Annotated in this window: 62 protein-coding genes and 4 tRNA genes (1 of these 66 cut by a window edge); 8 read left to right on the top strand and 58 right to left on the bottom strand. The window is 45.7% G+C overall.

Translation table 11 applies throughout. The features are described from left to right. The 3 genes in view from JHD45_RS18785 to JHD45_RS18775 are tightly spaced (at most 27 nt apart) and all read right to left on the bottom strand, a layout consistent with a single transcriptional unit that may run on beyond the window. Positions 1-834 carry the 5' portion of an ABC transporter substrate-binding protein gene (locus tag JHD45_RS18785; protein WP_199478015.1) on the bottom strand. The gene continues 18 nt to the left of window position 1, outside the view, so 834 of the gene's 852 nt are visible here — the first part of the coding sequence; its start codon is at positions 832-834; the stop codon falls past the left edge of the window. 27 nt (positions 835-861) lie between these two features. Then, the gene (locus JHD45_RS18780; RefSeq protein ID WP_233407936.1) at positions 862-1,731 is read right to left on the bottom strand and encodes a phytanoyl-CoA dioxygenase family protein; all 870 of its coding nucleotides are present in this window, start codon (positions 1,729-1,731) and stop codon (positions 862-864) included. Between the two features lie 25 nt (positions 1,732-1,756). After that, positions 1,757-3,277 carry an amino acid ABC transporter permease/ATP-binding protein gene (locus tag JHD45_RS18775; protein WP_199478013.1) on the bottom strand — a complete coding sequence of 507 codons (1,521 nt, stop codon included), beginning with the start codon at positions 3,275-3,277 and terminating at the stop codon, positions 1,757-1,759. Between the two features lie 396 nt (positions 3,278-3,673). Between JHD45_RS18775 and JHD45_RS18770 the strand changes: the two genes are divergently transcribed. The 5 genes from JHD45_RS18770 (at position 3,674) to argE (ending at position 8,296) form a co-directional block, all read left to right on the top strand. Then, on the top strand, positions 3,674-4,588 hold the full coding sequence (locus JHD45_RS18770; protein ID WP_199478012.1) for a LysR family transcriptional regulator: 915 nt from the start codon (positions 3,674-3,676) through the stop codon (positions 4,586-4,588). A gap of 170 nt (positions 4,589-4,758) precedes the next feature. Then, entirely contained in the window at positions 4,759-6,018 is a 1,260-nt protein-coding gene (locus JHD45_RS18765; RefSeq protein ID WP_199478011.1) for a flavin-containing monooxygenase, read from the top strand. Positions 6,019-6,029: 11 nt separating this feature from the next. Beyond that, positions 6,030-6,446 carry a RidA family protein gene (locus JHD45_RS18760; RefSeq protein WP_067342213.1) on the top strand — a complete coding sequence of 139 codons (417 nt, stop codon included), beginning with the start codon at positions 6,030-6,032 and terminating at the stop codon, positions 6,444-6,446. 13 nt (positions 6,447-6,459) lie between these two features. Next, positions 6,460-7,134 carry a DUF1028 domain-containing protein gene (locus JHD45_RS18755; protein WP_199478010.1) on the top strand — a complete coding sequence of 225 codons (675 nt, stop codon included), beginning with the start codon at positions 6,460-6,462 and terminating at the stop codon, positions 7,132-7,134. Then, positions 7,127-8,296, top strand: a complete 1,170-nt coding sequence (gene argE / locus JHD45_RS18750; protein ID WP_199478009.1) for an acetylornithine deacetylase — start codon at positions 7,127-7,129, stop codon at positions 8,294-8,296. Before JHD45_RS18755 ends, argE begins: the two co-directional genes overlap by 8 nt. Positions 8,297-8,319: 23 nt before the next feature. Here argE and pyrB read toward each other — a convergent pair whose 3' ends face one another. The 4 genes from pyrB to JHD45_RS18730 all read right to left on the bottom strand — a co-directional run bounded on the left by pyrB (position 8,320) and on the right by JHD45_RS18730 (position 12,889). Then, positions 8,320-9,372 carry an aspartate carbamoyltransferase gene (pyrB, locus tag JHD45_RS18745; RefSeq protein ID WP_199478008.1) on the bottom strand — a complete coding sequence of 351 codons (1,053 nt, stop codon included), beginning with the start codon at positions 9,370-9,372 and terminating at the stop codon, positions 8,320-8,322. A gap of 364 nt (positions 9,373-9,736) precedes the next feature. Further along, complete coding sequence (locus tag JHD45_RS18740) at positions 9,737-10,528, bottom strand: DUF4886 domain-containing protein (RefSeq protein WP_199478007.1); 792 nt, start codon at positions 10,526-10,528, stop codon at positions 9,737-9,739. Positions 10,529-10,764: 236 nt separating this feature from the next. Continuing rightward, a complete protein-coding gene (gene ssb / locus JHD45_RS18735; protein ID WP_199478006.1) occupies positions 10,765-11,499 on the bottom strand; it encodes a single-stranded DNA-binding protein in 735 nt (244 codons plus the stop codon). Positions 11,500-11,530: 31 nt separating this feature from the next. Then, complete coding sequence (locus JHD45_RS18730; protein WP_199478005.1) at positions 11,531-12,889, bottom strand: MFS transporter; 1,359 nt, start codon at positions 12,887-12,889, stop codon at positions 11,531-11,533. Between the two features lie 158 nt (positions 12,890-13,047). Between JHD45_RS18730 and uvrA the strand changes: the two genes are divergently transcribed. After that, on the top strand, positions 13,048-15,870 hold the full coding sequence (gene uvrA, locus JHD45_RS18725) for an excinuclease ABC subunit UvrA (protein ID WP_199478004.1): 2,823 nt from the start codon (positions 13,048-13,050) through the stop codon (positions 15,868-15,870). Positions 15,871-16,005: 135 nt separating this feature from the next. On the opposite strand, the gene rplQ is transcribed toward uvrA, so the two are convergent. The 48 genes from rplQ to JHD45_RS18485 form a co-directional block, all read right to left on the bottom strand. Then, positions 16,006-16,383, bottom strand: coding sequence for a 50S ribosomal protein L17 (gene rplQ / locus JHD45_RS18720; protein ID WP_067020081.1), 378 nt, complete (start codon positions 16,381-16,383; stop codon positions 16,006-16,008). 42 nt (positions 16,384-16,425) lie between these two features. Beyond that, positions 16,426-17,430 carry a DNA-directed RNA polymerase subunit alpha gene (locus JHD45_RS18715; protein ID WP_067020084.1) on the bottom strand — a complete coding sequence of 335 codons (1,005 nt, stop codon included), beginning with the start codon at positions 17,428-17,430 and terminating at the stop codon, positions 16,426-16,428. Positions 17,431-17,463: 33 nt separating this feature from the next. Continuing rightward, a complete protein-coding gene (rpsD, locus tag JHD45_RS18710) occupies positions 17,464-18,084 on the bottom strand; it encodes a 30S ribosomal protein S4 (protein WP_199478003.1) in 621 nt (206 codons plus the stop codon). A gap of 16 nt (positions 18,085-18,100) precedes the next feature. After that, positions 18,101-18,493 carry a 30S ribosomal protein S11 gene (gene rpsK, locus JHD45_RS18705; RefSeq protein WP_012071913.1) on the bottom strand — a complete coding sequence of 131 codons (393 nt, stop codon included), beginning with the start codon at positions 18,491-18,493 and terminating at the stop codon, positions 18,101-18,103. A gap of 66 nt (positions 18,494-18,559) precedes the next feature. Beyond that, on the bottom strand, positions 18,560-18,916 hold the full coding sequence (gene rpsM / locus JHD45_RS18700) for a 30S ribosomal protein S13 (protein ID WP_067020090.1): 357 nt from the start codon (positions 18,914-18,916) through the stop codon (positions 18,560-18,562). A 125-nt stretch (positions 18,917-19,041) separates the two neighbouring features. Further along, positions 19,042-19,155 carry a 50S ribosomal protein L36 gene (gene rpmJ, locus JHD45_RS18695; RefSeq protein ID WP_055462823.1) on the bottom strand — a complete coding sequence of 38 codons (114 nt, stop codon included), beginning with the start codon at positions 19,153-19,155 and terminating at the stop codon, positions 19,042-19,044. A gap of 18 nt (positions 19,156-19,173) precedes the next feature. Beyond that, a complete protein-coding gene (secY, locus tag JHD45_RS18690) occupies positions 19,174-20,505 on the bottom strand; it encodes a preprotein translocase subunit SecY (RefSeq protein ID WP_199478002.1) in 1,332 nt (443 codons plus the stop codon). Beyond that, positions 20,506-20,940: a 50S ribosomal protein L15 gene (gene rplO / locus JHD45_RS18685; protein ID WP_199478001.1), complete on the bottom strand. Its 435-nt coding sequence runs from the start codon at positions 20,938-20,940 to the stop codon at positions 20,506-20,508. 1 nt (position 20,941) lies between these two features. Continuing rightward, positions 20,942-21,127, bottom strand: coding sequence for a 50S ribosomal protein L30 (gene rpmD, locus JHD45_RS18680; protein WP_199478000.1), 186 nt, complete (start codon positions 21,125-21,127; stop codon positions 20,942-20,944). Positions 21,128-21,133: 6 nt separating this feature from the next. Further along, a complete protein-coding gene (rpsE, locus tag JHD45_RS18675) occupies positions 21,134-21,634 on the bottom strand; it encodes a 30S ribosomal protein S5 (protein ID WP_067020104.1) in 501 nt (166 codons plus the stop codon). Between the two features lie 10 nt (positions 21,635-21,644). Beyond that, positions 21,645-21,995: a 50S ribosomal protein L18 gene (rplR, locus tag JHD45_RS18670; RefSeq protein ID WP_199477999.1), complete on the bottom strand. Its 351-nt coding sequence runs from the start codon at positions 21,993-21,995 to the stop codon at positions 21,645-21,647. A gap of 10 nt (positions 21,996-22,005) precedes the next feature. Then, positions 22,006-22,539, bottom strand: coding sequence for a 50S ribosomal protein L6 (rplF, locus tag JHD45_RS18665; protein ID WP_199477998.1), 534 nt, complete (start codon positions 22,537-22,539; stop codon positions 22,006-22,008). Positions 22,540-22,547: 8 nt separating this feature from the next. Then, positions 22,548-22,940, bottom strand: coding sequence for a 30S ribosomal protein S8 (rpsH, locus tag JHD45_RS18660; protein WP_199477997.1), 393 nt, complete (start codon positions 22,938-22,940; stop codon positions 22,548-22,550). Positions 22,941-23,069: 129 nt separating this feature from the next. After that, on the bottom strand, positions 23,070-23,375 hold the full coding sequence (rpsN, locus tag JHD45_RS18655) for a 30S ribosomal protein S14 (RefSeq protein ID WP_199477996.1): 306 nt from the start codon (positions 23,373-23,375) through the stop codon (positions 23,070-23,072). A 12-nt stretch (positions 23,376-23,387) separates the two neighbouring features. After that, positions 23,388-23,927: a 50S ribosomal protein L5 gene (gene rplE, locus JHD45_RS18650; RefSeq protein WP_067020119.1), complete on the bottom strand. Its 540-nt coding sequence runs from the start codon at positions 23,925-23,927 to the stop codon at positions 23,388-23,390. 17 nt (positions 23,928-23,944) lie between these two features. Next, the gene (rplX, locus tag JHD45_RS18645) at positions 23,945-24,262 is read right to left on the bottom strand and encodes a 50S ribosomal protein L24 (protein WP_199477995.1); all 318 of its coding nucleotides are present in this window, start codon (positions 24,260-24,262) and stop codon (positions 23,945-23,947) included. A 16-nt stretch (positions 24,263-24,278) separates the two neighbouring features. Beyond that, complete coding sequence (gene rplN, locus JHD45_RS18640) at positions 24,279-24,647, bottom strand: 50S ribosomal protein L14 (protein ID WP_067020125.1); 369 nt, start codon at positions 24,645-24,647, stop codon at positions 24,279-24,281. Positions 24,648-24,698: 51 nt separating this feature from the next. Beyond that, positions 24,699-24,959 carry a 30S ribosomal protein S17 gene (gene rpsQ, locus JHD45_RS18635; protein ID WP_013797833.1) on the bottom strand — a complete coding sequence of 87 codons (261 nt, stop codon included), beginning with the start codon at positions 24,957-24,959 and terminating at the stop codon, positions 24,699-24,701. A gap of 1 nt (position 24,960) precedes the next feature. Beyond that, a complete protein-coding gene (gene rpmC / locus JHD45_RS18630) occupies positions 24,961-25,152 on the bottom strand; it encodes a 50S ribosomal protein L29 (RefSeq protein ID WP_067020130.1) in 192 nt (63 codons plus the stop codon). Beyond that, positions 25,153-25,566, bottom strand: a complete 414-nt coding sequence (rplP, locus tag JHD45_RS18625) for a 50S ribosomal protein L16 (RefSeq protein WP_110577369.1) — start codon at positions 25,564-25,566, stop codon at positions 25,153-25,155. Between the two features lie 10 nt (positions 25,567-25,576). Next, a complete protein-coding gene (gene rpsC, locus JHD45_RS18620; RefSeq protein ID WP_199477994.1) occupies positions 25,577-26,257 on the bottom strand; it encodes a 30S ribosomal protein S3 in 681 nt (226 codons plus the stop codon). Between the two features lie 14 nt (positions 26,258-26,271). Further along, positions 26,272-26,604, bottom strand: coding sequence for a 50S ribosomal protein L22 (gene rplV, locus JHD45_RS18615; protein ID WP_067020136.1), 333 nt, complete (start codon positions 26,602-26,604; stop codon positions 26,272-26,274). Between the two features lie 14 nt (positions 26,605-26,618). After that, positions 26,619-26,894 carry a 30S ribosomal protein S19 gene (gene rpsS, locus JHD45_RS18610; protein WP_036163121.1) on the bottom strand — a complete coding sequence of 92 codons (276 nt, stop codon included), beginning with the start codon at positions 26,892-26,894 and terminating at the stop codon, positions 26,619-26,621. A 15-nt stretch (positions 26,895-26,909) separates the two neighbouring features. Then, positions 26,910-27,734: a 50S ribosomal protein L2 gene (gene rplB, locus JHD45_RS18605; RefSeq protein WP_199477993.1), complete on the bottom strand. Its 825-nt coding sequence runs from the start codon at positions 27,732-27,734 to the stop codon at positions 26,910-26,912. A 14-nt stretch (positions 27,735-27,748) separates the two neighbouring features. After that, a complete protein-coding gene (rplW, locus tag JHD45_RS18600) occupies positions 27,749-28,045 on the bottom strand; it encodes a 50S ribosomal protein L23 (RefSeq protein ID WP_067020142.1) in 297 nt (98 codons plus the stop codon). After that, the gene (rplD, locus tag JHD45_RS18595) at positions 28,042-28,647 is read right to left on the bottom strand and encodes a 50S ribosomal protein L4 (RefSeq protein WP_199477992.1); all 606 of its coding nucleotides are present in this window, start codon (positions 28,645-28,647) and stop codon (positions 28,042-28,044) included. Before rplD ends, rplW begins: the two co-directional genes overlap by 4 nt. A 12-nt stretch (positions 28,648-28,659) precedes the next feature. Next, on the bottom strand, positions 28,660-29,298 hold the full coding sequence (rplC, locus tag JHD45_RS18590; protein ID WP_199477991.1) for a 50S ribosomal protein L3: 639 nt from the start codon (positions 29,296-29,298) through the stop codon (positions 28,660-28,662). 127 nt (positions 29,299-29,425) lie between these two features. Next, positions 29,426-29,737 carry a 30S ribosomal protein S10 gene (rpsJ, locus tag JHD45_RS18585; protein ID WP_012071937.1) on the bottom strand — a complete coding sequence of 104 codons (312 nt, stop codon included), beginning with the start codon at positions 29,735-29,737 and terminating at the stop codon, positions 29,426-29,428. Positions 29,738-29,943: 206 nt separating this feature from the next. Beyond that, positions 29,944-31,167, bottom strand: coding sequence for an elongation factor Tu (gene tuf / locus JHD45_RS18580; protein WP_199477990.1), 1,224 nt, complete (start codon positions 31,165-31,167; stop codon positions 29,944-29,946). A 36-nt stretch (positions 31,168-31,203) separates the two neighbouring features. Beyond that, the gene (fusA, locus tag JHD45_RS18575; protein WP_199477989.1) at positions 31,204-33,297 is read right to left on the bottom strand and encodes an elongation factor G; all 2,094 of its coding nucleotides are present in this window, start codon (positions 33,295-33,297) and stop codon (positions 31,204-31,206) included. 21 nt (positions 33,298-33,318) lie between these two features. Beyond that, entirely contained in the window at positions 33,319-33,792 is a 474-nt protein-coding gene (gene rpsG / locus JHD45_RS18570) for a 30S ribosomal protein S7 (RefSeq protein WP_199477988.1), read from the bottom strand. A 94-nt stretch (positions 33,793-33,886) separates the two neighbouring features. Next, complete coding sequence (rpsL, locus tag JHD45_RS18565; protein ID WP_013659444.1) at positions 33,887-34,258, bottom strand: 30S ribosomal protein S12; 372 nt, start codon at positions 34,256-34,258, stop codon at positions 33,887-33,889. A gap of 136 nt (positions 34,259-34,394) precedes the next feature. Further along, positions 34,395-38,597, bottom strand: a complete 4,203-nt coding sequence (rpoC, locus tag JHD45_RS18560) for a DNA-directed RNA polymerase subunit beta' (protein WP_199477987.1) — start codon at positions 38,595-38,597, stop codon at positions 34,395-34,397. Between the two features lie 65 nt (positions 38,598-38,662). Next, positions 38,663-42,763, bottom strand: coding sequence for a DNA-directed RNA polymerase subunit beta (gene rpoB / locus JHD45_RS18555; RefSeq protein WP_199477986.1), 4,101 nt, complete (start codon positions 42,761-42,763; stop codon positions 38,663-38,665). A 187-nt stretch (positions 42,764-42,950) separates the two neighbouring features. Beyond that, complete coding sequence (rplL, locus tag JHD45_RS18550; RefSeq protein WP_199477985.1) at positions 42,951-43,325, bottom strand: 50S ribosomal protein L7/L12; 375 nt, start codon at positions 43,323-43,325, stop codon at positions 42,951-42,953. Positions 43,326-43,406: 81 nt separating this feature from the next. Further along, positions 43,407-43,907: a 50S ribosomal protein L10 gene (rplJ, locus tag JHD45_RS18545; protein ID WP_199477984.1), complete on the bottom strand. Its 501-nt coding sequence runs from the start codon at positions 43,905-43,907 to the stop codon at positions 43,407-43,409. Positions 43,908-44,130: 223 nt separating this feature from the next. Continuing rightward, entirely contained in the window at positions 44,131-44,826 is a 696-nt protein-coding gene (rplA, locus tag JHD45_RS18540; protein WP_199477983.1) for a 50S ribosomal protein L1, read from the bottom strand. Next, positions 44,826-45,260 carry a 50S ribosomal protein L11 gene (gene rplK / locus JHD45_RS18535; RefSeq protein WP_199477982.1) on the bottom strand — a complete coding sequence of 145 codons (435 nt, stop codon included), beginning with the start codon at positions 45,258-45,260 and terminating at the stop codon, positions 44,826-44,828. Before rplK ends, rplA begins: the two co-directional genes overlap by 1 nt. Before the next feature lie 49 nt (positions 45,261-45,309). Beyond that, entirely contained in the window at positions 45,310-45,843 is a 534-nt protein-coding gene (nusG, locus tag JHD45_RS18530; RefSeq protein ID WP_067020180.1) for a transcription termination/antitermination protein NusG, read from the bottom strand. A gap of 9 nt (positions 45,844-45,852) precedes the next feature. Next, complete coding sequence (gene secE, locus JHD45_RS18525; protein ID WP_199477981.1) at positions 45,853-46,221, bottom strand: preprotein translocase subunit SecE; 369 nt, start codon at positions 46,219-46,221, stop codon at positions 45,853-45,855. A 40-nt stretch (positions 46,222-46,261) separates the two neighbouring features. Continuing rightward, positions 46,262-46,337: transfer RNA gene (locus tag JHD45_RS18520), tRNA-Trp, on the bottom strand. A 115-nt stretch (positions 46,338-46,452) separates the two neighbouring features. Continuing rightward, positions 46,453-46,528: transfer RNA gene (locus JHD45_RS18515), tRNA-Thr, on the bottom strand. Between the two features lie 4 nt (positions 46,529-46,532). Then, positions 46,533-46,607, bottom strand: a tRNA-Gly gene (locus tag JHD45_RS18510). A gap of 3 nt (positions 46,608-46,610) precedes the next feature. Beyond that, a tRNA-Tyr gene (locus JHD45_RS18505) sits at positions 46,611-46,694 on the bottom strand. A 74-nt stretch (positions 46,695-46,768) separates the two neighbouring features. After that, positions 46,769-47,482 (bottom strand): SPOR domain-containing protein, encoded by a 714-nt coding sequence (locus tag JHD45_RS18500; protein ID WP_199477980.1) that lies wholly within the window; start codon positions 47,480-47,482, stop codon positions 46,769-46,771. Next, positions 47,479-48,213: a type III pantothenate kinase gene (locus JHD45_RS18495; protein WP_199477979.1), complete on the bottom strand. Its 735-nt coding sequence runs from the start codon at positions 48,211-48,213 to the stop codon at positions 47,479-47,481. Before JHD45_RS18495 ends, JHD45_RS18500 begins: the two co-directional genes overlap by 4 nt. Next, positions 48,197-49,153, bottom strand: coding sequence for a biotin--[acetyl-CoA-carboxylase] ligase (locus tag JHD45_RS18490; protein ID WP_199477978.1), 957 nt, complete (start codon positions 49,151-49,153; stop codon positions 48,197-48,199). Before JHD45_RS18490 ends, JHD45_RS18495 begins: the two co-directional genes overlap by 17 nt. A gap of 25 nt (positions 49,154-49,178) precedes the next feature. Continuing rightward, complete coding sequence (locus JHD45_RS18485) at positions 49,179-50,081, bottom strand: phytanoyl-CoA dioxygenase family protein (protein WP_233407933.1); 903 nt, start codon at positions 50,079-50,081, stop codon at positions 49,179-49,181. 126 nt (positions 50,082-50,207) lie between these two features. Between JHD45_RS18485 and JHD45_RS18480 the strand changes: the two genes are divergently transcribed. Next, positions 50,208-50,666, top strand: a complete 459-nt coding sequence (locus JHD45_RS18480; RefSeq protein ID WP_199477977.1) for a GNAT family N-acetyltransferase — start codon at positions 50,208-50,210, stop codon at positions 50,664-50,666. A gap of 76 nt (positions 50,667-50,742) precedes the next feature. Here JHD45_RS18480 and JHD45_RS18475 read toward each other — a convergent pair whose 3' ends face one another. Further along, positions 50,743-52,455: a glucan biosynthesis protein gene (locus JHD45_RS18475; protein WP_199477976.1), complete on the bottom strand. Its 1,713-nt coding sequence runs from the start codon at positions 52,453-52,455 to the stop codon at positions 50,743-50,745. Between the two features lie 342 nt (positions 52,456-52,797). On the opposite strand from JHD45_RS18475, the gene JHD45_RS18470 reads away from it, so the two are divergent. Beyond that, positions 52,798-54,039 carry a uracil-xanthine permease family protein gene (locus tag JHD45_RS18470; protein ID WP_199477975.1) on the top strand — a complete coding sequence of 414 codons (1,242 nt, stop codon included), beginning with the start codon at positions 52,798-52,800 and terminating at the stop codon, positions 54,037-54,039. 80 nt (positions 54,040-54,119) lie between these two features. Here JHD45_RS18470 and JHD45_RS18465 read toward each other — a convergent pair whose 3' ends face one another. Together JHD45_RS18465 and JHD45_RS18460 are read right to left on the bottom strand one after the other, a co-directional pair. Beyond that, positions 54,120-54,602: a GNAT family N-acetyltransferase gene (locus JHD45_RS18465; RefSeq protein ID WP_199477974.1), complete on the bottom strand. Its 483-nt coding sequence runs from the start codon at positions 54,600-54,602 to the stop codon at positions 54,120-54,122. 86 nt (positions 54,603-54,688) lie between these two features. Further along, positions 54,689-55,786, bottom strand: a complete 1,098-nt coding sequence (locus tag JHD45_RS18460; RefSeq protein WP_199477973.1) for a GGDEF domain-containing protein — start codon at positions 55,784-55,786, stop codon at positions 54,689-54,691. Positions 55,787-56,767: the final 981 nt, after the last annotated feature.

Below are 56,767 nucleotides of genomic sequence, written 5' to 3'. Positions count from 1 at the left end.
TAACTGAGCAATATCTTCTGCAGTCGGCGCTTGGAAGTGGTACTTCTTCAGCAAAGCAGCGTACTCAGGTGTTTTACTGAACGCCTTTAAGCCTTTGATTAAGGCTTGACGAACCTCCTCGTTGCCTTTTTTCACCCCCCAGCCATTTAACACTGGGTAGATCAGAGTATCGGAAGAAATCACCACTCGATTACCCGTTTTTTCTACTACGCCTCGCGCAACAGCGGCATCGGTAATTTGTGCCTCAACGGCATGAGATAACATAGCTTGGGTTGCCTGAGGGTCCGTTGGGTATTCACTGATTGAAATGGGTTTCAAACCCTTTGCTTCACAATAGTCTTTTGACAGTTTTTTAAGCGGCTTTAGCCACGCAGTCCCCGCCATGGAGCCAACTTTATGCCCACAAAAATCTTCAGGAACTTTAGGTTGATAGGCCGCTCCTTTAATAGACAAGATAGCATCCCCACTTTTTAGGTAGGGAATCATATCAATGACTTTCAAGCGATCGGCTGTGATGTACATTGAAGAGTTGATAATGTCAAAACGGCCACCACGTAACCCCGGGATCAAGTTCGCCCAACGAGTATCCACATCGACGACCTGACGACCAATCACTTTGCCAAGGCCGGCTAGAAACTCAATATCAAATCCCTTTGGGGTGTTATCTTTCATGTATTCATAGGGATAGAAAGTCATATCCGACCCCGCAATTAACTTTCCAGGCTCTTTGAAATCAGCCAATGCATTGCAGGAAGCAAAAGAGATGCTCGCTCCCACGACACCAGTTACGACAGAACGAATAGTCGAGCGTTTAACACAGGTATATAACGTCATAAGAAATCCTCTCGTTAGTTTAATGGATCAAGCGCCGATAAGGTCTTTTCCTGCTTGTTGGACAAAGAAGGAGGCACCTTTGGGTTTTTGTGGCAATTTCAATTGGTTCGCGGTACTGCGAATTTCACCGCTATCGGTCCCCCAAACAAGCGTTCCGGTATGAATGCTTGGCAAAGGATTGTCACCATAAGGCAAGGCATCTTCTGCGGCATAAACACTGATGAATAAAGTTCGAGGAAATTCCGTTTCATTGGGACTAGAGGCATGCAACAAGCGCGTGTGCATAAAGCACACTGAGCCGGCTTTGCCGTAGCAGGCGACGGGGACCTGGCAATGTTCTTGCTCCACTTGAGCACTCACTGAACCCATAAAACGCTCACCATCCCAATGTGAGAAAAGTGGTCCCTTATGGCTTCTTGGAATAACTTGTAATGGCCCATTTTCAGGGGTGACATCACTTATCATTAAGAGACTGGTTACCAAGTCATCATTACTGTGTGGCGTAAAGAGAAAATCTTGGTGCCATTTCACCTGAGTTGCCGTGTGCGGCAACTTAGAATTGATTTTACTATGATGCAAACGGGCGCCACGGTGGCCGACTAATTGCCCCGCAATGTGTGCCACTTTAGACGCCAACGCTGTGTGCTTGAATGCTGCTGAAATTTCAGTTGGCGATGCAACGCGACGCAATGAGGGATGATCTGAGCGGTGGTCGCTTTCGATATCAAACCGCGCACGCCCGTCTAAGGTTTCTCCCCAAGGCTCTGCATAGTGTCGACTGTCTTCAACCCATGCATCAAAGTCTGCTTGAAGGGCAGCCACTTCCGATTCAGACAATACGTTATCCACTACAAGAAAACCTTGTTCGTGGTACAGATCTATTTGCCATTGTTCCATCACGAGCAACTCCATCAGTATGCAATCAAGCCAAAGAGACATCTTTCAGAAAGGCCTCTACCCGAGGATTTCTCCCTTCCCTCAAGACCTGCGGCGCGTCATCACACACCACTCGCCCTTGCTCCATAAAGACAATTCGATCGGAAACCTTGAAGGCAAAGTTCATTTCGTGGGTAACAATCACCATCGTGATGCCTTCGCGGGCCAAGTCTTCGATGACTTGCAGCACTTCGTTGACTTTTTCGGGGTCCAAAGCGGAAGTGGGTTCATCAAATAACATGATTTGCGGCCGCATCATTAGAGCTCGCGCGATGGCGACACGCTGCTGTTGACCGCCGGATAATTGGTGCGGATATTTCCAAGCGTGCTCCAGCATGCCTACCTTATCGAGCAGTTGATACGCCTGAAGTTCCAGATCAGTACGGCTCCCCATTTTGTGATAGCGCGGCGCAAGTAATAGGTTGTCGATAACTTTTAAATGCGGAAACAAGTTAAAGCTTTGAAACACCATTCCTATCTTGGTTCTGTGCTCTGAATGCTCAATAAACCGCGATTTATCCGCGCCATGACGCAATAGCTTCAAGAATGGACTGCCATTAATATCAATTTCCCCATTGTCCAACTGCTCAAGCCCATTCAATAAGCGGATCAAAGTGGTCTTACCAGAGCCAGAAGGACCAATAATAGAGACGACCTCCCCACTATTCACGCTCATGTTGACTGAGCCCAACACTTCTATATCGTTATAACTTTTGTGCAGTCTTGACGCTTTCAGAGCGGGTCCATCAAACTCCGCCTGTGGCACCACTGGATGGGCAGGGGCACGACGAACACTTTCCATGAGTTCAACCGATGGCTGACGAGCACTTTTTCCCCTTGTCACATCTAAGTAGTTTTCGAGTTGTTTTAATAAGAAATCAAACACTGTCACAATCATGACGTAATAAGCCGCTACCGCCGCCATGGTTTCCAATACCAAAAAATTCTGGGTATAGAGACGTTGGCCTACCATTAAAATTTCGGTTAAGGAAATCACTGAGACCAGAGACGTCAACTTCACAATCGAAATGTATTCGTTTGTTAAAGCGGGTAAGGCAACTCTGATAGCTTGCGGAATCACCACCAGCCATTGAATCCCGACAAAGCGAATGCCCAACGCTCTGGCCGCTTCCCCCTGCCCTTTCGGAATAGAGAGCAAGCCACCACGATGAATTTCAGCAATATAGGCACTTTCACACAGCACCATGGCAATCAATCCCGCCCAAAAAGGACTCGCCAGAACCGTGCTGCTAGCGGGAAAAATCTGCGGCATGTTGTAAACAAAAATGAGCAACACAAGGAGCGGTAAACTGCGAAAAAACCATATATAAATTTTCGCTGGAACATTTAAAAGTACAAAACGAGACTGTTTTCCAAGTGCTAAAACAAAGCCGAATACAATACTTAATAGCCAGCTGGCCAAGCTGAGTTTTATCACCGTCAAGCTTGCCCACCAAAAATCCGCTAAGCGAAATAAGCTGAAAAAGTAATTCCAATCAAACGTCATAGAATGGCGACCTGTCTTCATAAGTGAATAAGAGCGAACTCTCAAAATGTGTGTCATCACTATGTAGGGAGATCTAGACGCCTAGCAATTATTATTTTTTTCTCTTCTAGTTTTAAAAAAACTATCTAAGCCACTCGCCTCATAATAAAGCACCCTTTCATCTACTAACTTAAATAAATACAAGTACTTTTATTTATCGCACCAAACAAAAACAAAAAATCACACCAAAATGGTGCATAAATTTAATTTATCTACGTTACTTTTTTAATGACTTTCTCAAGAGGGCCTTCTATCTGTTGGAAAATAGAAAGGTAACAAGCGGATGGCATACCGCTTGCAATATAAAGACTATAAACTAATCAAAACAAACAATAATTTCTCTATAGGTACTTTCCCATGCGGTATTTCACCTTAAAGCAGCTTTACTATTTTGCAACGGTTGTCGAAACCGAAAGCATTGCAGAAGCGTCTCGTAAATTGCACATCGCCCAACCCTCTATTTCAATTGCCATCAAAAACCTTGAGGACTCCTTCGGGCAGCAGCTTTTGATCAGACATCACGCACAAGGGGTTTCGCTAACGCCCAGCGGTCGACGATTTTATGATAAGGCGCGAGAACTACTCAGACTCTCCCATGAGTTTGAGCAAAATACACTGGCGGCAAGCGACATCGCCAGCGGCAAAATCTCCATTGGGAGTTTTGAATCGGTTGCGCCTCTTTACATTCCAAAGTTGATCGCAGGCTTTAAACAGCAATACCCAGATATAGAAATTCAACTGCACGATGGTGAACAGCATGAAATCATGGTGGGATTACATCGGGGTCAATTCGATCTTGCTTTTTTATATGACCTGCAACTGGATAATTCGATTCGCAAAGAAACCTTAAATGCGCCACATAGGCCTTATGCACTTCTGCCTGCCAAGCATCCACTGGCACAAAAACGCTCGGTGACACTGGCTGAACTAAGTCGCGAACCGATGGTCATATTGGATGTCATCCCCAGCCGAAATTATTTTTTAAGCTTGTTTACCGAGAAAGGTCTGCATCCAGAGATTGCATACGCTTCCCCCTCTATAGAAATGGTCCGCTGCATGGTGGGCCAGGGACAAGGATTTTCTGTGCTGGTTACCAAGCCCTGCACCAATATTACCTACGACGGTCAAGAACTGGCGTATCTTGATATTGAAGATGAAATGGAAAGCTCAACCTTAATCATGGCGTATTTGAAAACCAATGAACCGACGCATCCTGCGCGCTTATTTATGGATTATTGCCGCAGTGTCGATCTTGATAATAAAGAAGAGTAAATAGAACAAACTTAAACATAATTCGATGAACAAATTAAAAACATTTTATGCCATCGATATTTTTTCTATTTAGATCGTATATTTATAATATTTTACTGTCTTTATTCACTGCCATAAGCTGAGTTCATCCCTTTTGGGCAATTAACATCCGGCAATAAAGGCATTTACACATGACAGTGACTATTACAGACATCGACACACTGGTTGTCGGGGCAGGCCAAGCAGGTATTGCCATGAGCGAGCACTTAACTCGCCAAGAAGTACCGCATATCGTACTCGAGAAAAACCGTATTGCCGAAGCATGGCGAAGCCATCGATGGGACTCCCTCGTTGCAAATGGCCCCGCATGGCATGACCGCTTCCCTGGCATGACATTCCCAGGTGCTCACCCAGACAGCTTTGTCTCAAAAGACAAAGTCGCTGACTATTTCCAAGCCTATGCCCAGAAGTTTGATGCTCCTGTCAAAACGGGGGTTGAAGTCTTTAGTGCGGTCCGCGATGAAGGTAACGGCGGTTTCATCATCGAAACATCAGAAGGCTCCTTTAAAGCGCAACGTATTGTTAGCGCCACTGGACCGTTTCAAATTCCGATCATTCCATCCATTGCGCCGACCGACCCTGAGCTCTACCAGATTCATTCTGCAAAATATTATAACCCAGAGCAGTTACCTGAAGGCGCCGTATTGGTCGTGGGAGCAGGGTCTTCCGGCGTACAAATTGCCGACGAACTAAACCGTGCTGGCAAACAAGTCTTTCTTTCGGTAGGCCCTCATGATCGACCACCTCGTAGCTATCGAGGCCGTGACTTTGTTTGGTGGCTTGGCGTACTGGGGTTATGGGATGCGGCAGCCAATGAGCCAGGCAAAGAGCATGTCACCATTGCCGTAAGCGGTGCAGAAGGCGGCAAAACCATCGACTTTCGAGAGTTAGCATCACAGGGGCTGAACCTTGTTGGTCGCACCAGTGCATTTGAAAATGGCGACGTATACTTTGATGGTGATTTGGCAAAGAATATTCGTGCAGGTGATGATAACTACCTTTCTCTGCTAGACCGCGCGGATGAATACGTCGCTCGCCACGGTCTGGATTTACCTGAGGAACCAGACGCTCGGCACTTCCTAGCGGATCCTGAGTGCATGACCAACCCAACCACTAAGCTTAACCTGAAAACAGCGGGCATCAATACGATTATTTGGGCTACAGGTTTCGCCACGGATTACCGCTGGCTGAAGGTTAATGCCTTTGATGAGAACCATCAACCTAAGCACCATCGCGGTGTTTCCAGCGAAGCCGGTGTGTACTTTTTAGGCTTACCTTGGTTATCACGTCGTGGTTCTACCTTTATCTGGGGCGTTTGGCACGATGCAAAATACATCGCAGACCAAATCGTGATTCAACGCCAATACCAGTACTATCCAAATAACATTTAGAGGCCACCATCATGCCGACACACACACGAATTCGCATGTTTAACACCAAAGAAACCTATCCTAATCAATCACTTGATAATGATTTATGCCAAGCCGTTGTGGCGGGTAATACGGTCTATGTTCGCGGTCAGGTCGGTACCGATTTTGAAGGTAATCTCATTGGCCTAGGGGATCCGCAAGCACAAGCGGAACAAGCCATGAAAAACGTCAAGCAGCTGCTCGAAGAAGCGGGCAGTGATTTGTCCCACATAGTAAAAACCACCACCTACATTACCGACCCACGCTACCGCGAACCCGTTTATCGCGAAGTGGGCAAATGGCTAAAAGGCGTTTTTCCCATTTCAACAGGCTTGGTAGTGGCTGGCTTGGCGCAACCACAGTGGCTTATGGAAATCGATGTCATCGCCGTGATACCAGAGAAGAAGTAACTAAGGAGAGAATATGACTATATCTATTACCGCGTTCTGCCCAGAGAGCGGACAACTGGGTATTGCAATCAGTTCTTCCAGCATTGCAGTAGGAGCTCGTTGCCCTTGGCTGTTGTCTGGCGTGGGAGCGGTTTCCAGCCAAAACATCACATTGCCTGCACTAGGGCAAAAAATTCTAGCGCGCATGGAGACAGGGCTCACACCGGATCAAGCCTTAAAAGCATCACTATCAGACGATAAGTTCAGCGCTTATCGTCAAGTAGCCGTCATTGATACCCATGGACAAACAGCCTGTTTTAGCGGCACCGAAACCCTAGGCATCCATCATATGGTAAAAGGCCACCACTGCGTGGCGGCGGGTAATATGCTGTCTCAGTCAAACGTAATTGACGCCATGATACAGGCCTTTGAAGCCAGTTCAGGCGAATTAACAACCCGTTTGATTGACGCACTTACCGCTGGTATCAATCAAGGTGGCGAGGCTGGACCAGAACATTCTGCTGCCGTAAAAGTGGTGGATGACTATACATGGCCGATTGTTGATTTACGTGTCGATTGGGCCGACGAAGACCCTGTCGGGGAACTTAGCAAGCTATGGCAAGATTACGAACCACAAATGCAAGCCTATGTTACTCGAGCACTAGACCCTAGACAGGCGCCCAGTTACGGAGTACCGGGGGATGAGTAGTCCTGCCTCCCACTCTATTCGGGATATCCTGAGTCAATTACTCCGCTTTGATACCACCAGCCGAGAGTCGAATATCGAGCTCATTCAATTTATTCAACACTATCTTAACGCGTTGAATATTGACTCGACGCTGATTTTTAACACTGAGGGCACCAAAGCGAACCTTTACGCTCGCCTTGGTCCCCCTGGAAATGGCGGCGTTATGTTATCAGGTCATACGGATGTGGTGCCTGTTGATGGACAGAATTGGTCTGTTCCGCCTTTTCAACTCACCGAGCAGGACAATAAATACTTTGGCAGAGGCAGTGCTGATATGAAGGGCTTTATTGCCTGTGTGCTGCATGTCATCCCTTTATTCCAAGAAAGTCAACTCACCCTCCCCCTTCATCTGGCTTTTTCTTACGACGAAGAAGTCGGCTGCTTAGGGGTTCGCAGCCTTATTGAACACTTGCGAGCGTCTCCCGATAAACCCGCTATGTGTATTATTGGTGAACCCACGAACATGAAGCCCGTTTATGGCCATAAAGGGAAAATCGCTATGCGCTGTAAAGTACATGGCCATGCTTGCCATTCCGCTTATGCCCCTGCTGGCGTCAATGCCATTGAGTATGCGGCTAAGCTCATCAATAAAGTAACCGAACTTTCTACTCCGTTAAAAGAGGAACAAGATGAGCGCTTTGATCCACCTTATAGCACATTACAAACAGGACTAATTCAAGGGGGAGCCGCACTCAATATTGTGCCGGAGTTCTGCCAATTTGATGTCGAAATGCGTTATCTACCAGAAAGCAATGCCAAAGCTACTTTTGAGACACTACAGCACTACGCTTCCTCTTGCTTAGAGCCTGAGATGCAACGCATTCATGGGAAGTCCAAGATCCAGTTTGAAACGCTTGCGACATACCCTCCTTTACTGACAGACCCACAATCCGACTTTGCCCAATGGTTAGCAAAATGGAGTAACAGCGCTGAATTCGATACCGTCGCATTTGGTACAGAAGGCGGACTATTTGATGAAGCGGGTGTTGCCACCCTAGTGTGTGGCCCAGGCAGTATGGAGCAAGGCCACAAACCGGACGAGTTTGTTCAAATTGATCAATTAGAACAGTGTAAAAACATGCTCACCAATCTGTGTGAATGGATGAGTGACCAAACACTTTAAACAAAACATCAAATATAACCCTATTACTTGGCAGGGTTTCGCTCATAAAAAGCCGCATCCTGGACGCCCGTGTAACGAGGAGTGAACCACTTAGCTTCCTGTAAGCTATTCTGCACGTGATCAGCCACGCCCATCACGGAGGCGAAAAGCGCCATACGAATCGGCACACCAGCATCGGTCTGACGAAAGATGGCTAGACGTGAATCTGAGTTCAGGTCATCCGACAGGTCGTTTGCTCCGTCACGACTGTCCCGGGGCAAAGGGTGCATAATCAAGGTATTGGGTGAGGCAAAGCGCTCAAACAACGCCGCATCAATGCGAAAGTCGCTGGAGTAGTTTTCCGCTAACTCATTCTCAGGAAAACGCTCTTTTTGTACTCGGGTTGTGTAAATCACATCCGCTTGCCTCAACGCCTCACCCACGTTCTGAGTTTCCTCCACGTCTATGGTTTGCTTTGCGAGCATATCTCTAAGATTTTCCGGTAATCGTAAGTTTTCTGGCGACAGAAAAATCAATTTGCGAGGCGAAAAACGCACCAATAGCTTCACCAGAGAATGAATCGTACGGCCAAACCGCAGATCCCCTGCCAACACAATCACGCTTTTCTGCAAGCAACGATCTGTTCGTTGCAACTCCCGCTCTAACGTATACAAATCAAGCAAGGCTTGCGTGGGGTGTTCACCAGCACCATTACCGCCATTGATAACGGGAACATAGGTTTGTGCAGCAATGTCATAAATTGCCTGCTCCTCAGGATGGCGAACAACGAGAATATCCCCATAGCCACTCACGACACGACTGGTATCTTCAAGGGATTCCCCCTTGGCAATGGAAGAAAAGGAAAAGCCCGTTGTGCTGGAAACCGATCCACCAAGGCGCATAAAAGCAGAATCAAAGCTAAGACGAGTACGAGTACTTGGCTCAAAGAACAAACTGCACAACATCGCCCCTTCCAATATACGAGTATACTTTAACCCCTTCGCTACTGGCTGAAGGAGATCCGCCAGCTCGAACAATCGATGAAGATCGTCATTATCAATACAGTCACAACTCAGAATATGCTTACCCGTTAACATCTTAGGTTCCTTATCAGCGCTATACGTCAATGTTAGAGCCACACGCAAAAGCTCATTAGCGTGAAATAATACGGGGAAACGAGCATTCGCACCATGTCATAATCATCACAACCTGATCGAGTTATCCCCTCCCAGCTGATTGCTAGAGTAAATTTAGGTCTGTAATGGAAAAGTGAAAGCTGGCAATCTTAAAGTCTTCATTAAGATAAAATGTATGAGTAATGGCCTTGTTCTTTTAACTGAGTCATAAGCGGAAAGAAGGCGTACGTTAAATCTTCGATCAATAGAGGTATGCTTTGTCAACCCTTTCGCCGAAAAAACGATATCCATATCTCCTTCCATTGACGACCAACAATCTTAATCATTATTTTGCGCTGAACACATGGTCAAGTGAACCTTTTTGATAAGCCTGCACGGTTTGCCAGGCCACTTTTTGCAGAGCAAGTGCTTCACTTTTTGACATGGAGCCACCAACAGGCGGTGCAGCACCCTCCGGCGAGCGGTGGTACAAAACACTGTAAAAAACACAAGCGGCCAAGTAAGTTCCAGCCAGTGACGGATGTTTGCCATCCACATAGTAAAGGTTAATCTTAGGATACGCTTGGCGAGCGTTGGCAAAAGCCAAGCCAACTGGTGCCACATAACCACCTGTGTGTTTGGCGATGCGATTATAGGCAAGGGCCAATTTTTTTGTCTGCCAAGGCCGATCCCGATAAGCCCAGGTCATAAAATACACTACCTTTTCCCCTGCTTGATGGGCAATCTTCGCCATTTCAATGGCCGAATGAACAAACCGACGCCGCACAGCATCCTTACGGGAAATCGGCCCAGTGGAATTCCCCTGTAACACTACCGTATCCCAGTGACGCAATTTATTCTCACTGACTAAAATCGGTTTCAGATCTCCCAAATGAGCACTGGAAATAGTTGCCGCCCGAAAATGGTAGTCTTTGGATACCAGAGGCATTAAAGAACGCACCAAATCCCGAAGACGGTTATTTATATTGTCATTGAAAAGGGTAAAAGAGTCCCCGAAGAAAATAACCTGATGATTATCCCCCACCATGGGTGCATTGGGAGCGGATGCCATAACGCCCTGCCCATAACAGGCAAAAGGTAGCTGCAGGACAAGTACCAGAAGAAATTTTTTAAACATTGAACAGTATCTCATCACTGACTCAATTAGGTTTTATATACCACTGGAGCGAAACAGCAAACAGATAGAGCAGGGATAACCACGTACTTTGCTACAAACCAAGCGACCCCTCTACAAAGTAAAACAAAACGATAATAAAGTGTATCACGCGATCTAATGAAGCTACGCTAAAAAAGAAAGCCGCTAAAATAGCGGCCTCCAATCAAATTTTTTTACATTTACGTGTTTGTCTTTGGTTAGAACGGAATATCGTCGTCAAAGTCGTCAAAATTTGGTGCTTGTTGCGGCTTTGGCTGCTGAGCAGGTTGCTGTGGCGCACGCTGTTGCGGTGCCTGTTGAGCCGGAGCCTGTTGAGGAGCATTACCCCAGCTACCAAAAGACTGCGGTTGGGCTTGCGCCGCCGCGGGCTGATGCGCAGGTTGCTGTGGTGCTTGACCATACCCACCTTGCTGAGGTGGCTGGTTAAAACCACCGCTCTGAGGAGCATGTTGTGGCGCGGATTGTTGCGGTGCTGCAGGCTGCTGTGGTGCTTGACCATACCCTTGTTGAGGTGCGTTATTGGCATAACCACCTTGGCCCCCTTGCATAGAGTCGTAACCACCAGACTGTTGTCCCATGTTATCGCCACGGCCATCTAACAATTGCATTTCGTTGGCAACGATTTCGGTTGTGTAGCGCTTAATACCGTCTTTTTCCCACTCGCGGGTACGCAAAGAGCCTTCTACATAGACTTTGGAGCCTTTTTTGATAAAGTCGCCTGCGATTTGACCCAAACGATAGTTACCACGATCCATAAACGCGACACGATGCCATTCGGTGCGTTCTTGCATTTGACCTGTTTGACGGTCTCTCCAGCTCTCGGTTGTAGCGATGTTGACGTTTGCAACCGCCGCTCCAGAAGGCATAAAACGGACTTCGGCATCGTTGCCAGCATTTCCGATCAAGATCACTTTGTTAATTCCACGTGCCATGAGGCTCTCCAACTGTTATTCATTATGTTCTTTAGATATTGGCTTGAGGTGCGAGCCGTTTAAGGGTCTCTTTATCAAGTATCTTTTTATCTACTTTAAGATAAGCCGTCAGCTCATCTTTAAAAATTTGCATGTCTTCTACGCCTTTCACTTTAGCAAGCTGATCAGCCAATGCATCTAACGTATCATCTTCACCTTCTGGCAAACTAAACGCTATGCTACTCAACTGACGTGGGGCTGGCTGCATAAAGCACACTACCGTCCATAGCATTAATACAATGCCGACTACATCAAATAACGTACTGTTTGAGTAATGCTGCAATATCCAGCCGCCACCAATTCCCCCTAAAAAAGAGCCGAGAAATTGGTGGGTCGAAAACACGCCCATTGCCGTGCCTCGGTAACCAACAGGAGCTTGCTTACTAATCAAGGATGGTAAGGTCGCTTCAAGGGTATTAAAACCAACAAAGTAGCACCACAATAGTAGACCAAAAACCCATAGATAGGGGGCCCATTGTAATAAAATAGCACTCAATCCCAGCATCAAAACCACGCTGAAAACAACGGCCTTCATTTTGCCTTTTGCCTCAGCGATGATCACTAATGGTACCATACCTACGAAGGCAAAACCCATTACTCCAAGGTAAAGCCAGCTATGATCTGCCAACGGCAAACCAAAGCGCTGAATCAATAAATGTGGCACGGTGATGAACAGCGCTGTTAAGCTGGCATGCAGCAATAATACACTGATGTTAAGGAAGCGCAGCTTTCCATCTTTAATCACACGTCCAAGCGCCACTAAACTGGGCGTTGTGTCGCGTTTAAAGGTATGCTGGACAACGTTAGGAACAACAAACAGAATCAATGCAATACCAAGGAAAGAAAAGCCGAATGACAAGTAAAACAAGCCAGACAAACCGACTAAATCAAATACCCATGGTCCCAGCACTAACGAAATCATAAAAGAAGCGCCAATACTCACACCAACCATTGCCATGGATTTTGTGCGGTTTTTCTCTCTAGTGACGTCGCTCAATAAAGCCATTAAGGTACTGGCTATCGCCCCAGCGCCTTGCAAAGCACGACCAACGATAAGTACATGTATGCTGGTTGCATTCGCACAGATCAAACTGCCCAATGCGAACAACAGCAAACCAATCACAATGACACGCTTACGACCAATTCGGTCAGACCACATGCCCATTGGTATTTGTAATATGGCTTGGGTGAACCCATATATACCAATCGCAGCACCAATCAAGGCAGCATCGGCTCCTTTTAGGCCATCGGCTGCCACGCTGATAACGGGCATAATGAGAAATAAACCTAGCATTCTAAAGAGATAAACAAGCGCTAGGGCAAGGACAGATCGACGTTCAAGTGCATCCATAAGGAGATTCAACCACTCAACTTAGGTTTAAGAAAAAGGAAAATGCCAATATTACAAAAATTAACGTTGAAGCTCTATTTCAACTACTGTAAAAATAGACAGTTATTCTATTCACAACGAAGCTTATTTCTGTTGACCAAAGACTATATTGGAGACACATGGATACTATCACCATACGCGGAGCACGCACCCACAATCTTAAAAATGTGGACCTAGACATTCCTAGAGACAAACTCGTGGTGATCACTGGCCTATCCGGCTCAGGAAAATCTTCCCTCGCTTTTGATACCTTGTATGCAGAAGGTCAGCGTCGCTATGTAGAATCACTGTCAACTTACGCTAGACAGTTTCTATCCATGATGGAAAAACCGGATATTGATCATATCGAAGGCCTTTCCCCAGCCATATCCATTGAACAGAAATCAACGTCTCACAACCCACGTTCTACCGTTGGCACGATCACAGAAATCTATGATTACCTACGATTGTTATTTGCTCGGGCAGGCCAACCACGCTGTCCTGATCATGGTGAGCCATTAGAGGCGCAAACCATATCACAAATGGTCGATAAGATAATCTCCCTTCCTGAAGAAACTAAAATGATGTTGCTTGCGCCGATTGTAAAAGATCGCAAAGGCGAGCACCTTCACGTTCTTAACGATTTGTTATCTAAGGGGTTTATTCGCGCTCGCATCGATGGAATCGTCGTCGATCTAGACGATGCCCCCACTTTAGAAAAAAATAAGAAACATACTATAGAAGTTGTCATTGATCGCTTTAAAGTTCGTAAAGATTTACAGCTTCGTCTTGCTGAGTCGTTCGAGACCTGTCTTTCCTTATCCGATGGCATCGCCAAAGTGATTAATATGGATGATGAAAAAGACATCCATATTTTTTCCAGTAAATTTGCTTGTCCTGTCTGCGGCTACAGCCTTACTGAGCTCGAACCACGCCTGTTTTCGTTCAACAACCCGAATGGGGCTTGTCAAACGTGTGATGGACTGGGGACCCATCAAGTCTTTGATCCTGAACGCATTATTCAAGATGAAACGCTGACTCTTGCCGAAGGTGCTATTCGTGGCTGGGGACGCCGCAGTATTTTTTATTACCAGCAGCTAAGCGCCTTAGCAAAACACTACGGCTTTGATATCGATGCCAAGTTCAAAGACATCCCCAAACAGTACCAAGATAAAATCCTTAATGGATCGGGCAAAGACAAAATCGATTTTGTCTACATCAATGAACGTGGCGACAAAATGATTCGTTCCCATGCCTTTGAAGGGGTATTACCGAATCTACAGCGCCGCTACCATGAAACCGAGTCCGATAGCGTTCGTGAAGACTTATCCCAGTATATCACCACTCAGCCATGCCCTGACTGCCATGGTTCACGACTCAACCGCTCGGCACGAAATGTGTTTATCAATGAAGAAACGCTCCCTGAGATTGTAAAATTCCCGATTGCAGAATGCCTAAACTACTTTGAAAACCTCACCTTAACAGGTGCTCGTGGGGAAATTGCCTCAAAGATTCTTAAAGAAATTCGCGACCGTCTGACGTTTCTTGTCAACGTTGGCCTTGAATACCTGACATTAGATCGTAAAGCCGACTCGCTCTCTGGTGGGGAAGCACAACGGATACGACTCGCTAGCCAAATTGGAGCGGGATTGGTTGGCGTGATGTATATCCTTGATGAGCCTTCTATTGGCTTGCATCAGCGTGATAACGAGCGGCTTATTTCCACATTGACGCGACTACGGGATCTCGGCAACACCGTCATTGTTGTGGAGCATGATGAAGACGCCATCCGTGTTGCAGACTTTGTGGTAGATATTGGTCCTGGTGCTGGTGTTCATGGCGGCGAAATTATTGTTAGCGGTACACCACAAGACATTATGAATTGCCCCCAGTCTGTCACAGGGCAGTTCCTAAATGGACAACGCAAGATCGACATACCAGCAAAACGCCATGAAGCCGTCAACAATCAAGTACTAAAATTGATTGGCGCAACGGGCAATAACTTAAACAAAGTCGACTTAACCATTCCGTTTGGCGTAATGACTTGTATTACAGGAGTGTCTGGGTCAGGTAAGTCTACCTTGATCAACGGCACATTATTCCCATTAGCCGCTACTGCATTAAATGGCGCGACAACGTTAAAAGCAGCTCCCCACGAAAAAATCGAAGGGTTAGAGTTATTCGATAAATGTGTCGACATTGACCAAAGCCCCATCGGTCGTACACCTCGTTCAAATCCTGCAACCTATACAGGTATTTTTACGCCAATGCGGGAGCTTTTCTCAGCCACTCAAGAAGCCCGTTCTCGCGGCTACAAACCGGGACGCTTTAGTTTTAACGTAAAAGGCGGCCGTTGTGAAGCCTGTCAAGGTGACGGCGTCATTAAGGTAGAGATGCATTTCTTGCCCGATGTCTATGTACCCTGTGATGTCTGTAAAGGCAAACGCTATAACCGCGAAACCTTAGAGATTCACTATAAAGGCAAGAACATTCACGAATGCCTAGAAATGACCATAGAGGATGCTCGAGAGTTCTTCGATCCCGTTCCAGCGATTGCAAGAAAATTACAGACGCTGATCGATGTGGGGCTGGGCTATATTCGTTTAGGGCAAGCCGCAACCACACTCTCTGGTGGGGAAGCACAACGAGTAAAACTCGCCAAAGAACTGTCTAAACGGGATACCGGAAAAACCCTCTATATTCTGGATGAACCAACTACAGGGCTACACTTTGCAGACATTGAACAGCTACTAAAAGTACTGCATCGTCTACGAGATCACGGCAATACCATTGTGGTTATTGAGCATAATCTCGATGTAATCAAAACAGCAGACTGGATAGTGGATCTTGGCCCCGAAGGCGGCAGTGGCGGTGGTTACATCATTGCTGAAGGAACGCCAGAGGACATTGCCCAAAATGAGAGATCGCATACTGGACGATTTTTAAAACCCATGCTGAAATAAAAAACACGGTGTTTGCCAAAAGTCCAAGACTCCCTCTTGGACTTTTTTATATCAAAATAGCCCCACCCCATTGCAAGTAAATAGCAGGCAAAAAAAACCGGACACAAGGTCCGGTTTTTTTATTACAAACTGATATTACTCAGCGGCTTCTGCAACTGGTCGATCGACCAATTCAACATAAGCCATAGGCGCATTGTCACCCGCACGGAAGCCACATTTCAAAATGCGAACATAACCGCCAGGACGAGCTTGGTAACGAGGACCAAGTTCAGAGAACAATTTACCTACTGCATCTTTGCTACGAGTACGAGCAAAGGCAAGGCGACGATTCGCAACGGAATCTTCTTTCGCCAATGTGATCAAAGGCTCAGCAACGCGACGAAGTTCTTTGGCTTTCGGCAACGTAGTTTTAATAACTTCGTGCTCGAATAAAGAAGCAGCCATATTTTTGAACATCGCTTTACGATGAGAGCTAGTACGGTTTAAGTGACGTCCACTCTTACGATGACGCATTTTACATTCCTTACCAAACTACGGTGGTCAGGGAACAATGACCTAGCGAGCTAGAACTTTGCTATCGTCTTTTAAGCTAGCTGGTGGCCAGTTTTCTAGACGCATTCCCAAAGACAAACCACGCTGTGCTAAAACATCTTTGATTTCAGTTAACGACTTCTTACCCAAGTTTGGCGTCTTAAGAAGCTCAACCTCAGTACGTTGAATCAAATCACCGATGTAATAAATGTTCTCTGCTTTTAAACAGTTAGCACTGCGAACGGTCAACTCAAGATCATCAACCGGGCGTAGCAAAATTGGATCAATCTCATCCTCTTCTTCCACAACAGGCGCTTCGCTTTCGCTTTCAAGAGCGACAAAAACGGCTATCTGTTGTTGAAGAATGGTCGCAGCACGACGGATGGCTTCTTCAGGGTCAATCGTACCATTAGATTCGATATCTAATACTAACTTATCTAAGTCGGTACGCTGCTCTACACGAGCACTATCAACACTGTAAGCCACACGGCGAACAGGACTGAACGAAGCATCCAGTTGCAAACGGCCGATAGGACGAGTCTCATCGTCGCTTGCAATACGGGCATCAGCAGGCTCATAACCACGGCCACGCGCTACTTTGATCTGCATATTAAGTACTGCAGTGTCATCCAAGTTAGCAATAACGTGATCAGGGTTAGCGATCTCTGCATCAGCAACCAACTGGATATCTCCAGCCGTTACGACACCAGGACCTGTTTTACTTAAAGTAAGAGTTGCTTCATCTTGCCCGTGTAGAGCGATCGCAACTCCTTTCAGGTTAAGAAGAATTTCTATGACATCTTCTTTAACCCCTTCGATTGCGCTGTATTCATGCAATACGCCGTCGATTTCAACTTCAACAATTGCACAACCAGGCATTGAAGACAAAAGGATACGGCGCAACGCGTTACCTAAAGTATGACCAAAACCACGTTCAAGTGGTTGAAGCGTTACTTTAGCGCGCGTTTTGCCTAATTCCTGAACTTCAATGTTGCGTGGGGTTAACAATTCGCTCACTGAACGCTGCATAGATCCACCTATTTCTTAATCCCAATCACCGACTTACTTAGAGTAAAGTTCGACGATTAGGTTCTCATTAATTTCAGCTGATAAATCGGCACGCTCTGGAGCAGCTTTGTAAGTTGCTTCCAATTTAGTGGTATCCACTTCGATCCAGTGGATCGGTGCACGATTTTTAGATAGCTCTAATGCGCTTTGAACACGCAATTGTTTTTTCGCTTTTTCACGGATAGACACCACGTCACCAGCTTTAACTTGGTAAGACGGAATGTTAACCGATGCGCCGTTCACTAGAACACCTTTATGGCCAACTAGTTGACGAGCTTCCGCACGAGTAGAACCAAAACCTGCGCGGTATACAACGTTATCTAAACGTGATTCCAAAAGTTGCAGAAGGTTTTCACCTGTTGCACCCTTAAGACGAGCAGCAGATTTGTAGTAGTTACGGAATTGTTTTTCAAGAATGCCGTACATACGACGAACTTTTTGTTTCTCACGTAATTGCAAGCCGTAGTCAGAAAGGCGTCCACGACGTGCACCATGTACACCAGGAACGGTTTCTGCTTTACATTTAGACTCAAGAGCGCGTGAACCGCTCTTCAATTGCAAGTCGGTACCTTCACGACGAGACAACTTACAAGTTGGACCTATATAACGAGCCATGTATCTGTCTCCTCAATTAAACGCGACGTTTCTTAGGTGGACGGCAACCATTGTGTGGGATTGGCGTCACATCTGTGATGTTATTGATACGCAAGCCCAATGCATTCAATGCACGAACTGCGGACTCACGACCTGGACCTGGGCCCTTGATCATGACGTCAACGTTTTTAAGGCCGAATTCTTGTGCGACAGTACCGGCACGCTCCGCAGCAACCTGCGCTGCGAAAGGAGTACTTTTACGAGATCCGCGAAAACCAGAACCACCGGCTGTAGCCCAAGACAAAGCATTGCCTTGGCGGTCGGTGATAGTCACGATCGTGTTGTTAAATGACGCGTGTACATGAGCAACACCATCAACAACCGTCTTTTTGACTTTTTTCTTGGTATTGCGCGTAGCTGGCTTAGCCATATTGCACTTTTCCTATTTAATGCTCAGCTCTAACGAACTTAGTAATTAGAGCGAAACGCGTTTATGTTACTTACGAATAGGCTTACGAGGGCCTTTTCGTGTGCGAGCGTTCGTTTTGGTACGTTGACCACGAACAGGTAGGCTGCGGCGGTGACGAATACCACGATTACAGCCAAGATCCATCAGACGTTTAATAGACATGCTGACTTCACGGCGTAGATCACCTTCTACAGTATACTTAGCAACTTCACCACGAAGTTCATCAAGTGTTTCATCACTTAAAGAACTGATTTTGGCAGTTTCAGCAACACCTGACGCGGCGCAAATTGCACGCGAACGAGTGCGACCAATTCCGAAGATGTAAGTCAGAGAAATGACCGCATGTTTATTGTCAGGAATATTGACACCGGCTATACGGGCCATTCAATTTACTCCGTTGTTATGGATGATTTTCAAATCATCGCTTTGCTTTCATGAGGGCGGCTGATTATGCCTATATTTAGGCGAAAAATCAACCACCCTTTTCCCATCATAGAGCGAATTCGCTATTAACCTTGACGCTGTTTATGGCGAGGCTCAGAGCAAATCACTCGAACTGAACCGTTACGACGAACGATTTTGCAGTTACGACAGATTTTCTTTACAGATGCACGTACTTTCATGTTCAACTCCAACCTATGCTAACGCATTAGGCCATTTGGACCATAACCAGTCAGATTAGATTTCTTCATTAACGACTCGTACTGATGACTCATCAAATGACTTTGCACTTGCGACATAAAGTCCATTACTACCACCACGATAATCAATAATGATGTACCACCGAAGTAGAAAGGAACATTCCACGCAACAACAAAGAACTGAGGCATCAAAGACACTAGCGTGATGTATAACGCACCAAACAGGGTCAAACGGGTCATTACACCATCAATATATCGAGCTGTATGATCGCCTGGACGAATACCCGGCAAAAACGCACCGGATTTTTTTAAGTTATCTGCCACATCTTTAGGGTTGAACACCAGCGCTGTATAAAAGAAGCAAAAGAAAACAATTGCTATCGCAAACAACAGCACATATAGAGGTTGTCCAGGAGCTAGAGCCAGAGAGATATTTTGCAACCATTCCATTCCCTTACCTTGACCAAACCATTGGCCGATCGACGCAGGAAACAGTAGGATACTTGAAGCGAAAATAGGTGGGATAACCCCTGCCATGTTCACCTTAAGCGGCAAATGACTCTTCTGTGCGGCAAACACCTTGTTACCTTGCTGGCGTTTCGCGTAATTCACTGTAATACGACGCTGGCCACGTTCGATAAAGACCACAAACGCAACGGTTGCCACAGCAATCACACCGATAAACAACAAAGCAAGAATATTAATATCGCCTTGACGAGCCGATTCAAATGAGCGACCTAGAGCAGCAGGAATACCTGCCACGATACCAGAGAAGATGATAATGGAAATACCATTACCAATACCCTTTTCAGTTACTTGCTCACCCAACCACATCAAGAACACGGTTCCAGCAACCAACGAGACTACAGCAACACCGTAGAATTGTAGGCCACCATGGAAAGCGATCCCTTGACTGGCTAGACCAACCGCCATAGAGGCAGATTGGATAAGCGCTAACAGTACCGTACCATAACGAGTATATTGGGTAATCTTACGACGACCCGCCTCACCCTCTTTTTTCAACTGCTCTAGCTGCGGACTCACAACCGTTAATAACTGCATAATAATAGAGGCAGAAATATAGGGCAGTATTCCGAGAGCGAAAATACTCATTCGCTGGAGCGCGCCCCCTGAGAATACGTTAAATAAACTCAGAATTGTGCCTTCATTTTGGTTAAATAGGGCAGACAATCTATCAGGGTTAATCCCTGGAACAGGAATGTGAGCACCAATTCGATATACAATAATTGCCAATAACACAAAACGGATGCGAGACCAAAGCTCGCTTAATCCATTTTGCATACCAGCTGGTAGTGAGCCACGCTTTGCCATTTATTCCTCGACTTTTCCGCCAGCTGCTTCAATAGCGGCACGAGCACCTTTAGTCACTTTAAGACCACGAATGGTAATCGCTTTGTCGATCGAGCCTGACAAGATTACACGCGCTGTTTTAATTTGATGACCAATGATGTCGGCGCCTTTAAGAGCAGCCAAATCTACAACTTCAGCATTTACAGCAGCAAGCTCGTTTAAACGAACCTCAGCAACATACTTAGCCTGACGTGAGGTAAAACCAAATTTTGGCAGACGACGCTGCAATGGCATTTGACCGCCTTCAAAACCCGGTTTTACTGAGCCACCAGAACGAGACTTAAGACCTTTATGGCCACGTCCGCCGGTTTTGCCCAAGCCGCTACCAATACCGCGACCAACACGTTTAGGAGCATGTTTGCTACCTTCGCCAGGACGAAGTGTATTTAAGAACATGTTACTCTCCTACAACTTTTACCATGTAATAAACTTTATTAACCATACCACGTACCGCTGGAGTATCTTCCAGTTCACGAGTTTGGCCAACTTTACGCAAACCCAAGCCTTTGATTGTTTCACGGTGTTTTGGAAGACGACCGATCGGGCTACGGGTTAGTTTAACTGTGATGGTTTTATTCGCCATGACACATTACCCCAAAATTTGATCGACTGACTTACCGCGTTTTGCCGCGATTTGCTCAGGTGCTTTCATGTCTTGCAAACCTTTAATCGTAGCGCGAACTACGTTTACTGGGTTTGTAGAGCCGTAACATTTCGCCAATACGTTGTGAACACCTGCAATTTCAAGAACTGCACGCATTGCACCACCGGCGATGATACCAGTACCTTGAGAGGCTGGTTGCATGTAAATCTTAGAAGCGCCATGCACAGCTTTAACTGGATACTGAAGTGTATCACCATCAAGTTTTACTGATACCATGTTGCGACGAGCTTGCTCCATCGCTTTTTGGATTGCTTGAGGCACTTCGCGCGCTTTACCACGACCGAAGCCAACCTTACCATTTCCATCACCAACGACTGTTAAAGCAGTAAAAGAGAAGATACGACCACCCTTTACAACTTTAGCAACGCGGTTTACCTGTACTAGCTTCTCTTGGAGGTCGCTAGTTTGTTGTTCATTAACTGCCATTTGCTACCCCTTAGAACTCTAGACCGGCTTCACGTGCGGCATCAGCTAGCGCTTGAACACGTCCGTGGTATTTGAAGCCAGCACGGTCAAAAGCGACCGTAGTGACACCTGCTTCTTTAGCGCGAGCAGCAACCAAAGCACCGACTTTTTTAGCCGCTTCTTTGTTACCAGTCGCTGTAGCACGTAGAGATTCTTCCAGTGTAGAAGCGCTTGCTAGCACTTTACTACCACAAGGAGAAATAACTTGAGCATACATATGGCGTGGTGTGCGATGTACAGTAAGACGATTCGCACCTAGTTCACGAATATGTAGGCGCGCACGACGTGCACGACGAATTCGAGATTGTTTCTTAGTGTTCATGAATGCTTACCTACTTCTTCTTAGCTTCTTTACGACGAATAATTTCGTCAGAATAGCGAACACCTTTGCCTTTGTATGGCTCTGGTGGACGGAAACCGCGAACTTCTGCAGCCACTTGACCAACGGCTTGTTTATCAATGCCTTTGATCACAACTTCTGTTTGAGAAGCACATTCAGCTGTAATACCTTCAGGTAGTTCGTAATCTACTGGGTGAGAAAAGCCCAGAGACAGGTTAAGTACTTTGCCTTTAATCGCAGCACGGTAACCAACACCTTGAAGAATCAAACGTTTCTCGAAACCTTGGCTAACACCAACAACCATGTTGTTAACCAATGCACGAGTAGTACCAGCTAAGGCACGGCTTTGTTTCGCACCATCGCGCGCTGCGAAGGTGATAACATTTTCTTCTTTAGTCACTTGAACGCTTGTGTGAACATCTAACTCTAAAGAACCTTTGCCGCCTTTAACAACAACATTTTGGCCTTTAAGAGCGACTTCTACACCACTAGGAAGCGTCACGGGACTATTAGCAACTCGAGACATACTAACTCCTAGAATACAGTGCAGATTACTTCGCCACCGATACCAGCTGCACGAGCTGCACGGTCAGTCATCACACCTTTAGAGGTAGAGATGATAGCAACGCCAAGGCCGGCTTCTACTTTAGGCAGAGAGGCAGAACCTTTGTATTGACGCAAGCTTGGGCGAGATGCGCGTTTAATTTCTTCGATAACTGGCTTACCTTCGAAGTATTTTAATTCGATAGTAAGCGTCGGTTTTACTGCTTCGTCTACGGAATAGTTACCAACGTAACCTTCTTCACGTAGTACGGAAGCAATTGACACCTTCATTTTTGATGAAGGCATACTCACAGTGGTCTTTGCAGCCATCTGTGCATTACGAATACGTGTAAACATATCCGCAAGGGTATCTTGCATACTCATTTAAGAGCTCCTAATTGAAAAACCATTGTGCAGCAAATAGAGCTCGCGCATAGTACACAGCAGCGAGCAGAATGTCCAGTAATTAGACACCCCACTCACTGCTATGTATTATGATCGCGCTCTACTTGCTTACCAACTAGCTTTCTTCAAGCCTGGAACGTCACCACGCATCGCTGCTTCACGCAACTTGATACGAGACAAACCGAAACGACGGTATACACCGTGTGGACGGCCAGTCACTTGGCAACGGTTACGTTGGCGAGAAGAAGATGAATCGCGAGGAAGCGCTTGCAATTTAAGCGTTGCTTCCCACTTTTCATCGTCCGATGCATTAACGTCGCTAATGATCGCTTTTAGAGCTGCACGCTTTTCAGCGTACTTAGCTACTAATTTGGTGCGTTTTGCTTCGCGCTGAATCATTGATACTTTAGCCATGATTCCTACCTCTTATTTCTTGAAAGGGAAACTAAAGGCGGCTAGCAAAGCACGACCTTCTTCGTCGGTACGAGCAGTCGTAGTGATGGTAATATCCATACCACGTACACGATCTACTTTATCGTATTCGATTTCAGGGAAGATGATCTGCTCTTTCACACCCATGCTGTAGTTACCACGACCATCGAAAGACTTAGGATTAAGTCCACGGAAGTCACGGATACGTGGAATAGCAACATCAACCAAACGGTCGAAGAAATCCCACATACGCTCACCACGTAGCGTTACTTTACAACCGATCGGGTAACCGTCACGGATTTTAAAGCCTGCTACAGATTTACGAGCCTTAGTTACTACAACTTTTTGGCCGCTCAGTGCTTCTAGATCATTTACCGCATGCTCAAGAAGTTTCTTGTCTGCGATAGCTTCACCAACACCCATGTTCAATGTGATTTTAGTGATTTTAGGCACTTCCATCACGTTTTTGTAAGCAAACTCTTCAGTAAGTTTTGCTACAACTTGATCTTTATATACTTGCTTAAGTCTCGCCATGGCTATAATTCTCGCTCTTAGGCGTCGATCGCTTCACTGTTTGATTTGAAGATACGTACTTTTGTACCGTCTTCATTCAATTTAAAGCCGACGCGATCCGCTTTGTCTGTAGCCTTGTTATAAATGGCTACGTTAGAAACCTGGATAGGTGCTTCTTTTTCAACGATGCCGCCAGTTGACCCCTTCATAGGGTTTGGCTTTTCGTGTTTCTTGATCATATTGACACCAGAAACAAGAACTCGGCTCTCGTCTACTACTTTAACAATTTTGCCACGTTTGCCTTTGTCTTTACCAGCAATCACAACAACTTCGTCGTTACGTTTGATTTTACGCATAAATGTCCCCTCCCTCTTACAGCACTTCAGGTGCAAGAGAAACAATTTTCATGAACTGCTCTGTACGCAATTCACGTGTTACAGGGCCAAAGATACGAGTACCAATAGGCTGCCCTGAAGCATTTAGTAGAACCGCAGAGTTTACATCAAAGCGGATTACAGAGCCATCAGAACGACGAACACCTTTCTTAGTTCTAACAACAACAGCGTTGAGAACCTGCCCTTTCTTAACACGACCGCGAGGGATCGCTTCTTTCACTGTGACTTTAATAATGTCACCGATAGCAGCATAACGACGATGTGAGCCACCCAGTACTTTGATACACTGAACACGCTTTGCGCCGCTGTTATCTGCTACATCAAGCATCGATTCTGTTTGAATCATCACTGCTCTCCAATCAAATTAGATAACAAGTCTCACGAAGGAAGGAGCAGCTTATACAGCTGCTGCTTTCTCAACAACTTGAACCAGATTCCAAGTCTTAGACTTAGAGTAAGGGCGTGTTTCAACGACCTTAACGGTATCACCGATCTGACACTCATTGTTTTCATCGTGAGCGTGTAATTTAGTAGAACGACGAACGAACTTACCGTATAGAGGGTGTTTTTCTGTACGTTCAACTAGTACTGTGATGGTTTTATCCATCTTGTCGCTTACTACCTTACCAGTAGCTGTACGCGCTTTTGTTTCTGCCATCTTAGTTACCTGCCTTATCATTTAGCACGGTTTTAACACGTGCGATATTGCGGCGAACTTGCGAGAGCAAATGAGTTTGCGTCAACTGACCAGTGGCTTTCTGCATACGCAGTGTGAATTGCTCACGTAGCAGTTCGATCAAGGTCGCTTGTAGCTCAGCTACAGACTTTTCTTGCAGTTCTTTTGCTTTCATCTACATCACCGTACGCGTTACGAAAGTTGTGGACAGAGGAAGCTTAGCAGCAGCTAGAGCAAACGCTTCGCGTGCTAGCTGTTCTGAAACGCCCTCAACTTCATAAAGCATCTTGCCAGGTTGAATCTGTGCAACCCAGTATTCTACGCTACCCTTACCTTTACCCTGACGAACCTCAAGAGGTTTCTGAGTAATCGGCTTATCAGGGAATACACGAATCCAGATTTTACCACCACGTTTGATATGACGAGTCATTGCACGACGCGCCGCTTCAATTTGACGAGCAGTAAGACGACCACGTTCAGTCGACTTTAATCCGAATTCACCAAAGCTAACCTGGTTGCCGCGTAGAGCAAGACCGCGGTTACGGCCTTTTTGCATCTTACGGAACTTAGTACGTTTCGGCTGTAACATGACTTACCCCCTACTTAGACTTCTTCTTTTGTGCGCCTTTATCAGCACGCACTTGCTCAATACCGCCCAAGATTTCGCCTTTGAAGATCCAAACCTTGACACCGATGATGCCGTAAGTTGTAGATGCTTCATAAGTAGCGTAGTCAATGTCAGCACGTAGAGTGTGTAGAGGCACACGGCCTTCACGGTACCACTCAGCTCGGGCAATTTCTGCACCGCCTAGACGACCACTTACCTGAACCTTGATACCTTTCGCGCCTGCACGCATAGCATTCTGTACCGCACGTTTCATTGCACGACGGAACATAACACGACGCTCAAGTTGGCCAGCAATATTTTGCGCAACCAATTTTGCATCTAATTCAGGCTTACGAATTTCTTCAATGTTGATGTGAACTGGCACGCCCATCATTTCTGAAATGTCGTTGCGTAGTTTCTCAACATCTTCACCCTTCTTACCAATCACGATACCTGGACGGGCAGTGTGAATAGTAATACGAGCTGTTTGAGCAGGACGTTGTATCTCGATACGAGAAACAGAAGCCTGAACCAATTTTTTCTCCAGGAACGCACGAACCTGAAGATCATTTAATAGCAGCTTAGAGTAGTTTTGATTATTAGCATACCAAGTAGAGGTATGATCTTTAACTATCCCTAGGCGGATACCAGTTGGATGAACCTTCTGACCCATTGGGTTTCTCCTAATTAGTCAGCGACTTTAACTGTAATATGGCAACCGCGTTTTAAAATACGGTCAGCACGGCCTTTAGCACGTGGCATAATACGTTTCAGAGTCATTGCCTCGTCAACATACGCCGTAGATACACGCAAGTCATCAATATCAGCACCTTCGTTATGCTCAGCGTTTGCTACAGCAGACTCTAGTACCTTTTTGACAATTACTGCCGCCTTTTTAGGACTGAACGTTAAAATGTTCAGTGCTTCGCTAACAGATTTGCCGCGGATTTGATCTACAACCAAACGGGCCTTCTGCGCAGAGAGGCGAGCACCTTTCAATGAAGCGCTTACTTCACTCATGTTAATACCCCTTATTACCGTTTGGCTTTCTTGTCCGCAGCATGACCACGATATGTACGGGTCGGAGCGAACTCACCCAGTTTATGACCGACCATATCTTCAGTTACTAGAACTGGAACATGCTGGCGACCATTATGGACAGCGATAGTCAACCCTACAAAGTCAGGGAAGATAGTAGAACGGCGTGACCAAGTTTTAATTGGACGACGATCTTTCTTCTCTACCGCAGCCTCTACCTTTTTCAACAAATGAAGGTCGATAAAAGGACCTTTTTTTAGTGAACGTGGCACAGTCGTTTCCTCTTATTACTTAGTACGGCGACGTACAATAAGTTTATCAGTACGCTTGTTGCTGCGTGTTTTGTACCCTTTAGTAGGCACACCCCAAGGTGTAACTGGGTGACGACCACCCTTACTACGACCTTCACCACCACCATGTGGGTGATCCACTGGGTTCATCGCCGCACCGCGAACGGTAGGACGAACACCACGCCAACGCGTAGCACCAGCTTTACCAAGAACTCGTAAGCTATGCTCAGAGTTTGATACTTCACCCAAAGTAGCGCGGCATTCAGTCAATACTTTACGCATTTCGCCAGAACGTAGGCGCAGCGTAACGTAACGACCTTCACGAGCAACTAGCTGAGCAGATGCTCCGGCAGAACGCGCAACTTGTGCACCTTTACCAGGCTTAAGCTCGACGCAGTGTACGGTACTACCAACTGGGATATTTTGCAGAGGCAAAGTATTACCCGCTTTGATAGGCGCATCTGCACCACTAGAAACAACACTGCCAGCCACCATACCTTTGGAAGCGATTATGTAACGACGCTCACCATCAGCATATTTAACCAATGCAATATTTGCAGAACGGTTTGGATCATACTCCAAACGCTCAACTACCGCAGGAATTCCATCTTTATTACGACGGAAATCAATAACACGGTAATGCTGCTTATGACCACCACCTACGTGACGCGTAGTGATGCGTCCGTTATTGTTACGACCACCTGATTTGCTTTTTGTGTCTAGCAAAGGTGCATATGGTGCGCCTTTGTGCAAATCGTTGTTGGTAACTTTAACAACGTGACGACGGCCTGCAGACGTTGGCTTACTTTTTACAACAGCCATTGACCTATCTCCCCTTATTCAGCGACCATGAAGTCAATTTCTTGGCCTTCAGCCAAACGTACGTACGCTTTTTTCACGTCACTACGTTTACCTAGACCACGAACTGTACGCTTAGTTTTACCTTTATGGTTCAACGTGCGAACAGACTCAACTTTGACTTCAAAAAGCGCTTCGATAGCTTTTTTGATTTCAGGTTTTGTTGCATCACCAGTTACACGAAAAACGTACTGACCATTACCTTCGGCAACGATAGTCGCTTTTTCAGAGATGTGTGGACCCAACAGAACTTTATAAATACGTTCGCCGATCATGCCAGTGTCTCCTCAACTTGTTTTAGAGCACCAACTGTCACCAACACTTTGTCGTAAGCAATCAAGCTAACAGGGTCGATAGACGCTGCATCACGTACATCTACGTTCGGGATGTTGCGAGCCGCTAGGAAAAGATTGTCATCCAAATCATGGGAAACAACCAAAGCGTTCTCAACATTCAATTCTGCCATTTTTGCTTTGAATAGCTTAGTTTTTGGAGCATCCAATTTAAGCTCTTCAACAACAACAAGACGGTCTTGACGTACAAGTTCAGACCAGATGGTGCGCATTGCTGCACGATACATCTTCTTGTTTACTTTCTGAGAGTGATCTTGTGGTTTTGCCGCAAAAGTCACACCACCAGAGCGCCATAGAGGGCTACGGATAGTACCTGCACGAGCACGACCAGAACCTTTTTGTTTCCAAGGTTTGCGTCCGCCACCGGCCACTTCAGAGCGAGTTTTTTGTGCACGTGAGCCTTGACGAGCGCCAGCCAAGTAAGCCGTAACCACTTGGTGAACGAGCGCTTCGTTGTATTCACGAGCGAAGGTTACTTCAGAAACTTCTACAGTCCCTTCCGCACCTGTAAGATTCAAGTTCATTGTCTACCCCTCTTAGCGTGCTTTAACAGCAGATTGAAGAATAACATCACCGTTAACTGCGCCAGGAACCGCACCTTTCACTAGGATAAGGTTACGTTCTGTGTCAACTCGTACTACTTCCAAAGACTGAGTAGTAACTTGTGTTGCGCCCATTTGGCCTGCCATCTTCTTGCCTTTCCAAACACGACCAGGTGTTTGACATTGACCGATAGAACCAGGAGCACGGTGAGACAATGAGTTACCATGTGTCGCGTCTTGCATACTGAAATTATGACGCTTGATGGCACCTTGAAACCCTTTACCTTTAGATTGACCAGTGACATCAATCGTAGAGATAGATTCGAAATCTGCTACAGTCAGCTCATCACCAACATTGATTTCTTTTTCGTCACCAGACAGGCGGAACTCCCACAAACCACGACCAGCTTCAACATTTGCTTTTGCGTAGTGACCTGCAGCAGCTTTGTTGACGCGGCTCGAACGGCGAGTACCAACAGTGACTTGAACAGCTTGATAGCCATCAGTTTCTGTTGTTTTCACCTGAGTAACGCGGTTCGGTTCAACCTCGATGACGGTTACTGGCACGGATACACCATCTTCAGTGAAGACACGTGTCATTCCGGCTTTACGTCCGACTAATTGAATAGCCATTTTTTACCTCATTTGCCAGTTGTGTACGGGGCTATCACCCGCTACGGCTGATCATTCCAGATCATTCCACTATTGTGCATAAGCCGACTGATAACCAGCCGGTTCTCGCACCCCAACCTTTGAGTCATTAACCCAAAGAAATTTGTACTTCCACGCCTGCCGCAAGGTCTAGTTTCATTAAAGCGTCAACCGTTTTTTCAGTTGGCTCAACGATGTCTAGAACACGTTTGTGTGTACGAATTTCATACTGATCACGCGCATCTTTATTTACGTGTGGTGAAATCAATACTGTGTAACGCTCTTTGCGAGTAGGAAGTGGAATCGGTCCACGCACTTGCGCACCTGTACGTTTCGCTGTGTCCACAATTTCTTGTGTTGAAGCATCGATCAGACGATGATCAAACGCTTTCAAACGAATACGGATTTTTTGGCTTTGCATTTCCAACTCCAAATACAATGTTTGATGACTTAACTGTACATTTTTTAAGCCAACATCCTTTTTAAGGACGGCGAATATTAGCTATTCAAAAACTGGTTGTCAAGTAACCAATCTCTGAAAGACAGAAATTCACCTTCTAGATAAAAAAAGGCTGCCCATATTCGAGCAGCCTTTTTTAGTTCAGAACAACCAATTCAAAGAATTGATTATTTAAGAACTTTAGCAACAACGCCCGCACCTACTGTACGACCACCTTCACGAATCGCGAAACGTAGACCTTCGTCCATTGCGATTGGGTGAATAAGAGTCACAGTCATTTGGATGTTATCACCAGGCATAACCATCTCTACGCCTTCTGGAAGCTCACAAGCACCAGTTACGTCAGTTGTACGGAAGTAGAACTGTGGGCGGTAACCTTTGAAGAATGGAGTGTGACGACCACCTTCATCTTTAGACAGAACGTATACTTCAGCTTCGAACTCAGTGTGAGGAGTGATAGAACCTGGTTTAGCCAATACTTGACCACGTTCTACGTCATCACGCTTAGTACCACGCAAAAGAACACCAACGTTCTCACCTGCACGACCTTCGTCAAGCAGTTTACGGAACATTTCTACACCAGTACAAGTTGTTTTAGTTGTATCTTTGATACCAACGATTTCAACTTCTTCACCAACTTTAACGATACCACGCTCTACACGGCCAGTTACTACGGTACCACGACCTTGGATAGAAAATACGTCCTCGATAGGCATAATGAATGCACCGTCGATAGCACGCTCAGGCTCAGGAATATAAGTATCAAGTGTTTCAACTAGTTTCTTAACAGCCGTTGTACCCATTTCGTTGTCGTCTTCACCGTTCAATGCCATCAAAGCAGAACCTGGGATGATTGGAGTATCATCACCTGGGAAGTCGTATTCAGAAAGAAGGTCACGCAGTTCCATTTCAACCAACTCTAGCATTTCAGCGTATTCTTCAGAATCCGCACCGCCACAGTCTTCAGCCAACAAGTCAGCTTTGTTAAGGAAAACTACGATGTAAGGTACACCTACTTGACGAGAAAGAAGGATGTGCTCACGAGTCTGAGGCATAGGGCCGTCAGTCGCGCCACAAACTAGGATAGCACCGTCCATTTGAGCCGCACCAGTGATCATGTTTTTAACATAATCGGCGTGTCCAGGACAGTCTACGTGTGCGTAGTGACGAGTTGGAGAATCGTACTCTACGTGAGAAGTAGAGATTGTGATACCACGCTCACGCTCTTCTGGCGCATTATCGATACCGTCAAAAGCAACAGCTGTACCGCCGAATACTTCTGCACATACACGAGTCAATGCTGCAGTTAGGGTTGTTTTACCGTGGTCAACGTGACCGATAGTACCAACGTTAACGTGTGGTTTATTACGTTCGAATTTACTCTTTGCCATGATACATACACCTTAATGAATTAGTAAGTATGATGATTAATCTTCATTTTTGATGATCGCGTCTGCCACACTAGCTGGTGCTTCAGCGTATTTCTCAAATTCCATCGCATAACTCGCACGCCCTTGCGACAAGCTACGCACGTCCGTTGCATATCCAAACATCTCGCCCAAAGGCACTTCCGCTCGAATAATTTTACCAGACGGGGAATCGTCCATCCCCTGTACAAGACCACGACGACGATTCAGGTCACCCATCACATCGCCCATGTATTCTTCAGGGGTAACAACTTCCACTTTCATTACAGGCTCAAGAACACAAGGATCAGCATCAACTGCGCCTTTCTTCAAGCCTTGAGAAGCTGCAATTTTAAAGGCCATTTCGTTAGAGTCAACATCATGGAAGGATCCATCGATCAGTACAACCTTCAGCCCCAATAATGGAAAACCTCCAATTACACCGTTCTTCATTTGCTCTGAAACACCCTTTTCTACTGCAGGGATGTATTCTTTAGGAATAGCACCACCAACAATTTCGTTAACGAATTCAAGACCTTCGGAGTCCGAAGGAATCAACTTCATTACGACGTGACCATACTGACCACGACCACCAGATTGACGTACAAATTTGTGATCAACTGTCACTTCTTTGCGAATTTTTTCCCGATAGGCAACTTGAGGCTTACCAATGTTTGCCTCCACCTTGAACTCACGACGCATACGGTCAACGAGAATATCAAGGTGCAACTCACCCATACCAGAAATTATCGTCTGCCCTGTCTCTTCGTGCGTTTCAACGCGGAAAGACGGATCTTCTTGCGCCAATTTACCTAACGCAATCCCCATCTTCTCCTGATCGGCTTGAGACTTTGGCTCAACCGCAACGGAGATAACAGGCTCTGGAAATTCCATGCGTTCAAGCACAACAACATCATTCATATCACAAAGCGTATCACCCGTGGTGACATCCTTCATACCGATAGTGGCAGCGATGTCTCCAGCTAATACCTCTTTGATCTCTTCACGATTGTTTGCATGCATTTGAACCATTCGGCCAACACGTTCACGTTTCTGTTTAACAGAGTTGTAAACCGCATCGCCTGATTTCAACACTCCGGAATACACACGAATGAAAGTCAACGTCCCTACAAAGGGATCTGTTGCGATCTTAAATGCCAATGCAGAAAACGGTGCTTCATCATCAGCAACACGAGTCACAACTGTTTCACCGTCTTCAAGCGTCCCTTCAATCGCTTTTACTTCAAGCGGAGAAGGCAAGTACTCAACAACAGCATCCAGGACAGCCTGAACCCCTTTGTTTTTAAACGCAGACCCACAGGTCACCAAAACAATTTCATTGGCTAATGTGCGCGCCCGTAAGCCGGCTTTAATATCCTCAACAGACAAATCCCCTTCTTCGAGGTATTTATCCATCAATTCTTCATTCGCTTCAGCGGCAGCTTCTATCATTTGCTCACGCCAGCCCGTCGCTTCATCAAGCAAATCAGCTGGGACATCTTCCAAACTGAAAGTCATCCCTTGATCTTCTTCATTCCACATAATGGCTTTCATTAGCACAAGATCAATCACACCTTTGAAATCATCTTCGGTGCCAATATTGATCTGAATAGGCACTGCATTAGCCCCCAAACGCGTTTTAAGCTGACGAACAACAGAAAAATAATCAGCGCCCGTACGATCCATCTTATTGACGAACACCATACGAGGCACTTCATATTTATTTGCTTGACGCCAAACGGTTTCCGTTTGAGGTTGTACACCGGATGAGCCACAAAGCACAACAACAGCACCATCTAAGACACGTAAAGAACGCTCAACTTCGATTGTGAAATCGACGTGTCCAGGTGTATCTATGATATTGATACGGTGCTGATCGAACTGCTGACTCATACCACTCCAGAAACAAGTCGTTGCTGCTGAAGTAATGGTAATACCACGCTCTTGCTCTTGTTCCATCCAATCCATTGTTGCGGCACCATCGTGCACCTCACCAATTTTATGGGATAGACCAGTGTAGAAAAGAACGCGCTCAGTTGTCGTCGTTTTACCCGCATCAACATGCGCACAGATACCGATATTACGGTAGCGGTTGATAGGTGTCTTACGTGCCACTGTCTTTGTTGCTCCGGTCGATTAGAAACGGTAGTGCGAGAATGCTTTGTTCGCTTCTGCCATACGGTGAACGTCTTCACGTTTCTTAACAGCAGAACCTTTATTCTCAGAAGCGTCTAGAATTTCACCTGCTAGACGTAGCGCCATGGATTTTTCACCACGCTTACGAGACGCTTCAACCAACCAACGCATAGACAATGCTGCGCGACGAGCTGGACGTACTTCTACAGGGACTTGGTAAGTCGCACCACCCACACGGCGAGATTTAACCTCAACCATTGGCTGGATAGATTCTAGGGCTTTTTCGAAGATCGCCATTGGATCTTCAGATTTAGTACGAGTAGCAACTGTTTCAAGTGCATTGTAAACAATGCTCTCTGCAACAGATTTTTTGCCACTAACCATTACATGGTTGATGAACTTAGCAAGAAGTTGGCTTCCGTGTTTAGGATCCGGAAGGACTTCACGCTTAGCGACGACGCGTCTTCTAGGCATGTCTATATCCTCTTCAGGCTCGTCCGAGACAAACATTTGCTCGGCCTTACTGTATTAAAAAATTTGTCTAAACGATGATTTAAGCAGCGTTAGCTTACTTAGGACGTTTAGTACCGTATTTAGAACGGCCTTGCTTACGATTTTGTACGCCTGAAGTATCCAAGCTACCACGAACAGTGTGATAACGAACACCTGGAAGGTCTTTTACACGACCGCCGCGAATCAGCACGACGCTGTGTTCTTGTAGGTTGTGACCTTCACCACCGATGTAGGAAGTTACTTCAAAGCCGTTAGTCAAGCGAACACGACATACTTTACGCAAAGCCGAGTTAGGCTTTTTAGGTGTAGTAGTATAGACGCGAGTGCAGACACCGCGGCGTTGCGGACAAGCTTGTAACGCAGGAACGTCACTCTTTGCCACTTTACGTTTACGTGGTTTACGAACCAACTGGTTAACGGTTGCCATTAAACAAGCTCCACAGATCCAATTCTTATGGCGGAAATCGCCAAAAATAAGGAGGCGCAAGTGTAATTTGCGCCTATAAAACAGTCAATAGGGAGGCGACTAAAAAATCACCTCCCTCGCGATTTAACAGCGAAAACTAGCCTTTTAATGCTGCACTTAACGCTTCTTCTACATCAGAGGCACTAATTGACGCACTTCCTTCCTTCGCTGCTTGCGCAAGCTCTTTCTTACGCTTGCGCTCATTGTGGTAAGCCAAACCAGTACCAGCTGGAATTAATCGACCCACAACAACGTTCTCTTTTAGGCCACGTAAGTGATCTTTTTTACCAGTGACCGCCCCTTCCGTAAGAACACGAGTTGTTTCTTGGAAAGACGCTGCTGATATAAAGGACTCAGTTGCCAAAGAGGCTTTGGTGATACCTAGTAGCACACGCTCAAACTTAGCGGGGAATTTACCTTCCGCTTCTGCTTTTTCGTTTGCGTCTAGAAGTTGAGTCAACTCAACCTGATCACCTTGGATAAGATCTGTATCACCAGACTCACCCACTTCCACTTTACGTAGCATTTGACGAACGATAACTTCAATGTGCTTATCGTTAATCACAACACCTTGTAGGCGGTAAACTTCTTGCACTTCGTTCGTGATGTAATCAGCTAACGCTTCTACACCTTGAAGACGCAAGATATCATGAGGGCTTAGCGGACCGTCAGCGATAATCTCGCCTTTTGCCACTTCTTCACCATCAAATATGTTGATTTGACGCCATTTCGGAATCAATGTCTCGATTGGATCACTGCCATCTTGTGGTGTGATGACCAAACGAATCTTACCTTTGGTTTCTTTACCGAAGCTCACCACACCACTTGTCTCTGCCATCACAGCAGGGTCTTTTGGACGACGTGCTTCGAATAAATCCGCCACTCGAGGCAGACCACCGGTAATATCTTTGTTACCTTGTGATTCTTGCGGAATACGAGCAAGAACTTCACCTGATTTCACTGTTGCACCATGATCCAAGCTTAACAAAGCTTTCTCAGGCAACATGTATTGCACAGGCGATTCCGTACCAGGAATCAACACTGGGTTACCATCCGCATCCACTACAGAGATCATCGGACGAATATCTTTACCCGCGGCCGGACGATCACGCATCTCCATGACTTCAATAGTGGTCAAACCTGTCATTTCGTCAGATTGACGACGAATGGTCACGTTTTCTTCCATACCACTGAACTCAAGGCGACCTTGCATCTCAGAGACGATTGGGTGGGTGTGTGGATCCCAATTAGCAACGATTTGACCCGCTGTCACAGAATCACCTTCACGTACACTCAATACTGCGCCGTAAGGAAGCTTGTAACGCTCTTTCTCACGCCCTGCCTCATCCGCAATCGCCAACTCAGAAGAACGCGACGCCACCACCAAATGCTCGGCATCGCGGACGATGCTCTTCATTTTATGGAAACGTACTGTACCCGCACTCTTCACCTGAACGCTATCAACAGCAGACGCTCGAGACGCCGCACCACCGATGTGGAAGGTACGCATGGTTAACTGTGTACCCGGTTCACCGATAGACTGCGCAGCAACAACACCAACCGCCTCACCGATGTTAACTTGGTGACCACGAGCGAGATCTCGACCGTAACACTTAGCACATACACCGTGACGTGTATCACAGGTGATAACAGAGCGAATGATCATCTCATCCACACCCGCCGCTTCAATCGTACGAACATCATGTTCATCGATCAAGGTACCAGCAGCAAGAACCAAATCACCTTTCGTGTCGATCACATCTTGAGCCACAACACGACCCAATACACGATGACCCAATGGGACAACAACGTCACCACCTTCAATCATCGCGTTAACTTTGATGCCATTTGTTGAACCACAATCTACTTCAGTGATTACCAAATCCTGCGCTACGTCTACTAGACGACGAGTCAAGTAACCAGAGTTTGCCGTTTTCAATGCCGTATCAGCTAGACCCTTACGAGCACCGTGAGTCGAGGTAAAGTACTGAAGTACTGATAGACCTTCACGGAAGTTCGCTGTGATTGGTGTTTCGATGATAGAACCATCCGGTTTCGCCATCAGACCACGCATACCACCCAACTGACGCATCTGAGCCACACTACCACGGGCACCAGAGTCGGCCATCATATAAACGGAGTTGAAAGATTGCTGCTCAACCTCTTCACCCGCTTTGTTGATGGTCATCTCTTTTGCCAAGTTTTTCATCATGGCTTCAGTCACGGTTTCGTTGGTACGAGACCACAAGTCGATTACCTTGTTATACTTCTCGCCTTGCGTTACAAGACCATCTGCATATTGATATTCGATTTCTTTAACTTCCGCTTCTGCTTTGGCAATGATCGCTGCTTTTTCTGGTGGAATAACAAAGTCATCCACACCAACAGACGAGCCAGACGCCGTTGCGTAAGCAAAACCGGTGTACATCAATTGGTCCGCAAAAATACAGCTTTCTTTCAAGCCCACTTTACGGTAACACTCGTTGATCAAGTTTGAGATCGCCTTTTTCTTCATTGGCTGGTTAACCACTGAGAAAGGAAGGCCATCAGGCACAATATCAAACAACAGAGCACGACCAACGGTTGTGTCTACAATGAAAGTAGACGGCACTTTTTCACCATCTAACGTGGTATCAACTTGATTGATACGCACCTTGACTTTCGCATGCAATTCAACTTGCTTGGCACCATACGCGCGATGTACTTCTTTGATGTCAGAAAACGCCATGCCTTCACCCTTGGCATTGATTTTCTCACGCGTCATGTAGTACAGACCCAATACCACGTCCTGAGAAGGAACGATGATTGGTTCACCGTTTGCGGGTGACAGGATGTTGTTCGTCGACATCATCAAAGCACGAGCTTCTAGCTGAGCTTCAAGAGTCAATGGAACGTGAACCGCCATTTGGTCACCGTCGAAGTCGGCGTTATAGGCCGCACACACAAGCGGGTGCAACTGAATCGCTTTACCTTCGATCAACATAGGTTCAAACGCTTGGATACCCAAACGGTGAAGCGTTGGTGCACGGTTCAACATCACAGGATGTTCGCGGATAACCTCATCAAGGATATCCCATACTTCAGGTGTTTCACGCTCGACCATTTTCTTAGCGGCTTTAATGGTCGTTGCCATGCCGCGAAGCTCTAGTTTAGAGAAGATGAACGGCTTGAATAGCTCAAGAGCCATTTTCTTCGGCAAACCACACTGGTGCAGACGTAGAGAAGGACCTACTGTGATTACAGAACGGCCAGAGTAGTCAACACGCTTACCAAGCAAGTTCTGACGGAAACGACCTTGCTTACCTTTGATCATATCGGCCAAAGATTTTAATGGGCGCTTGTTGGAACCGGTAATCGCACGACCACGACGACCATTATCGAGCAACGCATCAACAGACTCTTGCAACATACGTTTTTCATTACGCACAATGATGTCTGGAGCCGATAGCTCTAGCAGTCGTTTCAAGCGGTTGTTACGGTTAATCACACGACGGTAAAGATCGTTCAAATCAGACGTCGCAAAACGACCACCCTCAAGTGGCACCAATGGACGAAGATCTGGCGGAAGAACAGGCAATACTTCCAACACCATCCATTCTGGGTTGTTGCCAGAATGATAGAAAGCCTCAACCAACTTAAGACGCTTAGACAGCTTCTTAATACGGGTTTCAGAGTTCGTGCTGTTGAGTTCTTCACGCATGCTGTTAATTTCTTCAGGCATGTCTAAGTCGCGTAGCAACATTTGAACCGCTTCAGCCCCCATACGGGCATCGAATTCGTCACCGAACTCTTCTAGCGCTTCAAAGTATTGCTCGTCGTTGAGCAACTGCCCTTTCTCAAGCGTTGTCATACCTGGATCAATCACAATGAAAGATTCAAAGTAAAGCACACGCTCAATATCACGCAACGTCATATCCATGATAAGACCGATACGTGATGGAAGAGATTTCAAGAACCAAATGTGAGCAACAGGTGACGCAAGCTCGATGTGCCCCATGCGTTCACGACGCACTTTTGACAGAGCTACCTCAACGCCACACTTCTCACAGATAACACCGCGGTGTTTCAAGCGCTTGTATTTACCACACAAACACTCGTAGTCCTTAATTGGACCAAAGATTTTTGCACAGAACAAACCGTCACGCTCAGGCTTGAACGTACGGTAGTTGATGGTCTCCGGCTTTTTAACTTCACCGTAAGACCATGAACGAATCATATCTGGTGATGCCAAGCCAATGCGGATCGCATCAAACTCGTCAGATTGTCCCTGTGATTTTAGAAGACCTAATAAGTCTTTCATGGATATTCGCCCCACTCGTAAGGCTGGGGAGAAGTACTCCCCAGCAGGTCAAATGTGATTCGTGCTTATTCGTTTTCCAGCTCGATATCGATACCAAGAGAACGAATCTCTTTCACCAACACGTTGAAGGACTCAGGCATGCCAGGCTCCATTCTGTGATCGCCATCAACGATGTTTTTATACATCTTAGTACGGCCGTTCACATCATCAGACTTGACTGTCAACATCTCTTGAAGCGTGTAAGCGGCACCGTATGCTTCTAGCGCCCATACCTCCATCTCCCCGAAACGCTGACCACCGAACTGAGCTTTACCACCCAGCGGTTGCTGAGTAACCAAGCTGTAAGAACCAGTAGAACGTGCGTGCATTTTGTCATCGACCAAGTGGTTCAATTTCAGCATGTACATGTAACCAACGGTTACAGGACGCTCAAACGCATCACCCGTACGGCCGTTAAACAAACGAACCTGACCACTTTCATTCAAGCCAGCCAAACGCAACATACGTTTGATCTCAGCTTCTTTCGCACCATCAAAGGCACCAGACGCCATTGGCACACCACCTGTTAGGTTTTTCGCCAAGGTTAAAATTTCTTCGTCTGTAAAGCTGTCCAGATCTTCCGTACGCGCACAACGCAAGTCACCTTCGTAACCATTGTAGATCTCATCAAGGAAACGACGCAGTTCAGCTACTGCTTCCGCTTTTTCGCGCTCAACCGCCAGCATTTCATTGATCTTACGACCTAAGCCTTTAGAAGCCGCACCTAAGTGAGTCTCTAGAACCTGACCCACGTTCATACGCGATGGTACACCCAGCGGGTTCAACACGATATCAACTGGATCACCGTTTTCATCGTACGGCATATCTTCAACAGGCATGATCTTAGAGATTACACCCTTGTTACCGTGACGACCGGCCATTTTATCACCAGGCTGAATACGACGCTTAATGGCAACGTAAACTTTCACAATCTTAAGCACGCCAGGTGCTAAATCATCGCCTGTTTGCAATTTGCGTTTTTTATCTTCGAACTTCGCATCAAGCTCTTTACGGCGCTCAATCAAAGCGGCTTGTGCTTTTTCAAGCTGCTCACTAGCCTCTTCGTTGGCAACACGAATTTTAAACCACTCAGGGTGATCTAGATTCGCCAAGTACTCTTCCGTAATGATCGCATTGCGAGCTAAACCAGGGCCGCCTTCTGCTTGTTGACCAATTAAGGCCTCAGCGAGACGCTCAAAGGTTGCTTTTTCAACGATACGAAACTCTTCGTTTAAATCCTTACGAACTTGGTCAAGTTGCGCCTTCTCAATAGACTTGGCACGCTCGTCTTTTTCAATGCCATCGCGAGTAAAGACTTGAACATCGATAACCGTACCGCGAGTACCTGTTTTCACTCGCTGAGACGTATCTTTTACGTCAGACGCTTTCTCACCAAAGATCGCTCGCAAAAGTTTCTCTTCAGGCGTCAACTGGGTTTCACCTTTCGGTGTTACCTTGCCAACAAGAATATCGCCTGGTTCCACTTCTGCACCGATGTAAACGATACCGGATTGGTCCAGTTTAGAAAGAGCACCTTCACCCACGTTCGGGATATCGGCCGTAATTTCTTCAGGCCCAAGCTTGGTATCACGCGCCACACAAGTCAGTTCTTGAATGTGAATGGAAGTAAAACGATCCTCCTCCACAACACGCTCAGACACGAGAATCGAGTCTTCGAAGTTATAACCATTCCAAGGCATGAAAGCGATACGCATGTTTTGACCCAACGCCAAATCACCCATATCAACAGAAGGACCATCAGCCATAATATCACCAACCGATACTCTCTCGCCTTTCATCACCAAGGTACGCTGATTAATACAGGTATTTTGGTTAGAACGTACGTATTTGGTTAAGCTATAGATGTCAACACCTGCTTCACCCGCTACCGTTTCTTCCGAGTTAACACGAACAACGATACGACTCGCATCAACTGACTCAATCACACCGCCACGCTTAGCAACGATACAAACACCAGAGTCTTTGGCAACGTTTTTCTCCATACCCGTACCAACGACTGGCTTATCCGCCTTCAATGTTGGTACCGCTTGACGTTGCATGTTCGATCCCATCAAGGCACGGTTCGCGTCATCGTGTTCCAAGAATGGAATCAATGAAGCGGCTACCGACACTACCTGACGTGGAGACACGTCCATCAAGTTAACTTTTTCTTTTGGAATCAAAGTGGTTTCATGCATATGACGCACTTGAACCAACTCGTCCACCAAGCGCCCTTCTTCATCTACGTTTGCAGACGCCTGGGCAATAACATATTTCGCTTCATCGATTGCCGAAACATAAACCGTTTCGTCTGTCATCTTGCCGTCAACAATTTTACGGTAAGGCGTTTCCAAGAAGCCGTAGCTGTTAGTACGCGCATACGTTGAGAGCGAGTTGATCAAACCGATGTTTGGACCTTCAGGCGTTTCGATTGGACAAACACGACCATAGTGAGTGGCATGTACGTCACGCACTTCAAAGCCTGCACGTTCACGAGTCAAACCACCGGGGCCTAACGCGGAAACACGACGCTTATGAGTGACCTCAGAAAGCGGATTGTTTTGGTCCATAAACTGAGACAACTGGCTAGAACCAAAGAATTCTTTGATGGCCGCTGCTACAGGTTTCGCATTCAACAAGTCTTGTGGCATTAAGCCATCCGCTTCTGCCATAGACAGACGCTCTTTCACGGCACGCTCAACACGTACAAGACCTACGCGGAATTGGTTTTCAGCCATTTCCCCAACGGAACGAACACGACGGTTACCCAAGTGGTCAATATCGTCCACCATGCCGTTACCGTTACGAATATCAAGCAAGGTTTTTAGAACCGCTACGATATCATCGTTATCCAATACGCCAGGACCGGTATCTTCTTCACGGCCTAGACGGCGGTTAAATTTCATTCGACCCACGTTAGATAAGTCGTAACGATCTTCGGCGAAGAACAATCCTTGGAATAAGCCTTCGGCAGATTCTTTGGTTGGTGGCTCGCCAGGACGCATCATACGGTAAATCTCTACCAATGCTTCCAACTGATTATTGGTTGGATCAATGCGAAGCGTATCTGAAATAAATGGACCACTATCCAGATCATTGGTGTATAAGGTATCTATCTCTGTAATACCCGCACTCACCAACGCCTCTAAAAGCTCAACAGATAATTCTGTATTCGCTTCAGCAATAAGCTCACCCGTTGCAGGGTGGATAAGATTTTTCGCTGTGACCTTACCTAGCATGTATTCAAGTGGAACAGATAGGCGCTCAAGGCCAGCTTTTTCCATTACACGAATATGCTTAGCAGTAATACGACGACTTTCCTCAACAATGATTTCACCGTTTGCATCGGTAATATCAAACAAAGCCGTTTCGCCACGAAGGCGGTTGGCGATCAACTCCATCTCGAAACCATCACGGGTTAAGAAGAAACGGGTTGTCTCAAAGAAAGTGTCTAAAATTTGTTCTGTATCGAAGCCCAACGCACGCAACAAAATCGTTACAGGCAGTTTACGACGGCGATCTATACGTACAAACACGCAGTCTTTCGGATCAAACTCGAAATCCAACCATGAACCACGATAAGGAATAACACGAGCAGAATGTAACAATTTACCTGATGAGTGTGTTTTGCCACGATCATGATCAAAAAACACACCAGGAGAGCGGTGTAATTGAGAGACGATAACACGCTCAGTCCCGTTAATAACAAAGGTACCATTGTCTGTCATAAGCGGAATTTCGCCCATGTAGACTTCTTGCTCGCGGATGTCTTTGATGGCCTTGTTTGAGGACTCTTTATCATAAATGATGAGTCGAACTCGAACACGAAGAGGCGCTGCGTAAGTAACACCACGCAACTGACACTCTTTAACATCAAATACTGGCTTGCCTAAACGGTAATCGACGTATTCTAGCGCCGCATTGCCGGAAAAGCTGACCATTGGAAAGACAGATTTAAAGGCCCCATGCAGACCTAATTCCTCACGCTCTGCAATCGCTTTACCTTCTTGCAGAAAACTACGGTAGGATTCAAGCTGAATTGCCAGCAAGTATGGCACATCCAAAACGGGCGGCAGTTTACCGAAATCCTTACGGATACGTTTTTTCTCAGTGTATGAGTAAGCCATCAGCATTCCCCAGCTTGTGCACATTGACGCAAAAGGCCCAAATCAGGCCTTACCATATATGGGAGCATTATCTCCCATTTGAAAATTCTTTTGGTTTTATTTGAGTTTATAGAAACCCAAAAAGGCCGGTGACAATACGTCACCAGCCATTTCGACTATAGGTCGAAATCTGGAAATACAAGTATCATTACTTGATTTCGACAGATGCACCAGCCTCTTCAAGAGCAGCTTTAAGTGCGTCAGCGTCTTCTTTAGAAACGCCTTCTTTAACAGTCGCTGGAGCGCCGTCAACCATGCCTTTCGCTTCTTTCAAGCCAAGACCAGTTGCCGCACGAACCGCTTTGATTACGTTAACTTTCTTATCGCCTGCAGCAGTCAAAATAACGTCAAATTCAGTTTGAGCTTCAGCAGCTGCGCCAGCATCACCAGCAGCAGGACCTGCAACAGCAGCAACCGCTGCAGTTACACCGAATTTTTCTTCCATTGCTGAAATTAGTTCAACAACATCCATTACAGACATTTCTGCTACTGCATTGATGATATCTTCTTTAGTTAGAGCCATGACTCAGATTCCTAGCATTCTTTATAATCACCCGTAGGTGATAAAACAAAATATTTATCAAGAAGGGTACGATAAACCGTATTACGCCGCTTCTTGCTCTTTTTGGTCGCGAATTGCTGCAAGAGTACGAGCAAGTTTGCTTGTTGCACCCTGCATTACACTCATAAGCTTCGCAATAGCTTCATCGTATGTAGGCAATGTTGCCAAACGATCAATGTCGCCAGCTGGGATCAACTCACCGTTGAACGCCAATGCCTTTACTTCAAACTTATCATTCGCTTTCGCAAAAGTTTTCAACAAACGAGCCGCCGCACCTGGGTGTTCGTTTGAGAAAGCAATCAACGTAGGGCCAACAAAGCTCTCAGTTAGACATTCGAAGTCAGTGCCTTCCACTGCACGGCGAGCCAATGTATTACGTACGACACGTACGAAAACACCCGCTTCGCGCGCTTCTTTACGAAGTGCTGTCATGCTGCTCACGGTAACACCGCGAGAATCAGCAACAACCGCAGACAACGCAGTTTTGGCCGCTTCGCTAACTTCGGCGACAATGGCTTTTTTGTCTTCTAGACCTAATGCCACTGGTTTTCTCCTGGATTAGCAGAGAGCAAATTACTCTCTTGTTTTTACCAACTCTCCGATTACTCGAAGTACTTGCTGGTGAGTTAGATCCAGTTTATCTGAATCGGGCCACACCATCTGCGCAGGACCAACATTTTTCAACGTTGTTATTAAACCCTAAGGTTCCTGCGGTCTTTGACGGCCTGCTCAACATAGTATGCAGGCAGACCCCAAAGCGCATGATTTAGAAGCTTAGCGCACCTAAATCAATTTGTAGACCAGGTCCCATTGTAGAAGACAAGGTCACTTTTTTCATATAGACACCTTTAGAAGAAGCAGGCTTAGCACGACGTAGATCAGCTAAAAGCGCTTCCAAGTTGCCTTTGATAGATTCAGCAGCGAAGTCAATAGAGCCAACGCCAGCATGAATGATACCATTTTTATCTGTACGGTAACGAGCTTGACCTGCTTTGGCGTTTTTTACGGCCGTCGCAACGTCAGGTGTTACTGTGCCAACTTTAGGGTTAGGCATTAGACCACGTGGGCCCAAGATCTGACCTAGTTGACCAACGATACGCATTGCATCCGGAGAAGCGATAACAACGTCGAAGTCTAGGTTGCCAGCTTTAACTTGTTCAGCCAAATCTTCAAAACCCACAACGTCTGCACCAGCTTCTTTCGCTGCTTCTGCGTTAGCACCTTGAGTGAACACAGCAACACGAACATCTTTACCAGTACCGTTAGGCAATACAGTAGAACCACGAACAACCTGATCAGATTTACGTGGATCAACGCCTAGGTTAACAGATACGTCGATAGATTCTTTGAACTTCACAGTAGAAAGCTCAGACAAAAGAGCAACCGCCTCTTCTACAGAGTACAATTTTGTTGCGTCTATTTTTTCTGCGATCAAGCGAGCGCGTTTAGTTAGCTTAGCCATTAGTTCACACCCTCAACGTCTAGACCCATAGCGCGAGCGCTACCAGCGATAGTACGAACCGCTGCATCCATATCTGCCGCTGTCAAATCAGCTTGTTTAGCTGTAGCGATCTCTTCTAGTTGAGCACGAGTAACCGTACCCACTTTTTGAGTATTTGGACGAGGAGAACCACTCTTAAGACCTGCTGCTTTCTTAAGAAGAACAGAGGCTGGAGTAGATTTCGTTTCAAATGTAAAACTACGATCACTGTACACAGTGATGATAACAGGTGTTGGAAGACCTGGCTCAATACCTTGAGTTTTGGCATTAAACGCTTTACAGAATTCCATAATATTCACACCGTGTTGACCAAGAGCTGGACCAACTGGTGGACTTGGGTTCGCTTGACCCGCTTTAACTTGTAGCTTGATATAAGCTTGGACTTTCTTAGCCATTTTTAAACTCCAGATGGGTCACCGCCCGAAGGCTACCCGTTCAACAAAATCAGGCTTTTTCAACCTGACTAAACTCCAAATCAACTGGTGTAGATCGCCCAAATATGAGCACCGCCACTTTGATTCGGCTTTTATCATAATCCACTTCTTCAACGACACCGTTAAAGTCAGCAAATGGACCTTCGTTAACACGAACCACCTCGCCCACCTCAAACAAGGTCTTAGGACGAGGTTTATCAGCACCGTCATTAACGCGCTGCAAGATGGCATTAGCTTCACGTTCAGTAATCGGGGACGGCTTATCCGCTGTACCACCAATAAAACCGAGCACTCGACCCGTTCCTTTCACCAAATGCCAAGAGTCATCGTTCATTTCCATTTGAACCAAGACATAACCAGGATAGAATTTTCTTTCGCTCTTGCGCTTTTTGCCATCTCGAATTTCAACCACTTCTTCGGTTGGCACCAAGATGTCACCAAAATAGTCTTCTTGCCCCATAATTTGCACGCGTTCTTTCAGCGAGCGCATTACGTGCTTTTCGTACCCAGAGTACGCTTGAACTACATACCATCGTTTCGTCACGAGCAACTCCTAACCTATTACCGAAGAAACGATCCAACCAAGGAGCGAATCTACCCCCCACAGTACGAGAGACATAAAAAGAACAACCGCCAATACAATTAAGGTCGTTTGAATGGTCTCTTGTCTTGTTGGCCATACTACTCGGCGAATTTCAGTTTTTGCTTCTTTCGCCAATGTGAAAAAAGCCTTTCCTTTCGCCGTTTGTAGCGCAATAAAACCAGCAACACCAGCCAAAACCAAAATAGCGATCAAACGATACAATAGTGACTCAGCAGAAAAATAGTTATTACCAACCACACCGACGGCAATCAGTAACACAACAATCGCCCACTTAAATACGTCTGTGTTAGACGTTTGAGTTTCAGTACTCGATCTCATACTTTCAGGTGATCCCTAATTAAGAAATAGGATACGAAAATGGCAGGCCAAGAGGGACTCGAACCCCCAACAGCCGGTTTTGGAAACCGGTGCTCTACCAATTGAACTATTGGCCTACATCGTATGGGCGGAGGATGATACTCGTATTTGCTTTGTCAAGCAAGAGCATTCGCCCAAAAAACAGACAATAAAAAAGGCGGTTAAACCACCTATCTTTTGTATCGGAAACACTGGAGCTCATGAGCAGACTTGAACTGCCGACCTCACCCTTACCAAGGGTGTGCTCTACCAACTGAGCTACATGAGCAACTTGGAGCGGGTAGCGGGAATCGAACCCGCCTCTTCAGCTTGGAAGGCTGAGGTAATAGCCACTATACCATACCCGCAACTGGTGGAGGGAGGTGGATTCGAACCACCGAAACTTTCGTGGCAGATTTACAATCTGCTCCCTTTGGCCACTCGGGAACCCCTCCACGTACTCTGTGCTTTTGAACAGCACCCCAAAAGGTGGGAGCCATTATATTAATCAGTTTCTGAATTGCAAGCACTAACAAGGATTTTTTTCTATTTTTATCATCATCTTGGTCAAATCGAACTGAGAAAGCAGTTTTTCTAATGCTTCGTTACTAATTGGCTGCTCTATATCAATCTGATGCAAGCTAACCGTGCGAAGGTGTCGGTATATATTCAGCTTGTAATTCAGTTTGCTTTCAATACGCTTACGGGCTTCATCTGCCCCCTCTTGAGAAGAGTATAATCCAAGAGAAATACGATTTTTCATCTCACCACGAGTGATAATAAAACTATCAATAGAGCGGTTATGTAGCACTTTGACAATTTCTCGAGCTTGCTCCTGTGTATCTGGCGCCTCGATGTACAACCAAAACTTAGGCCGCTTACCCATGACCTGTTTTTCACTGTATTTCCAGTTTAGCTTCTTCAGAGCCTGAATAATTTGCGCATCATCCGCACTTTTTTCGACCTCTAGCTGAGGACACACCATCGGATTTGTCTCAGAATTTGCCTTTGCAACTGTCAACGCTTTTTGAAGAGACGCCTCCATCTCTTGTGATTGCTGTTTGGCCTTGGTCATGGCAGCTTGCTCTTCACTGTTTGCAGGCTCCGATAAAAGTCGAATAGAGGTACTTACTGGCGGAGCATACACATGTTCATTCACCTGTGCGGTGTTATGTTTCATCATATGCGCCCACCCAAAAAAAGCGGCATTGACCAAAACAATAATAAAAAACAGCCACTTCATACTTGTTTCCTTATCATTTCATCACCGACGAGCTTTGCTCCTAGCGCAACCAAGTGGGGGTCACATTCTGCCTCTATCCCTAACGTCTTAAGCAATTCTTGTGCATCGCCTCCTGTCACAATCCACCGGTGATCATGATAATTTCCATAGACACGTTCCAAAAAACCCAATGCCATTTGATAACATCCCTCGCCGACAGCTCGGGCCGTGGAGTTTGGCAAACCCTCACCAACTTTGAGTTCACTGGCGTCATAGCGAATTTTTGCGGTATTAGCCAATAAAGCATTTTCCATCATCATCAGACCAGGGACAATATAACCACCGAGGTGCCGAGCTTGCTCATTGACCACATCGACTTTGATTGCTGTTCCGGCATCAACAATGACAATGTTTCCACCATAATGGTGGAAACCCGCGACAACAGTAAGCCAGCGATCAATGCCTAAACGCCAAGGCTCCTCATAAGCACACACCACACCACACGCTTGTGCAGTACTTTCTAGGACTACTAGCTGGCTATTGGGGTAGTAGGCTTGCACTTCCTGTTGTAGTGCCAAACTGGCGTCTTGAGAGCGCACACTGGCAAAATAAATAACTTCAGGAAGAAAGTACCGTTTCGTTAAATGTTCATGATCCCTTACCTGCCACTGGATCTGCCCCTTTTCAAATGCGGTGTACTTGATGCTAGTGTTCCCCACATCGACAACCAGTAACTTAGCGACGACGGACACTGACTTCTCCCCCATGCAATCGTGTGATCACACCATCCTCACCTTCCACCAAAAGCGCACCACTTTCATCAATGCCTTTGGCAATGCCAGTTCGCTGCTGGGATAAAGAGCTAACGGTCACCGCTTGATTATGCAAAACATCGTGGGCTTGCCATAGCGATTGATAGTGTTTCATACCATGTCCATCCTCAAATGCCTTGCAAACCGTCACCAATTCATTCGTCAAATCCGCAAGAATTTGATTTCGGCTAGGCGTCTTAGACAATCGAGAAGCAAGATCCGTCCAAGGTTGGTCGACAGACGACATCACATCGGCCTCCATCGCCACATTAAGCCCTATCCCTATAATAACGTCACATCGATCTTCATCTGCTACCATTTCAAGCAAAATACCACAGACCTTTTGTCCGTCGATTTGCACATCGTTTGGCCATTTTAAACCTGGGTTCGGAATACCTTGTTTTTTGATGGTACGGGCAACCGCCACGCCAACCGCTAAACTTAAGCCTTCCACCACACTCGGCCCATTTTCAAAACGCCAAGCAAAGGACATGGTGATATTTTTCGCCACGCCAGAGGCCCAATGGCGACCACGACGACCACGCCCTTGGGTCTGACGTTCCGCCGCAATCATCAAGGGTAGCGATGTCCCATCGTTTATACGCTGCTTCATATCACCATTGGTCGATGCTGTTTCGAAGACGATCGACACAGGAATACCGCTATCAAGTCCCGCTTCTAAAAGCGCGTCGAGCGACAATAACTCCAATGGCGTCGGCAAACGATAACCGCGCCCTTTTACAGAATGAATTGTTATGCCAATGCCTTCTAATTTTTTTAGTTTTTTCCACACTGCTGCTCGGGTCACGCCAAGCGCTTCCCCTAACGCTTCCCCGGAGTGAAACTTACTATCACTCAATAGGGACAAAATTCGTTGCATTCAGAGACTCCAACTGTCTTCAGAGTTAATGTAAATCAAAGGCTGGAAACGCTCGATTATCTTGTGTTTGCAGCCAATTTTCGGCTGGGTATTGGCACTGCTGATCGATAACATGCAATGCATAAGCGTGACGCGACTGTCCAGAGCGGTTAGCGTAGCTTAAATGGGGAAACTCGCCATTGAGAACCACTAAACTGCCCTTTGGTACAGGCAAAGCAACCAGCTCGTCTTGTTGCCACTGATGCTCTTTTAAGGTCACCATTGTCGTTTCAATACCATTTGGAGAAACGCGTTCAAAGCGTTTTAACAACCCTATTTTGTGTCCGCCTAGAATCCCCCATAGACAGCCATTTTCTAACGTTGCGTCTTCGATAGCAAACCATAATCCAATCACACTCATCGGATCCGTATACAAAAAGGTACTGTCTTGATGGCAGTCAACCTCTCCACCAATGCCTGGCTGCTTAAAAATATACATGGATTGCACCGCCCGTGGCGTTTTCATACCAAGTTGTTCCAATAAGCTCCCCCAGATTGAGGATAGAGAGAACGCTCGAAAAAGATCATCTTGAATATGCAGACCATGACCCGCTTTATTGATAGACAAAGACAAATCTTGTTTCAACTCCCCCTGCTCATCAAAAGCTTCTTCTTCAAAGAAAAACGAAATATTCTCTGAAGAAGCCATAAAATATTCATCGGTATGCCGCGATTGCTCATTAGTGGTAAAGATGGAGCGAACTGAGTTGGGATCAAAACGCGTCAACAATGCCTCCATTCGGACCTTTAAGGCATCGCATATTGCGGGCGGCACCAAGGATTCTAAAACAACGTATCCATCGTCATGATAGCGTTTCACCTGCTCGCCTGTCAGACGAATACGAGGTAGAGCGTTTAACATAGATGTAACCACAGAAGACGAAGACATTTTAATTCCCTATCACAATACTGAGTAAATATACCTTGATCCTAGCAAAGTTCACATAAGAACACCCTATGCTATTATGCCCTCTTATTACATGGCATTAACCATCTAACGCAAGCAAGGATCATCATGTCGTCCTTAATCCCACCTCCCATTCGAGTAGAGTCATTATGGTTTCCCTTGGTGAAAAAGTTTTACCAAGCCCACTACCCTAGTGGCAAACCGAATAAAGCAGATCCAATTTGGGTGATCAAACAGCAAGGGCGGATTTTAAGTGCCGTTCGGTTAAAGCAACTTGATCAGTGCCAGCTCCTCACCGCCATGGTGACCGAACCAGACCATCGTGGTTTGGGTATTGCTCGTCATTTACTTCGCCATCTTCATGATTCCTTGGTAGAGCGCCCATGTTACTGTTTCGCACTCTCACACCTTGAGCATTTTTACCAAGACAATGGTTTTCAAACAATAGAGTCCGCACAACTTCCCGATGAGCTTTCTGGACGATTGACGGCTTATGTCGCCCAAGGACGACCACTCATTGCCATGCGTTATACTTCACAGCATAAGTATGCTGGTAAGCAGAAATAAAAACGCCAGCGATAAAGCTGGCGTTTTTATGGTCTCTATTCAATGGCCGTCTTCCAAAGAAGACACTTCGATGACGTTAATTCAGGTGTCCTGCATTATGCAGTTCACGATTTTTCTTTAATGGCGGGTTCCACTGATAACTCCAAGTTTCAGACATGCGCTTACCATCAAGATCGAGATATACTTGCATATCGATTGGATTATCCGTTGCATCCGGCGGAACCACATCAAACATCACACGGTACTTATCGGAGTGATTGATTGGACGTACAGACTCCAGTTCCACTTTTCCTTTTGACGTATGGATAACCGCTTTTAACTTGCTACCATCACCAATCATGGGTAAATCCCCCCCTGCAAAGTCAATCACAAAACGCTTGCTATAATAGTGACGTTTCTGACCAATCACACCACCAATACCAGTGAAGGTATCTTGCACTCGTGCTTGAGATGAATGCTGTGGTGGATGGCTACCCCAATACATATTGTAGCTGTACAGTAACTCTTGGCCGGGTTTGATTGGCTGTGCAGGATGCCAAAAGGCCACGATATTATCAAAGGTTTCATCCAAGGTTGGAATTTCGACGAGATCCACAGACCCTTTACCCCAGTTGCCTATAGGCTCAATCCATAAGCTTGGGCGTTTCTCATAAAACACCGAGTCGTCTTGGTAATGATCAAAGTTGCGGTCTCGTTGCAGTAAGCCAAACCCTTGCGGATTATCATCACTGTACGCGTTAAAACGAAGGTTTTTCGGGTTCGTCAAAGGACGCCAAATCCATTCGCCGGATCCAGTGTGCATAGCAAGCCCATCTGAATCATGGATTTCTTCACGCCAATCATAATTTGTCCGACGATCGTTCTCACCCACCATGTACATGCTGGTTAACGGAGCGATTCCCAAACGTTCGATCGATTTACGTGGGTAAATTGCTGCATCCACTCTCATCTTTAATGGTTCACCTGGAGTGATATCAAAGCGATAGGCTCCAGACACACTTTTAGATTCCATTAGAGCGTATACCGTCACAGTACTAGAGCCAGGCTTTGGTTTTTCTAACCAATAGTTAGTAAAGACTGGGAACTCTTCGGGCTGATCCAACGCCGTATCAACGGCCAAACCACGTGCAGATAAACCATACTGCATTTCACTGCCAACAGCACGGAAATAACTGGCACCAAGAAAAGCGACAACATCACGCTTCCAGTCAGTCGCAAATTGCATACGAAAGCCAGCAAAACCAAGGTCTTTTGATAGCTTCTTCGCGTCAATGCCTGATTTACCATAATCGAACATGGAAGGTGAATAATCGATCGGTATGACTTTACCATCCTTGATTTCATTCATATGGACAGGCGTGTCAAATCCACGACCTAAATGGAAAAACTCCGTATGGAATAGCGACCCTTTTGTCTTCCATAGCGCCGCACTGTCTTTATAACGAATCTGCTGATAAGCATTCCAACTCAAGTCTTTCAGGCTACTTGGCACCTCACCTTGATGATTATGATAAGGCTCACTAGACAAATGGCGTGCATAGCCTTTTAGCCATGCGTAGCTAAACGCTTCATTTCCGGGAGGATTCACGGGGTTGGAAGAAACCACCGAATTAGCGTCTGATGTTACTTCAGGGGTTGACGCATAAGTGGTCACACTCACCAACAAACTGACAGCCAATAACACCCGACTTGCCAAGCGTTGATAAGGCCTTTGTGAAAAAAAACTTGCCGAGACAAACGTCGGAGATTCTGACATTTTTGTGGTTTTATCAATACAATTGAATGGCATGGTTAGACTCTTAATTTCCTATAAAGATAATTCATTCTATCGATTTAAGAATCACTCGTATATGAGCCTTCAGGTAAACAATTAACATTTTGTCGCCTTTTACTTTGCCAAAATGTCAGCTTTTTCTATACAAATGTCAGGTTTGTATCCAGCTGTAAACTCAAACAACCGCATCCCTGTTTGAGATGCTTTTTAGCACTAAAATACCCAATTAAAATGAGTGGTGAATAAAAACTTTCGATTCTATTGATATTGTCAACAAACAATCGAACCATCGCTGGTACTCGTTTGCACAACCTTATAGAATCCCGCTGACTGAAAAATACTATCAAGGACTGTTACATGAAGAATGTCATTTTAGGCGTACAAATGCTCTTTGTTGCATTTGGTGCTTTAGTCTTAGTGCCATTATTAACAGGGCTCGATCCTAGCGTTGCATTATTTGGCGCTGGTATGGGAACCTTACTCTTTCAAATAGTAACACGTCGTACGGTACCTATTTTCCTAGCGTCATCCTTTGCTTTCATTGCTCCCATTATGTATGGCACGCAAACGTGGGGGATCGCTTCCACTATGGGGGGATTAGTTGCCGCCGGATTTGTTTACGTCATCTTAGGCGTCTTCATCAAACTAAAAGGCGCTGGATTTATTCATCGTTTATTACCTCCTGTCGTCATCGGCCCTATTATTATGGTGATTGGTTTAGGGTTAGCCGAAAGCGCCGTTCATATGGCGATGGGAAAAAGTGGTGATGGCTCAACACAATTAGTGAATAGCGATGTTTCAATTTGGATCTCACTAGCTTCTTTGCTCACCACGATTTTTATCAGTGTCTTTAGTAAAGGGCTGTTTAAACTCCTACCTATTTTTGGAGGTATTCTCATAGGCTACTCATTAAGTCTTGCCTTAGGAATTGTTCACTTTGATAATGTTAGCAAAGCAGCTTGGTTTGCTATTCCTCATTTTACGATGCCGGAATTCAACATCAACGCAATCTTATTTATGCTACCCGTCGCTATCGCTCCCGCAGTGGAACACGTCGGCGATATTCTGTCCATCTCCAACGTCACAGGTAAAGATTATCTTAAAAAACCGGGGCTACACCGAACCATTACCGGAGATGGCATTGCCACTATGGCCGCCGCCATGGTTGGCGCACCACCTAATACAACTTATAGTGAAGTCACCGGTGCCGTCATGCTAACCAAAGCCTTCAATCCAGTTATCATGACGTGGGCCGCGATCGCCGCGATCGTTCTCGCATGGGTTGGCAAATTAGGCGCCTTACTACAAACTATTCCAGTCCCCGTGATGGGCGGCATTATGATTCTACTATTTGGGTCTATTGCTGCGGTGGGTTTAAACACCTTAATCAAGAATCAAGTAGACCTTCACAAGTCCCGCAACTTGGTTATCGTAGGCGTTACCTTAGTCTTTGGCATTGGCGGTATGGCATTCGGTGTGGGGGGATTTAGCTTACAAGGCATTAGTCTATGCGGCATCGTAGCTATTTTACTAAACCTTATTTTACCAAAAGATATTGGCGACACTCGCTTTGTAGATAATGCGCAAATGGAAGAATAGCCTTTAAATAGAGCGGTTAATTGAAAAAAACGGCTTCATACGGAGCCGTTTTTGTTAACGTTATAAGATATTCATCCTCTCTAGGACTGGGCTAAATGCAGTAGTGCCTCTCCAGTTAATCGGTAACCTACCCATTCATCTTGTGACTGCGCTCCAATGGATCGATAAAACTGAATCGCAGGTTCATTCCAGTCTAATACACTCCACTCAAATCGACCACATCCTTTACTAACCGCTATTTGAGCGAGATGCTTCAAAAGCGCTTTACCAGCACCGGAACCACGTGATTCAGCTGAGACATACAAATCCTCTAAGTACAAACCATGCTTTGCAAGCCAAGTAGAATAGTTGAAAAAATAGACAGCAAACCCAACTGGAACATTGTCAATTGAGCAGATAATGGCTTTTGTTGTTGAATCCGTACCGAAAAGAGAAGACTCAATAGACTCTCGTGTTGCTAATACTTCATTTGCCGCTTTTTCGTAATGTGCAAGCTCTTTAATAAAACGTAAGATCAAGGCGGAATCACTTGGATCTGCATCGCGAATTGTTATCCCAGACATTTATTCTTCCTTTTATATTATTCATCGTATTGAGTTAATGTCGAACAAGTAAGTATTTAAACCATCAGCATTAAAACTCAGTTTCCTTAGGATACAGCCAAGTCAACTTCAGTATTGTCCGATTCTTTGTCCTTTATAATGTGATCAACCACCGTATTTCGTCCTGCCTTTTTGGCTGCATACAAATGTTGGTCTGCAAGGTAAAAAATTTCTGAAAGATCCTTATCCTGTTGGGAATAGCCTACCCCTACACTCACTGTCACGCTAATCTCACCGACGACCAATTTACTTACAGTTTCACGTAACAGGTTTGCATAGTCAAACATCTCTTTTCGACTTTGATTCACCGCATAAACAATAAACTCTTCACCGCCCCAACGACCAATAATATCTTTAGAATGAATTTTTCGACTCAGTAGTGAAGCAATATTTGTTAAAACCTCATCACCTTTTAAATGGCCATAACGGTCGTTTACTTCTTTAAAATGGTCTATGTCCAACAAAAAAATAGCAAAGTCTTGCTGCCCTAAATGAAACTCTGGTTCCAATTCTTGTGTCACCTTTTCTAACCCACGACGATTGAGTATTCGAGTCAATGGGTCGATATAGGCATAATGCTCCAACATAGACACCTGTTGCTGCGCTTTGTCTTTACTCGACCGTAACTGAATCACCGTCCACAACAAAACAATGTACACAACATGCGCCACTGCAATATTCATCACCACCCCAAGAGTATCCTCAATGGAATAATGCTGAATCAACACAACAAAATGTCCAATAACGGTCACACTAAACGCCAATATGGTCATCAAAATCGCTTTACGAACTTCAAGAAACAAATAAGCAATCACATAATTTAGCCCTAACCACTGGGCTGCATTGGAAAATATCCCATTAGTCGCCATATGATGCCAAATACTCGAAGCGATTAGATAACCAGCGACAACGGAATAGGTAGTAAGATGCAAATACTGATCCGGCACTTTTTTCGTCGTTGCTAGAAGATATACGACACTAAAACTTGATATACAAATGGGATAAGCAAACGCATCAAAAGAAGCGATGATGCCGCTGTTATAGTCAATAAGCCAAATCACCGAAAAACAGACAATGGCGAGTAAAAGCAAACGTCGAAAGACGACGTGACTCAAAATAGAAGGGTCAGAAGATGTGTTACTCATGTGTCAGCCATAATTATTTGTTACTTATAGAGCTTTCACGATTCGTCAGTAGCATCGTAAGACGACAAAAATATGACACATGCAAAGCTCACTACATGCAGCTCACATCCTTGAACTAGTATAAATAAGACGTAATATGAAAAGATACAGGATGATATTCAAGCTTTTACTCATATATCATTAAGCCATCATAGTATAAATATAATCCCCTTTTGGGAAGTGATATATGATATTGAAAACGCTCAATCCCCACTAATAACGGATATTGAGATGATATTTTATCAGGCACACTGGATAATATAACGCTAACCTAATCAGTATTAGCGTCATATTTCTACTAACATCACACAGACACATTGAGCTCGTGAGACAAGCGCAAGCGAATACAGAAGATAATCTGCAAAATGCTGAGAGAGTCTGACAGAATAAGAACTTTCAATGAATAAACGGCGTATGAGATCCATTAACCTAACGCTCTATCTTTGAAAAGATCTATTCAGATCAACCGTCACCTTGCTATTGGATTCACGCAGACGCGTTGAGCCTGCGAAACAGGCGCTGGCGAATATAGTGTCAAGGTCGTCAGCAAAATGATGAGAGCGCCTGAAAAAGTGAACACTTATGATGAGTAAAAGGTAGCTAGAATTCCTTGATCTAACGCTCAACCTTTGAAAAGATTAACTTAGATCAATCGTCACCTTGCTATGGGATTCGCGCCGACGCGTTGAGCCTGCGAAACAGGCGCAGCGAATACAATGGCAAGGTGGCAATTTGCAAAGGCGGTAGTGAGAATGCCCTAACGGATCTGAGTTTAATTTTTAGGGTGGTTGACTCCCCTTTTTATTTTTTAGATTTTCTGCAGCCGAAAAAAAGCCCCAACAGCATAAGCTATCAGGGCCTTCTTAAATGAAAGCTTGACGACGACCTCACGGATCTAACGCTATGCGTTATCCTGCTTCGCAGCGCCTCCGGCGTCTTTGG

Origin of the sequence: Marinomonas spartinae (assembly GCF_016461715.1) — a bacterium.
In the GTDB taxonomy this organism is placed as follows: Bacteria; Pseudomonadota; Gammaproteobacteria; order Pseudomonadales; family Marinomonadaceae; genus Marinomonas; species Marinomonas spartinae_A.
This window is presented reverse-complemented; position numbering and strand designations above follow the sequence as displayed.

What these genes read in the sequence shown, in the direction of transcription:
- rplA (WP_199477983.1), bottom strand. Translation starts at nt 44,826, where the DNA reads ATGGCTAAGCTAACTAAACGCGCTCGCTTGATCGCAGAAAAAATAGAC.
- JHD45_RS18500 (WP_199477980.1), bottom strand. Translation starts at nt 47,482, where the DNA reads ATGAAGTGGCTGTTTTTTATTATTGTTTTGGTCAATGCCGCTTTTTTT.
- JHD45_RS18740 (WP_199478007.1), bottom strand. Translation starts at nt 10,528, where the DNA reads ATGTTTAAAAAATTTCTTCTGGTACTTGTCCTGCAGCTACCTTTTGCC.
- rpmJ (WP_055462823.1), bottom strand. Translation starts at nt 19,155, where the DNA reads ATGAAAGTACGTGCATCTGTAAAGAAAATCTGTCGTAACTGCAAAATC.
- rplK (WP_199477982.1), bottom strand. Translation starts at nt 45,260, where the DNA reads ATGGCTAAGAAAGTCCAAGCTTATATCAAGCTACAAGTTAAAGCGGGT.
- rpsQ (WP_013797833.1), bottom strand. Translation starts at nt 24,959, where the DNA reads ATGGCAGAAACAAAAGCGCGTACAGCTACTGGTAAGGTAGTAAGCGAC.
- rpoB (WP_199477986.1), bottom strand. Translation starts at nt 42,763, where the DNA reads ATGGCTTACTCATACACTGAGAAAAAACGTATCCGTAAGGATTTCGGT.
- JHD45_RS18755 (WP_199478010.1), top strand. Translation starts at nt 6,460, where the DNA reads ATGACTATATCTATTACCGCGTTCTGCCCAGAGAGCGGACAACTGGGT.
- rplR (WP_199477999.1), bottom strand. Translation starts at nt 21,995, where the DNA reads ATGAACACTAAGAAACAATCTCGAATTCGTCGTGCACGTCGTGCGCGC.
- rpsL (WP_013659444.1), bottom strand. Translation starts at nt 34,258, where the DNA reads ATGGCAACCGTTAACCAGTTGGTTCGTAAACCACGTAAACGTAAAGTG.
- rplP (WP_110577369.1), bottom strand. Translation starts at nt 25,566, where the DNA reads ATGTTACAGCCGAAACGTACTAAGTTCCGTAAGATGCAAAAAGGCCGT.
- tuf (WP_199477990.1), bottom strand. Translation starts at nt 31,167, where the DNA reads ATGGCAAAGAGTAAATTCGAACGTAATAAACCACACGTTAACGTTGGT.
- rplQ (WP_067020081.1), bottom strand. Translation starts at nt 16,383, where the DNA reads ATGCGTCATCGTAAGAGTGGACGTCACTTAAACCGTACTAGCTCTCAT.
- JHD45_RS18760 (WP_067342213.1), top strand. Translation starts at nt 6,030, where the DNA reads ATGCCGACACACACACGAATTCGCATGTTTAACACCAAAGAAACCTAT.
- rpmD (WP_199478000.1), bottom strand. Translation starts at nt 21,127, where the DNA reads ATGGCGAATAAAACCATCACAGTTAAACTAACCCGTAGCCCGATCGGT.
- rplC (WP_199477991.1), bottom strand. Translation starts at nt 29,298, where the DNA reads ATGGCTATTCAATTAGTCGGACGTAAAGCCGGAATGACACGTGTCTTC.
- JHD45_RS18715 (WP_067020084.1), bottom strand. Translation starts at nt 17,430, where the DNA reads ATGCAGCGTTCAGTGAGCGAATTGTTAACCCCACGCAACATTGAAGTT.
- ssb (WP_199478006.1), bottom strand. Translation starts at nt 11,499, where the DNA reads ATGGCACGTGGAATTAACAAAGTGATCTTGATCGGAAATGCTGGCAAC.
- JHD45_RS18470 (WP_199477975.1), top strand. Translation starts at nt 52,798, where the DNA reads ATGAAGAATGTCATTTTAGGCGTACAAATGCTCTTTGTTGCATTTGGT.
- rplN (WP_067020125.1), bottom strand. Translation starts at nt 24,647, where the DNA reads ATGATTCAAACAGAATCGATGCTTGATGTAGCAGATAACAGCGGCGCA.
- rplF (WP_199477998.1), bottom strand. Translation starts at nt 22,539, where the DNA reads ATGTCTCGAGTTGCTAATAGTCCCGTGACGCTTCCTAGTGGTGTAGAA.
- rplO (WP_199478001.1), bottom strand. Translation starts at nt 20,940, where the DNA reads ATGTTCTTAAATACACTTCGTCCTGGCGAAGGTAGCAAACATGCTCCT.
- rplE (WP_067020119.1), bottom strand. Translation starts at nt 23,927, where the DNA reads ATGGCGAGACTTAAGCAAGTATATAAAGATCAAGTTGTAGCAAAACTT.
- JHD45_RS18730 (WP_199478005.1), bottom strand. Translation starts at nt 12,889, where the DNA reads ATGGATGCACTTGAACGTCGATCTGTCCTTGCCCTAGCGCTTGTTTAT.
- rpsC (WP_199477994.1), bottom strand. Translation starts at nt 26,257, where the DNA reads ATGGGTCAGAAGGTTCATCCAACTGGTATCCGCCTAGGGATAGTTAAA.
- pyrB (WP_199478008.1), bottom strand. Translation starts at nt 9,372, where the DNA reads ATGTTAACGGGTAAGCATATTCTGAGTTGTGACTGTATTGATAATGAC.
- rpmC (WP_067020130.1), bottom strand. Translation starts at nt 25,152, where the DNA reads ATGAAAGCAAAAGAACTGCAAGAAAAGTCTGTAGCTGAGCTACAAGCG.
- rpsN (WP_199477996.1), bottom strand. Translation starts at nt 23,375, where the DNA reads ATGGCTAAAGTATCAATGATTCAGCGCGAAGCAAAACGCACCAAATTA.
- secE (WP_199477981.1), bottom strand. Translation starts at nt 46,221, where the DNA reads ATGAGATCGAGTACTGAAACTCAAACGTCTAACACAGACGTATTTAAG.
- rpsD (WP_199478003.1), bottom strand. Translation starts at nt 18,084, where the DNA reads ATGGCTCGTTATATAGGTCCAACTTGTAAGTTGTCTCGTCGTGAAGGT.
- JHD45_RS18780 (WP_233407936.1), bottom strand. Translation starts at nt 1,731, where the DNA reads ATGGAACAATGGCAAATAGATCTGTACCACGAACAAGGTTTTCTTGTA.
- argE (WP_199478009.1), top strand. Translation starts at nt 7,127, where the DNA reads ATGAGTAGTCCTGCCTCCCACTCTATTCGGGATATCCTGAGTCAATTA.
- JHD45_RS18465 (WP_199477974.1), bottom strand. Translation starts at nt 54,602, where the DNA reads ATGTCTGGGATAACAATTCGCGATGCAGATCCAAGTGATTCCGCCTTG.
- rplV (WP_067020136.1), bottom strand. Translation starts at nt 26,604, where the DNA reads ATGAGTGAAGTAAGCGCTTCATTGAAAGGTGCTCGCCTCTCTGCGCAG.
- JHD45_RS18475 (WP_199477976.1), bottom strand. Translation starts at nt 52,455, where the DNA reads ATGCCATTCAATTGTATTGATAAAACCACAAAAATGTCAGAATCTCCG.
- rpsE (WP_067020104.1), bottom strand. Translation starts at nt 21,634, where the DNA reads ATGGCAGTTAATGAACAACAAACTAGCGACCTCCAAGAGAAGCTAGTA.
- rpsK (WP_012071913.1), bottom strand. Translation starts at nt 18,493, where the DNA reads ATGGCTAAGCCAGCTACGCGCAATACCAAGAAAAAAGTCAAAAAGACG.
- JHD45_RS18480 (WP_199477977.1), top strand. Translation starts at nt 50,208, where the DNA reads ATGTCGTCCTTAATCCCACCTCCCATTCGAGTAGAGTCATTATGGTTT.
- rpsJ (WP_012071937.1), bottom strand. Translation starts at nt 29,737, where the DNA reads ATGCAAAGCCAAAAAATCCGTATTCGTTTGAAAGCGTTTGATCATCGT.
- JHD45_RS18490 (WP_199477978.1), bottom strand. Translation starts at nt 49,153, where the DNA reads ATGCAACGAATTTTGTCCCTATTGAGTGATAGTAAGTTTCACTCCGGG.
- uvrA (WP_199478004.1), top strand. Translation starts at nt 13,048, where the DNA reads ATGGATACTATCACCATACGCGGAGCACGCACCCACAATCTTAAAAAT.
- JHD45_RS18770 (WP_199478012.1), top strand. Translation starts at nt 3,674, where the DNA reads ATGCGGTATTTCACCTTAAAGCAGCTTTACTATTTTGCAACGGTTGTC.
- rplD (WP_199477992.1), bottom strand. Translation starts at nt 28,647, where the DNA reads ATGAACTTGAATCTTACAGGTGCGGAAGGGACTGTAGAAGTTTCTGAA.
- rpsG (WP_199477988.1), bottom strand. Translation starts at nt 33,792, where the DNA reads ATGCCTAGAAGACGCGTCGTCGCTAAGCGTGAAGTCCTTCCGGATCCT.
- rplL (WP_199477985.1), bottom strand. Translation starts at nt 43,325, where the DNA reads ATGGCTCTAACTAAAGAAGATATCATCAATGCAGTAGCAGAAATGTCT.
- JHD45_RS18460 (WP_199477973.1), bottom strand. Translation starts at nt 55,786, where the DNA reads ATGAGTAACACATCTTCTGACCCTTCTATTTTGAGTCACGTCGTCTTT.
- rpoC (WP_199477987.1), bottom strand. Translation starts at nt 38,597, where the DNA reads ATGAAAGACTTATTAGGTCTTCTAAAATCACAGGGACAATCTGACGAG.
- secY (WP_199478002.1), bottom strand. Translation starts at nt 20,505, where the DNA reads ATGGCAAAGCGTGGCTCACTACCAGCTGGTATGCAAAATGGATTAAGC.
- rpsH (WP_199477997.1), bottom strand. Translation starts at nt 22,940, where the DNA reads ATGAGTATGCAAGATACCCTTGCGGATATGTTTACACGTATTCGTAAT.
- JHD45_RS18485 (WP_233407933.1), bottom strand. Translation starts at nt 50,081, where the DNA reads ATGTCTTCGTCTTCTGTGGTTACATCTATGTTAAACGCTCTACCTCGT.
- rplX (WP_199477995.1), bottom strand. Translation starts at nt 24,262, where the DNA reads ATGCGTAAAATCAAACGTAACGACGAAGTTGTTGTGATTGCTGGTAAA.
- JHD45_RS18765 (WP_199478011.1), top strand. Translation starts at nt 4,759, where the DNA reads ATGACAGTGACTATTACAGACATCGACACACTGGTTGTCGGGGCAGGC.
- JHD45_RS18775 (WP_199478013.1), bottom strand. Translation starts at nt 3,277, where the DNA reads ATGACGTTTGATTGGAATTACTTTTTCAGCTTATTTCGCTTAGCGGAT.
- rplW (WP_067020142.1), bottom strand. Translation starts at nt 28,045, where the DNA reads ATGATCGGCGAACGTATTTATAAAGTTCTGTTGGGTCCACACATCTCT.
- rpsM (WP_067020090.1), bottom strand. Translation starts at nt 18,916, where the DNA reads ATGGCCCGTATAGCCGGTGTCAATATTCCTGACAATAAACATGCGGTC.
- rplB (WP_199477993.1), bottom strand. Translation starts at nt 27,734, where the DNA reads ATGGCTGTTGTAAAAAGTAAGCCAACGTCTGCAGGCCGTCGTCACGTT.